This is a genomic window from Haloarcula sp. HT12 (assembly GCF_055271655.1).
This window is the reverse complement of sequence record NZ_JBUXKW010000008.1, coordinates 1-54764: the sequence shown is the minus strand read 5'-3', so window position 1 is coordinate 54764 and position 54764 is coordinate 1. Positions and strand designations below refer to the sequence as shown.

The following is a 54764-nucleotide window of genomic DNA, read 5'->3' as shown; positions in this document are numbered from 1 at the left end:
GAACGGGGCCACGCCCCGGTATGCTCCAGGGGACTCCCGCCGTCGACCCGACAGCGACGCTCGCGCTACTCGCTGCGGTCGGGGCGGGAGTCGGGCTGGGAACGCTCAGCGGCCTCATCCCGGGGCTGCACGCAAACACGTTCGCGCTGCTGCTCGCGGCCGCAGCGAGCAGTCTACCCGGGCCGCGGCTCTACGTCGGCGTCGCGATGCTTTCGGCCGGCGTGACACACACCTTTCTCGACGTGATTCCGGCGCTGGCACTCGGCGTTCCGGACCCGGCGATGGCGGCCAGCGCGCTGCCGAGCCACCAGCTGGTCATCGAGGGGCGCGGGCGAGAAGCGCTTCGCCTGTCGGCGCTGGGGAGCGGCCTGGCGGTGGTGTTTGCCGTTCCCCTTGCGGTTCCGCTGACGCTGGTGATGGAACGAATGTATCCGCTGCTCCGCCCGTGGCTGTCGGTGTTGCTCGCTGGCGTCGCCGTCCTGCTCGTGATCACCGAACACGGCCGTCGCCGGCAGGTGGGTGCCGCGTGTTCGCTGGCCGCCAGCGGGCTGCTCGGTGTTGCGCTGCTCGATGCGCCACTGACTGGGTGGCTGCCGGTCTCGGACGTGCTGGTCCCGCTGTTCTCGGGGCTGTTCGGCGCGCCGGTGCTGCTTGCTGCCATCGAGGGGGACGGCGTCCCACCGCAGGCCGACGCGACGGTGACGACGCCGCGGCGAACAGTCGGCGTTCTCGCGGGCGTCGGCACGCTCTGTGGCGGCGCTGTCGGCTACATTCCAGGAATCTCCAGTGCCATCGCGGCGACGCTGGCACTGGGGCTGGTCGCCGATCAGGGGCCACGGGCGTTCATCGTCACGACGAGCGGCGTCAACACGGCGACAGCAGTGTTTGCCCTGTTCGCGCTCGACTCGCTTGGAACACCGCGAACCGGCGTCCTCGTTGCGTTGGACCGGGCCGAGGTGCCGCTCGTGCTCCCGGCGCTGCTCGCAGCGGTCGCCATCGCCGCCGTCACCGGCGCAATACTCGTTCCGACCGTCGGTGATCGCTATCTTCGGATCGTCGGGCAACTGGATCCAGCGGCGCTCTCGGTGGCAGTGCTCGCGCTGCTCGTCTGTCTCTCAGCGCTCTTTGCGGGGCTGGTCGGTATCGGTGCGTTCGGCGCGGCCACCGCTGTGGGCCACCTCCCGCCGAAGTTCGGGGCTCGACGGGCGACCCTGATGGGGGTGTTGCTCGTCCCGCTGGCGCTATAGATAGCCCCGCTGCCGGAAGTGAGCGAGCATCACTGCGACGACGGCAGCCATCCCGACCATCACCGCCGGATAGCCGAACGTCCAGCCCAGTTCCGGCATGTTGTACGGGCTATCGGCGAAGTTCATCCCGTAGATACCGACCACAAAGGTTAGCGGAATGAAGATGGTGGCGACGACGGTGAGGACCTTCATCACCTCGTTGGTGGATTGGGACACCGTGTTCAGGTAGATGTCGCGCGCGCCAGCGACGAGGTCGCGGTACGTCTCAGTCAGGTCGACAATCTGGACGAGGTGGTCGTACACGTCCCGGAAGTACTTCTCCGTCTGTGGTTGGATCTGCTTGGGGTCGCCGCGAGCGAGGATACCGATGGCCTCGCGGGCGGGCCAAACCTGCTTGCGGAACGACAGCAGGTCGCGCCGGACGTCGTTGATCCGTTCGAGCGTCTGGATGTCGGTGGATGTCGTCACTTCTTCCTCGATCTGTTCGATATCGGTCTCGATCTCGTCAAGCAGATCGAAATACGCGTCGACGATGACGTCGATGACCCGGTAGGCGGTGAAGTCCGGCCCGCGGTGGAGGAGTCGCTCGTCCCCGCGGCCGACGGCGTCCATCACGCGCTGGACGGACGGGACGGCTCCCGTCGACAGCGTGACGACCCAGTCGGGGCCGATGAACAGGCCAAGCGGCGTCGTCTTCACCTCTTTGTCGAAGGTCGTGTCGCCGGGCGTGAGCGACGCGGATTTGACGAGGACGAACGTGTAGGCGTTGAACTCCTGAACGTTCGCCCGGACGTCGTTCTTGATGTCCTCGATAGCCAGCGGGTGGAGGTCGAAAACGGAGCTGACAGCCTCGATCTCGTCTGGTGTCGCGTCGGTGACGTGGACCCACGTCGTCCCGACAGCGGTTCGGGCGGCCGCCAGTTCCTCGTACTCCAGCGCCTGCCCGTCGGCGTACACCACCGCGGAGATCACGGTGGGTCCTCCATCGGCGTGGAGTAGCCGACAGCGGCCACCGTCAGCCCGACCATGACCGCCGTCACTGACGCGGACCGGCCGGGATAGGCGACGCTCGTGCCGACGGCGTAGCCGGCGATGCCGACGAGCGTGAGCACCACACCTGCGACAAACAGCCGGTTCATGCCTCCGTCATCACCGGCCCGGAAGAAAACAGTATCCCCGCAGTCAGTTCCCCGAATGGGAGAGGCCGCCGAGCAGCGTATCGACCCGTGGGCTCTCGCGGTCGTCGATCCGTTCAGGGTAGACGGCGACGGCGACGACCACGTCACCCTCGTGCTCGAAGCTCGTGAGATGGATCAGCACGTCGACTTCCTGGCCTTCGATGGTTGTCGTTCCGGAGAAGACGGCCACTTCGCGGGACTCGCCGAGCGCGTCCACCGAGCGGTTCCGCTGGAACTCGACGTCGCTGATCTGGTCGTTCCGGCTCGCGACTTCCTCGACGAGGCGTTCGTTAGACCAGCTCGCGGCGGGGTTCAGTGTCTGCCCTGCCACGGTCGCGCTGGGCGTCGAGAAGACGATGAACCGGCCGGCGTTGACCTCACCGACCGGCCCGAGGTCGATGCCGCGCTGGTACTGGCGGACGTGGTTCGTGACGCGAATCGTCCGTTCCTGGCCGGCGACGTCCACCGTCCGCTCGATGGTCTGCTCGTCCGCCATCGACTGCTCGTAGCCGGTCTCTTCGAGCGCGCTGTCACTGACTGACGCGGGCGAGGACTCGAATTCGACTGTCTCTCCGGTCAGCAGGCCGACACAGCCCGACGAGACGACGAGGAGTCCGACGAGAAGCGTGAGTATGCCCTTTCGCATTATTGTTGCTACACTGTGTCCCGTATATAAAGTACTTGGCCGTTCAAGCTATCTCTGAGACTACAAGAATCGTACTGGCAGCGCGGTCAGAACTGCCCGGTCGGGTCCGTCAGAGCCGGTAAGTCGGCCCGTCGTCGGTGTCCTGTACCTCCACGCCGAGCGCTTCGAGTTCGTCCCGGAGTTCGTCGGCGCGCTCGTAGTTGCCCGCGTCCCGCTCCTGCTCACGGATGTTCAGGACCAAGTCGACCACATCGCCCGCCAGCGACACGTCGCCGCTGTCGTCGTCGCCGAACGTCAGACCCAGGATGCCGCCGCCGAGTTCTTCGAAGGTTTCGACGGCGCGGCGGAGCCCTTGGTAGTCTCGTTGCTCGTGCGCATCGAGGTGGGAGTTCACTGCAGCCGTCAGGTCGAGCAGCGCGGTCATCGCTTCCCGCGTGTTGAAGTCGTCGTTCATCGCGGCCTCGAACGCCGAGCGGGCGTCCGCGACCGCGTTGCGGAGCGTCTCGTCGGTCACTTTCGCGTAGGCGTCCACGTCGTCGCAGGCCCCGACCGCACGCTCGTAGCCCCGGGAGAGGCGGTCCCAGCGCTCCTCGGCCTCGGCGATGGTCTCGTCGCTGTAGGTCGCCCGCGAGGTGTAAGCCGTCGACAGCAGGAAGGTCCGGAGCACGTCGGGGCCGAACTCATCGACGGCGTCGGCGACGGCGAAGTAGTTGCCGAGCGAGGATGACATCTTCTCCTCTTCGGTCTCCAGCAGGCGGACGTGGAGCCAGTACTTCGCGAACTGCTTTCCGGTCGCCGCCTCGCTCTGGGCCACCTCGTTCTCGTGGTGGGGGAAGACGAGGTCCTGCCCGCCGACGTGGATGTCGATTGACTCGTCGAGGTGGGTCATCGACATCGCCGAACATTCGATGTGCCAGCCGGGTCGGCCCTCGCCCCACGGCGACTCCCAGGTCTGGGCGGTCTGGCAGGCCTCCTCGGCCGGCGCGGCCTCGGGGTGCTGGTGCTCGGCAATGTCCTCCGGGTCGACGCCGCCGGCCTTCCAGAGCGCGAAGTCGGCCGGGTGGCGCTTCTCCCCCTCGGTCTCTTCGCCCTGGGACTCGATGTCGTCGACGGACTGGTTCGAGAGCTTCCCGTAGTCCTCGAAACTGGTCACGTCGAAGTAGACGGAGCCGTTTTGTTCGTAGGCGTGACCCCCCTCGACGAGTCGCTCGACGAGGTCGATGATCTCCGGGACGTGCTCGGAGACGCGGGGGTACACCTCCGCGCGGCCGAGGTTGAGCGACCGCATGTCGTCGATGACCTGCCCGACGTAGTGGCGGGCCACGCTCTCCTCGCTGTCGCCGTCCTCGCCGACGCGGGCGACGATCTTCTCGTTGACGTCGGTGAAGTTCTCGACGTGGTGGACGTCATAGCCCAGGTGGTCGAGCCAGCGGGCCATCACGTCGACGTGGACCCAGCCCCGCGCGTGACCGAGATGCGGCGGGTCGGAGGTCGTCAGCCCACAGTAGTACAGCAACACGGAGTCGGGGTCGCGCGGCTCGAAGGGCTCTTTCTCACCGGTCAACGTGTTCGTCACGCGAAGCGTCATTACCGGGGACCACTGGTGCCGCCCGCTTTAAGCCGTCGGAAGGCGATTCACCGCTGTACGACGGCCTCGACCGTCCGGAGCGCGTCCGGTCCCGCGCGACGGCCCACCACCACGACGAGCGCGTCGTCGGTGACACCAGCCGCTTCGACGGAAACGTCCGCCGCTCGCAGGCGTCCGAGTACCTCCGCAAGCGCCGCCGGGGATAGGTCACCGGTGGCGACGATACCCGTCAGCGATCCGGCGTCCTCGGCGAAGGCGGTGTCGCCGATTCCGAGGACGACAGCGGACGTAGCGTCGGGCGACTCGACCCGACCCAGACCGCTCTGCATCGAGACTCTGGCGTCACTGTCGTGTGACGGATCGTCGTCCAGTTCCTCGGCGAACCGGCGGAGCGCAGTCGCGATGGCCTCTGCCTCACCGTCGATGTCGAGCGCGCGTGCGGCGGCCGTGTAGTTGACGACACCGGCCCGGAGCGCGTCGTAGAGAAACGGGCGCTCGCGGACGGCGTCCCTGGTCGCGGCTGCGAGTGACATTGGCGTCGGCCACGGGCGGCGCGGGCAAAAGTGGTTCTATCGGGTGCGAGCGACCGCGGGCAGCGGAGCCAGCGTCGTCGGGCCATAACCGCCACACAGGCGTGCTGTCCCCTCAGAACTGTGGGGCCGGTCCCAGCAACTGAGAACAGTAAGGGGGGTTTGTCCCCCTCGGCGTCCACTCTCTACATGAGGGAAGAACAATGGCGATTGCACAACGTGAACGGCAAGCGTTCGGACAGCCCCTGGGAGCAGCGGAGCGAGTTATCGGCGCCATCGTCGTTGCTGCTGGTGCGCTGGGACACGCCGCGCTGCTTGCGGCCGCCGGACTGTTGTTCTACGTCCTCCTGTTCGGGCTGTAACCGAATGAATCGGTCGGCAACCACTCACTTTCCGAGTTCGACATCGCACAGCCTGCCGGCTATCCGGACAGGCCAACGAAGGCCCTAAGAACGGCTCGCCCCAACCGAGCGGTATGGACGAAGCCCTCGTTATCGCGGCCCACGGCTCCCACCTGAACGCCGAATCGAGTACGCCCACCTACGACCACGCGGACACGATCCGGGCGACCGGCGCGTTCGGCGAGGTCCGTGAATCGTTCTGGAAGGAGGAACCGTCGTTCCGGGAGGCGCTACGGACCGTCGACGCCGACGAGGTGTACCTGGTCCCGCTGTTCATCTCGGAGGGTTATTTCACCGAGCAGGTCATCCCCCGGGAGTTCCGTCTGGAGGACTGGGACCCCGAGCTGTGGGACTCCGACGGGACGAGCGCGACCAACGCGACGCTGACCGCCGAAGACACGGACCAGACGGTCCACTACTGCGGCCCGGTCGGCACCCACGACTCGATGAGCGACGTCATCGTCCAGCGGGCCGAGTCCGTCACCGGCGACCCCGACGTCGGCGAGGGCTTCGGTCTCGCGGTCGTCGGCCACGGCACGGAGCGCAACGAGAACTCCGCGAAGGCGATCCAGTACCACGCCGACCGCATCCGCGAGCGAGGCCGCTTCGACGAGGTCCAGTCGCTGTTCATGGACGAGGACCCCGAGGTCGACGACGTGGCCGACTACTTCGAGAGCGACGACATCGTCGTCGTCCCGCTGTTCATCGCTGACGGCTTCCACACGCAGGAGGACATCCCCGAAGACATGGGCCTGACTGACGACTACCGGACGGGCTACGACGTGCCGACTACCGTCGAGGGCCACGACATCTGGTACGCCGGCGCGGTCGGGACGGAACCGCTGATGGCCGACGTGGTGCTCGAACGGGCCGCCGACGCGGGGGCCGACGTTCGCAGCGCCATCGAGCAGGTGCGCGAGGAAACCGGCGGCGCAAAGCCCGCGACGGGGGACTGACGGCTCACCGACTGCTACCGCTGGGTCAAAATAACGGGGTTCCGCCACTGGCTGGCCGGAACCAGCCGACTTTTGCCGACCGAGTCCCGTTTCCCCGTATGGACGGCGAGTACGTGGACGCGCTGGTGGCAACCGCCCCCGACGGCATCGCCTTCGACGACCTCCACGTTGCCCACGACAGTGACGGGTACACGTTCCAGACGCCGGACGTGGACCATAGTGGTATCGACGAAGCAACGCTCCGGACGGTGGCGACGGATTCGCCGTACGTCCGGAACTGGTACTTTTGGCACGCCACCGCGCCCCAGAAGGCGGACCGGTGGGCGTTCCTCCGCTGGCTCGAAGGCGCGGAGCAGCGGGACGTGGCCGAGCGCTACGACGCGCTTGCCGACGGCATCGCTGCGACCTGGGGCGAACTCCACCTGACCGTCACGCTCTCCGACGGGGAGCGGACCTACAGCGTTCGCCACCGCGCCGACGCCGACGTCGGAACCAGCGTGCTCGACACGCATGACGACCCGCTCGACGCGCGCGAAATCGCGAAACACGACGACGACGGGGGCTACCGTCCGCTCAAGACCGCGCCGTCGCTCCGGACCGGCTGGGCGTTCCCCGAGCTATCGGCGGGTGAGTTCGTCACCACGGTCGACGCGTTCTACCCGGCGACCGTCGCGAACTGGCACCGCGAACGGGAGGGCGAACTCGACGTGACCCACTGGCGGGACACCGTCGACCGGCAGACGGGCATCTACGGCGTCGTCAAGACCTGGGACCGCGGCGACGGCTACGAGCACGTCAACTGGGTCGCCGAGGCCTGCTGTGACGATTCCCAGTGTCTCAAACGCCGGGAGTGGCAGTACGACGACGAGACGGAGCTCGATGTCGACGGCGGATCGGGGGAGTTCCCTTGCCGTGAACCCTGTTCGCTCGTCATCGCTGGCGCACGCAAGTGGACGAAACTCGAAGGCGAGCAGTCACAGACCTACGAGTTCGAGCTGACGCCCAGCGAGAAAGAGCAGATCGAGGACATCATCGACGCCGTGGCCGACGGCGAGGCGGACGACATCCGCGAGGCCGACATCTACGAGGGGGCCAACCGGTACCGGGCGCGGTTCCTGCGTGCGAAGCTGTTCGACGACGAGGGGAACCTCGGCGGCGTCGAGACGGAGGAGTGAGGTATCAGGCCGAGCGGACCGCGACAAACAGAAGGCCGACCAGGATTGTGACCGCGAGGACGGCGCCGACAGTCAACAGAACGTTTCCGGTGAGTACCAGCGTGATGAGCCCCGCGATCAGGACCGTGAAGCCGCCGGCCGCCAGTATCGGCCCCGCGGACAGGTCGTCGAGGCCGGGCTCCGATCCCGTCGCCGGCTTCGGCTGTGGTTTCGACAGGTCGTCGTCGACGATGACCGGTTCGTTCTCGGTCCCGCCTTCCGGGATGTAGACGTCGATGTATCGAGTCTCGGCGCCGTAGGCCGTGACGACCTTTAGCTTCCCCCGGACCGGTCCGTCACCGTCGACAGTCACCCTGACCAATCGATCGGTTTCGGCCCGTACGTGATGGTTCGTGGCGTCAAGCGACGCGACCGAAGAGAGCGAGTCGTCGAGGTGGAGATGGACGTGCAGGGCCTCGCCGTGGTTGATCAACTGCACGTCGAAACTCCCTGTCGCGTCGAACTCGTTTGGAACCTCCAGGCTGTGGATGTCCGTTCGGTTGAGGTGCACGGGCAGGGAGTCAGGCACGGGCGTGACTCCGCGGGGCGAGGAAAAAAAGGTTCAGGCCGGTGCCTCGTCGCGCATGTCCGGCGGGAGCAGGTTCGGAATGCCGTCCTCGATTGGGAACGTCTCGCCGCATTCGGTGCAGACGAGTTCGCCCGACAGGATCTCACCGTCGTCACGCTCCGTCACTTCGAGGTCGAGGTCGTGTTTGTCCAGAGGGCAGCAAATAATTTCCATCAGGTCCTCTTTCATACGTTCAGCCAAGACCGGCGGTCGCAAAAGTCTGCCGCTCTCCCAGTGGAGACGGACCCGTCGCTGGGCGCTGGTGAGTGAACATACAAACGACGAACCCGACAGCGATGGCAGTTAAAACGGCTGTTCGCGGACGATGGTTTCGCCGCGGCCGGGACCGACACCGATGGCGTAGGCCGGCGTGTCGAGTTCGGACTCGATGTACTCGACGTAGGCCTTCGCGTTCTCCGGCAGCGCGTCGTACCCCTCGTCGGCGGCAGCCTGCCAGTCGACTTCCGGCCAGCCGTCGAAGCTCCGGAAGTTCGCCTCACATTTCGCCCACTGCTCGGTGGTCGCGGGCATCGACGCCAGTTCCTCGCCGTCGAGCGTGTACGTGTGGCCGACTTTGACTTCGTCGAGGCCGGCGAGCACGTCGAGGTGGTTGATGGCGATGCCGGTAAAGCCGGACACGCGCGTCGAGTGACGCAGCATCGGCAGGTCGAGCCAGCCGACCCGTCGCGGGCGGCCGGTGACAGTGCCGTACTCGCCGCCCTCCTCGCGGATGTAGTTCGCCAGCTCCTCGTTCTCGCCTTCGCCCTGCTCGTCGTAGCCCGGCGTGTCGCCGACGACGCCGCCGAGTTCGGTCGGCAGCGGGCCGCTCCCGACGCGAGTGAGATACGCCTTGACGATCCCGATAACTTCGCCGTCGCCGACGACGCCGGGGCTGAGTCCGGTTCCGGTCGCCGCGCCGCCGGCCGTCGGGTTCGAGGAGGTGACGTAGGGGTAGTTCCCGTGGTCGATGTCGATGATGGTCCCCTGTGCGCCCTCCAGCATGACGTTCTGGCCCTCGTCGATGGTGGCGCTGAGGAAGGCCCCGGCGTTGACGGTCATGTCTTCGGCCTCGAAGCGGCGGCCGAACTCGCGGAACTCCTCGAAGATGGCGTCCACGTCGAAGGCGTCGGGGTCTTCGAGTTCGTTGATATCGAGGCCGTACACGTCCTCGACGACGGCCCGCTTCTGCGGGACGACGTATTCGAGCCGGTCCCGGAGCACGTCCGGGTCGAGCAGGTCGCCAACGCGAACCCCGCGCCGGCCGGCCTTGTCCTCGTAGGTCGGGCCGATACCGCGGCCCGTCGTCCCGACTTCCTGATCCGTTTCGCTTTTTACTTTCTCCTCGATACCGTCGAGCACGCGGTGGAACGGGAGAATGACGTGTGCTCGTTCGGCGATGCGGACGTCCGGGTCGAGGCCGCGTTCCTGGAGCGTGTCTATCTCGTCGAACAGCGTTCGCGGATTGACGACGCACCCGTTGCCGAGGACGCCGACCTTGCCGCGGATGGCTCCGCTCGGAACCAGCGAGAGCTTGTACTCCTCGCCCTCGTGGACGACGGTGTGGCCGGCGTTGTCGCCGCCCTGATAGCGCGCGACGACGTCCACGTCGTCGCCGTACAGGTCGACGATGCCGCCCTTCCCTTCGTCGCCGAGCTGTGAGCCGACGATGGTTACGGTCATCGAACCCACCTTCCAGCCACCGTGATAAACAGATTACGGTCCCGATATCACGCTCGTGAGCAGTACCCATGTGAATCGTTACGACGGTTTTAAGACACCCCTGTTCGAACGTATCAACGTTGTAGCGGTTGTCCGAGGGAGAACCTTTAAATACCACAAACACAAGTTAACAATTGCCATGATAGACAGGCTTGAAAAGGAAGTTGACATGCTGGAGCGCCACTTGCAGGTGCTTCGCATGGTTATCGAGAACGAGCCTATCGGTATCGTGAAGATGTCCAACGAAACTGGCTACCCCCACCACAAGGTGCGCTACTCGCTGCGCGTTCTCGAAGAGGAGAACCTCATCGAGCCCTCCAGCCAGGGTGCGATCACGACCGAACAGACCGGTGAGTTCGTCGACGACTTAGACGAGAAGGTCGACGAAATCATCGACAAGCTCGAAGGTATGAAGATCGAAGACGCGGCCGAAATCGAAGGCTAAGCTTCTCTCTCAGAGTTCCGGGACCGCCAGGTGGAACTCCTGGTTTCTCGCTTCTAACAGACAGAGGTGAAATCCCTCCTTGCGCGAGAGGTTCACGAAGCTCTTCCGCTTATCGCGGTTGAACAGCCCGCTAGAGGTGGCTTCTTCCGCGGTTTCGAGCGCCCCCGGCTCGAAGAAGCTGCTGGTGACGAGGAACGCTGACGCGAGCGACCCGGAGGCGTTGCCGACCCGCTCGGCGTTCCGGACGAGGTCCGACATCTGGCCCTCGGAGGCCGGTTCGCGCGAGTCGTTGATGTTGGCGACGACCAGCGGGTTCCCCATCCGGTCGCGGACGACGACGTCGAACCGTTCCTGTGAGCGGTTCTCCTGGCCGTCCTCCGTGTAGGTCACCGTGACGTTGCCGTTCAGTTCGGCGCGGTCGATGGCCGGGAGGCCTTCGTACAGGTCCTTCATCGCCCCCGCGTGCCCGGTGTCCCGGATCTCATAGAGGAGATTCCGGATGAGCCAGTTGACGAAGCGGTACTGGATGCTGTCTTCGAGGAACTCCTCGAAGGGCGTCCCGTTGACCGTAGCGCCCTCGGCTTCGAACTGCGTGTGGTACTCCAGCCTGAGGTTCGCCTCGACGTCCTCGCGGCTCGCCTCGCCGTCCTTGGCCTCCTCCAGCGTCGCCTTGCCCTTCGAGTCGTACCTGACGAAGAGGTTCGTCCCGTTTATCGCCTCACTGACGCTGAGCCGGGTGCCTCCCGGGGCGGTGTCGTTTTGCTCGTCGAGTTGCTCCTCTAGCCGGTCGATCTCGGCCCGCGCGTCGGCCAGTTCCGACTCCAGGCGGTCGCGTTCGTCCCGGAGCTCTTGGTTTGTGGCCTCCAGATCGGTGAGTTCGGATTCGAGGTCCGATACCGTCTCGGCCCGCTGTTCCAGTTCGGATTCGAGTTCCGCAACGCGTTCCCGTTCGGGCGACGACGTCTCGTCGGCCGGCGGCCGCGACTGGTCCGCTGTCGACGGCTGGGACTGCGGCGTCTCGGCCTGTGCAGTCGTGCTACTGCTCTCCTGGGCCGGAGCCGGACCCTGCACACTGGATTCGGTCGACGGTACCGGGTCGTCCTGGGCCGGCTGGTCGCGTCGCGGCGTCGATGCCTGCTGTCCTCCCGTCGGCTGGGTTTGAGGGGGTGACACGCTGGTCGTCGTGCTTTGCTGGGCACCCCCGGATTTGTTCGGATCCAGCGACGGGACCGAGCGTGTTTCCAGGTCCGTCCGTGACCCGCCAGACCCGGCTTCCGTAGCCGGAGTCGCCGCTGACCCGGACTGTGCTTGGGCCGGCCGCGACTCGGTGCGCTGGCTCGGTTTCGAGTCGGTCCGATCAGTGTGCTGGTCTGTCGAAGCGGCCCGGTCGCTCTGTGACGACGAGCTTCGGGCACTGGCCCCCTGCGCCTCCTGCGTCTGTGACGGGTCCGTCGCCGAGCGCTTCGGTTCGGTCTCCGGAGCGTCACGCTCTGTGGCCCCCCGGTCGGGAGCACGCTGGTCGGGGTCCGGTTGTGACTCAGTGTCGGTGCCTGTCGCCGCCCTGTCGGACACGTCGGTCGCCGATTGGCTGTCCGGACCGGGCTGATCATCCGACTCGGAACTGCGGCGGGACCGATCCGGGGCCGCACCGGCGGCTTTCGACCCCGGCGGACCGCTTGCCGGACCACGGTCCGACGGCGACTCTGCCGCAGTCTGGGTCTGTCCGGCATTGTCGGTTCCGTCGGTACCGGAATCCCCGCCAGCGTCCTGGGACGGGTCCGCCGGCTCGTCGCTGGGAGCGTCGTCGCGCCGTGTCGCCTCGTCCGGTTCTGCCCCGCCTGTCGGCGTGTTGTCCACTGCGCCGGTGTCGGCCGGTTCGTCGGCGACAGCCGGTTCGTCGTCGGCGTCGAGCGGATCGACGCCGGCGGCCGCCGGGTCCGCTGACTGCTCGTCCGTATCGTCTTCCGGCGGTTCCGGTATCTCGATGGGCTCGATGTCGACCGGCATCACCTCGTAGATGCCGACCTCGTCGTTGGCCGTCTCGAAGGCCTCGTCGTCGGTGAGCAGCTTGTCGGAGTTGCCGACCCACGCGACGCTCATCGAACGGCCCTGATGATACACTGTGTAGTAGTCACCCGAGAGAACGTTCTCGGAGAGTTCGATAAACCCGGTAAAGTTGCCGCTCGACAGCGTCCCGTCGACGTCCGCAAGCGCCGTGTCTTCGGTGTAGTACTGTGCTTTGACCTCGTCGGCGCGCTCCTGCATCACGGCAAGCAGCGGCAAGGCCTCGTGTGGTGACCGCTTGGCTGTTCCCGACGCGTCCTCGAAATCCTCGATAGTACCGTCGAGGACGCCGACGACGGTCCCGTTCAACATGAACAGGCGCGTCGGACCCGCGATGACCGCGCCGGAGAACTCCTGCCCGGCGAGGTCCTGCAGGCCCTCGAACCCGCCGTCGAACGGAACCGACTCCCAGCCGTCGACCCGTTCGACCGTGCGTGTACTCATTACTCCCACCAAGCCGGATGGTGGACAAATAGTTTGTGCCCACGGGGCCAGTCCGATGGACATATGATGATTCACCCGTTATTGTTGGTATGGTAGAGGAGCCGGGACTAAGCGACCAGTATCCGACCGCGAGTCCGTGGCCGTTGTTTGTCGCACTGGGACTAGCACTGTCAGAGATCGGCGTGTTCGTCGGGCTCTTTCCGGTGGCTGTCTTCGGGCTGATACTGTTCGGCGGCAGTATCGCCGGTATCCTCACCGAGTCCGGCTACGTCGAGCGGCCGTGGCCGACCCTGCTCGGCGTCGGGGTGGCCCTCATCGTCATCGCTGCTGCGTTTGCGGTCTGGCAGATCCCGGTCGCCGAGATCGCGCTGTCGAACGTCGGAACTGGACCGCTACTCACTCGGCTGGTGGCCGTCGGTGTGGCGGGCGCTGTGATGATTGCGATGGGCAGCGTCGCCTCGATAATGGAACAGACCGCGGCGTGAGACGGGTACCCGGACGTTTGATCGAAACCAACACTCTATTTACTGGCCTGTTCTAACGGGGAGGCATGGCACTGTTCGGGTTCGAAAAAGACACCCTGCTCGACCTCACTGTGAACGTCATCCCGCTCGGGATTCTCTTCTTTTTCATCGTCGCGTTCGCCGCGTTCCCGGCGTTCGGAACGGATCCCGTCTTCTCCGGGATGCAGTTCGCGCTGATCATCTCGATGTTCCTGTTGCTCGCTGTCCTGACCTACTACGCGGGGAAAGCCGTCGAGAACGCCGAGAAGGAGAGCGACGAACTCGGCCACGAGGACTGAACGGACAGTTTCAGACAGCCCGTCACGGGAACGTACCCAGCTCGCCAGCGAGGACAGTGTGCGGTCGACCCTTCTTTCGACGGGTTCACTGCCGGATGGGAGCCGTATTTTATCGCCGTTGCTGCAGGAATCGACCCTTTGATAATGTCCCAGTCCTGAAGGACGACTATGGTAGCAGGAGATATTGTGCTGACGGGGCTGATGGCCGTCCTCCTCGTCGGCGTCGCCGCGCTTCTCACCCGTGTCGAGAACTGGCGTTCGTATACGCCGCTCGCGGGTGGCGGGGCAGTCACGGGTGACGAGACGACAGTCATCAACCGTGAGAAACCCGCAGGTATCATTCGCTGGCTAACTACGGTCGACCACAAGGATATCGGTCTGTTGTACGGGGTGTACGCGGTAATCGCCCTGGCTGTCGGTGGGATCATGGCGATGCTCATCCGCATCCAGCTCGTCACGCCCGCCGGGGCCATTCTGGGCAACAACGCCTACAACTCCATCCTGACGAGCCACGGCATCACGATGCTGTTCCTGTTCGGGACGCCCATCATCGCGGCGTTCGCGAACTACTTCATCCCCCTGCTCATCGGGGCTGACGACATGGCGTTCCCGCGTATCAACGCCATCGCGTTCTGGATCCTCCCGCCCGCGGCGCTGCTCATCTGGGCCGGGTTCTTCCTCGCGCCGGTGACCGAGAACATGATCGAGCCGGCCCGCACGGCCTGGACGATGTACACGCCGCTGTCGGTCGAGCAGGCAAACCCTGGCGTCGACCTGATGTTGCTGGGGCTGCACCTCTCCGGTATCGGGGCGACGATGGGGGCGATCAACTTCATCGCGACCATCTTCACCGAACGTGACGGCGAGGTCAACTGGGCGAACCTCGACATCTTCTCGTGGACGATCCTCACCCAGTCCGCGCTGATCCTGTTCGCCTTCCCGCTGCTGGGGAGCGCTATCGTGATGCTGCTCCTCGACCGCAATCTCTCGACGACGTTCTTCGCCGTCGAGGGCGGTGGCCCGCTGCTGTGGCAGCACCTGTTCTGGTTCTTCGGCCACCCCGAGGTGTACATCCTCGTCCTGCCGCCGATGGGTCTCGTGAGCCTGATCCTGCCGAAGTTCTCGGGTCGGAAGCTGTTCGGCTTCAAGTTCGTCGTCTACTCCACGCTCGCCATCGGCGTCCTCTCCTTTGGCGTCTGGGCCCACCACATGTTCTCGACGGGCATGGATCCGCGGCTCCGGGCGTCGTTCATGGCTGTCTCGTTGGCTATCGCGATACCGAGCGCCGTCAAGACGTTCAACTGGATCACGACGATGTGGAACGGCCGCCTCCGGCTGACGACGCCGATGCTGTTCTGTATCGGCTTCGTCTCGAACTTCATCATCGGCGGCGTCACCGGCGTCTTCCTCGCCTCCATCCCCGTCGATCTGATCCTGCACGACACCTACTACGTCGTCGGGCACTTCCACTACATCGTGATGGGAGCCATCGGCTTCGCGGCCTTCGCCGGCATCTACTACTGGTTCCCGGTGTTCACCGGGCGGATGTACCAGCGCACCCTCGGCAAGGCCCACTTCTGGTTCTCGATGGTCGGGACCAACCTCACGTTCTTCGCGATGCTCGCGCTCGGCTACCTGGGCATGCCGCGCCGGTACGCCACCTACGAATTCGACGGCGCTATCGCGCCGCTGACGCAGGTGGCGACGTTCCACCAGCTGGCGACGGTGGGCGCAGTCATCCTGTTCATCGGCCAGCTGTTCTTCGTCTGGAACATCGTCCAGTCCTGGCTCGAAGGTCCGAAGGTCGAGGACGGCGACCCGTGGAACCTCGAACGCGACGGCATGCTGGACCGCGAGTTCCAGTGGTTCGACGAACAGCTCGAAGCCGAGGCACCGGAGAAGGACCCGTCGCTGCTCGCTGACGGCGGCCAAGAAGACGACAGCGACTCGTAAGCGCGTCGCGGTTTTTTCGCAGTCTGTTGTCTACTGCTGTGGGCGTGTCAGGTCACCGTGATAGCCGTCCCTAGCTCGCGCCGGAGACGAGGACCATAGCCGTGACGAACATCATGAGCGCGATTCCGGTCAGGACGAGAAACAGGAGTTCCTTCTGTGACATAGGATAGCTACGGCGTGGAAGTGAAAAAGGCTAATCGTCTCCACGCCGATGAATCCACATGACCGAGCAAGCTGAGGGCCGGTCCGGACGGAAGATCGTCCTTCGCCTGTACGTCGCTATCGTGGTTCTCGCCGGTGTGATGGGGTTCGTGCTTGGCAGTATCCGGCCGGAGGACCTCCAGCCGGAACTGTTCGGCGTGATTGCGCTGCCCCCGACACCGTTTGGCGTTGCTGTCTACGGATTCGTCACCATCGGTGTCGTCCTTGGCGTGTTGCTCGTGCTCGTCATCTACGTCTCCGGGCGCATCGACGACACGGCCGGGTCCTGAGCGCGTTGCTATATCATCCCCCGCCGTACCACTAATTCAGTCCCACGCTGTAGCTACCTCGTCCCGCGTGTTGGCCACCAGCTACTTGATTCCTGTATTTCGTTAGTTTAATCTAATCCGGCAAGGAACCGCCCTATAGTCGCCTGCCTGACACCAGGTCGGCGTCTCGTTGCCCTCCCCACAGATGCGCCTCGAGTTTGCCCCCCGTCAGTGGTTGGTCCGCCGGTTCGCTATCGACCGACGTGCGCTCGCCGCGTTCAGGGTGTCGCTCGGGCTATGTCTCCTCGTCGACATCGCCCTGCGGTGGTCGGACACGGTCACGTTTTACACCGATAGTGGTGCACTCCCACGCTCGACACTGACTGACCTGTATCCGGTCCTGGGCGACGTGTCACCGCTCGCTGTCTCGGGGGCCGCCTGGCTGCCGCTTTCGGCATTCGGACTGACAGCCCTCGCAGGACTGGCGCTGGTGGTCGGCTACCGCCCGCGCCTGAGTGCGGGCGTCGCGTTCGTCCTGCTCGTTTCGATACAACTCCGAAACCCCGTCGTTCTCAACGCCGGCGATACGCTGTTTCGGCGGTTGCTGTTCTGGAGCCTCCTGCTTCCCCTCGGATGTGGCTGGGAGAACGGGACGCCGGAGTCTGCATCGACACGGGTCGCCACCGCCGGCACTGCAGGCATCCTCCTGCAGGTGCTTGCCGTCTACGTGACGAACGGCCTCATGAAGCTTCGCGGTACGTACTGGCACCAGGGGACTGGGGTTCGATACGTGTTCCAGCTCGACCACCTCACCGTCCGCGCAGGTGACGTGGTTGCGGGCTGGGACCCGGTGCTGGTACTGGGGAACTGGCTCTGGCTCGCCTTGCTCGTTGGGTCCCCGTTGTTGCTCGTCTGGACCGGACGGTATCGGGCAGGGCTGGTCGCGGCGTTCATCACCGCCCACACGTGTATGGCGCTCTCATTCCGCCTGGGCGTGTTCCCGCTCGTCTCGGTTCTCGGACTGGTGCTGTTTCTCCCGCCGTCGTTCTGGGACGCGCTCGCGGATCGACGGCCCGCTGCTATCGAGGCGTTGCGACCGCGGTGGTCGGAGTCAGCGATAGGCCGCTCTCGTGTCGGATTCCCTACGGTGACGTATTCGCTGGCGGCGCTCGGTATCGTCGTGATCGTCGTTCTCAACGCTATCGCGGTCGGCTTCGTCGCCGCACCGACGGGCACGCCGGACAGAGTTTCCGACCGGAGCTGGAACATGTTCGCGCCGGATCCCGCGCTGGAAACATGGTGGTACGCGGCCCCAGCAACCCTGGAGTCCGGGGACCGAGTCGACGCGCTCACCGGGAGGCCGGTCAATCTCTCCCGGCCGTCGGAGGTGTCCGACCGGTTCCCGAACCAGCGCTGGAAGAAGTTCCTCGGGACAGCCCGTCACGAACCCGGTCTCCGACGGTCGCTCGCAACGTATCTGTGTTCCCGGTGGAACCAGAGCCACGACGATGCGCTCGAACGCGTAGATCTGGTTCTCCTGCGAGAGCCGACAAACCTGAACGGGACCGAATCCGTCGACCGGGAACGGCTCGGGTCGTATCAGTGTGTATGAGCGGACCAGTCAGGCGACGCTCGCCGTTTCCTGATAGCTCCCGTACTCTGCCTCGAAGACGGCCATGATCTCGCCCATCGTCGCGTAGGCTTTCACCGCGTCGATGATGACGGGCATGACGTTCCCGCCGTCGGTGATCACCTGTTGCAGTTCCTCGAGCGCCGCTTCCACGGCCGCGTCGTCGCGCTCTGCTTTGACCGTCGCGAGCTTGTCCCGCTGGCGTTCCTGCACGTCCTCGTCGACGGTGAGAATCTCGGGTTCGGTGTCTTCCTCGACGGTGTACTTGTTGACGCCGACCATGACCTCTTCCTCGCTTTCGACGCGCTGCTGGTACTCGTAGGCGGCGTCCTGGATCTCACGCTGGAAGTAGCCGTCCTGTATCCCCTGAATGACGCCGTCACGAACCGACCCGTCGCCGAGTTCGTCCCTGATGTGGTCGATGTAGGCCATCGCCTTCTCCTCGACCTCGTCGGTCAGGGATTCGATTGCGAAACTGCCGCCCATCGGGTCGACGATGTCGGCGGCTCCCGACTCCTCTGCGATGATCTGTTGTGTCCGGAGGGCGACCCGCACCGCTTGCTCGGACGGGAGTGCCAGCGCCTCGTCGAAGCTATTGGTGTGCAAGCTCTGGGTGCCGCCCAGCACGCCGGCGAGGGCCTGAATCGTCACCCGGACGATGTTGTTCAACGGCTGCTGTGCGGTGAGTGACTGGCCCGCGGTCTGGGTATGGAACTTCAGTTGCTTGCTCGCGTCGGCCTCGGCGTCGTACCAGTCGTCCATCACCCGGGCGTAGATGCGCCGGGCCGCGCGGAACTTCGCGATCTCCTCGAAGATGGAGTTGTGGGAATTGAAGAAAAAGGAGAGCTGTGGGGCAAAGTCGTCGACCTCCAGCCCGCGGTTCAGGCAGTCCTCGACGTAGGCGAAGCCGTCCGCGAGCGTGAACGCGAGTTCCTGCACGGCGGTCGAGCCGGCCTCTCGGATATGGTATCCCGACACCGAGATGGGCTTGAACTTCGGGGTCTCCTGACTGGCGAACTCGATGGTGTCGGTGACGAGTTTCAGCGACGGCTCCGGCGGGATGACCCACTCCTTCTGTGCGATGAACTCCTTGAACATGTCGTTCTGGAGGGTCCCACGGATCTCCTCGCGCGGGACGCCCTGCTGGTCGGCCAGCGCGATGTACATCGCATAGATGACCGGCGCGCTGGGGTTGATCGTGAAGGAGGTCGACACCTCGCCGAGGTCGATGCCGTCGAACAGTCGCTCCATGTCCGCCAGCGTGTCGACGGCGACACCCTCCTTGCCCACCTCCCCGTCAGCCATCACGTCGTCTGAGTCGATCCCCATCAGCGTCGGCATGTCGAAGGCAGTCGACAGCCCGGTCTGGCCCTCGTCGATGAGGTAGTGGAACCGCTCGTTGGTCTCGTCGGCGGTGCCGAAGCCGGCGAACTGCCGCATGGTCCACTGCCGGCCGCGGTACATCGTCGGATAGACGCCGCGGGTGAACGGCTCCTCGCCGGGGAAGCCGATGTCCTCCTCGTAGTCGATGTCGTCCACGTCGAGCGGCGTGTACAGTCGGTCTACATCGAGGTTCGATACTGTCGCGAATTGCTCTTTGCGCTCGCCGTAGGCATCCAGTACGGGGTCGAGTGTCTCGGCTTCCCACTCGTCTTTCTGCTCGCGGATGCGCCGGAGGTCCGACTCGTCGAACATGCCTCCGTGTATGTCATGATTTAGTAAGAAGGTTCGGGCGGTGTGTGGTGGTACCGACAGCCACACAGCCGGGACTAATTCTGGAGTCGCTCCGTCGTCTGCACGAGCGGATGGTGTGCGTAGTCGACGACCTCGATGTCGTCGATTGACTCCAGGTCGGAGTCCGCGGCCGTCTCGGCCATCCCGAGTTCGACCGTCTCATCGAGGACGATGACGTAGGCGTCCATCTCGTCGATACCGAGCCGCGCGGCGGCTTTCACCCGGTGGTGACCGTCAGCCAGCAGCAGGTCCCCGCCGTTGTCGATGACGACAAGCGGTTCCGCCAGCCCGCGTTCGAGTTCGTACACCCGGCCTTCGAGTTCGTCGGCGTACACCGTCGTCTGCGTCGGAGTCAGGTCGTCGAGCTTCACCTCCCGGCGGCCTTCGTGTGTCGTGATGCCGTGGATGTTCTCAAGCGTCCGGCTGAGTTTGTCCACCTTGCCCGGCGTTGCCCGCTCGATCTGTGAGCGGATCACGTCGGCGTTCGAGATGATGCCGACCAGGTGGCCGGCGTCGTCGACGACCGGGAGTTTCTGGATGCCCGACCGCAGAATGACGCGCGCGGCGTCCTGGACGGCCATGTCCGGGTGCGCCACGAGGATGTCGTCGGTCATCACGCGGAACATCGGTTCGTGGTCCTCCGCGAGCAGCAGGTCGCGCGCGCTGACGAACCCCTCGACCCGGCGGCCGTCGGTCACCGGAAACCCGCTGAAGTGGTCGTTGTCGGCGATACGTCGGGCGACCTCCCCGACAGTGTCGTCGAGTTCGACGGTGGCAACCTCGCGTGTCATGTAGTCTCCGACCGTCGGTCGACTCGATTCCTCCATCGACACTGAGTTCTCGACCGACGGCAAAAAAGGCTCGCCTACGACGGGTCGCTGTCGTCGGGTTCGACGAGCGTCTCCGGGCTGTCGTCCGGCGTGTCAGCAGGCTCATCGTCTGTCGGCTCAGCTGTGTCGTCCGTCTGTTCTGACTCGTCGTCGTCAATGTTCTCATCACCGTTTTCCAGATACGTCACGTCGCTGTCCCAATTCTCTGCGGTACCCTCACCCGGTTGTTCGGGCGCGTCGCCAGCCGTCGCGATAGTGTCATCGCCGTCCTGGCTGAGCGCCGTCGACTCCGTAAACGCAGCGACATCGTAGTCGGTGCGGGCGTAGACGCGCCCGAGCAACCGATGCGAGCGCGACTGGATGGCGTCGAGAAACCGGTCCGAGACGATAGAGCGGACGATCTCCTCCAGCGATTCGTCGCGATCATCGACGGTGATCATCCCCACGTCGATCTGTGCGCCCGCCATATCGGCGTGGCCGCCCGCCGACCCGATCTGCCCGAAGGCGTCCCGCAGGGCCTCACCGAGATCGATATCCGCCCCGCGAGCCCGCGCGGAGGCGTAGATCGTCCCGCCGACGACGCCGTACACCATCGTCGCCTGGACGCCTTCGAGATCGAGCAGCCTGTCGGCCGCCTGTGCGAGCGCGTCGCGGTCGTTGATCTCGCCGACACCGGTCAGCAGCACCGACCCCTCCTGTTCGCGGTTCGCAATCGCGCGGCCGATGACCGACAGCGTCTCCGGGCTCACGCTCGGATCTTCGATGCGCTGGAGGGTCGCCATGTCCGCGTTCGTCACGAGATGGGCGGCAGCCTCGAAGTCGGCGGCGGCGACCTCCCGGCGGAAGTCCTTCGTATCGACCTGAATGCCAAAGAGCAGGCCCGTCGCGATGGGCGTCGGGATGTCGATGTTGAACCGCTGGAGATAGTCGACGAGCAGCGTGCTCGTCGCCCCGACACCGCTCCGGAGATCGACGAAACGGGCTTCGATCGGGACGCGCGGCGGATGGTGGTCGATGACGATGTCGATAGGGGTCTCCGGCGGGAGCTGGTCGTTGACGCCGGCTCTGGAATGGTCGACCAGCGCGAACGCGTCGAAGGCTTCCAGTTCGTCCGGCGAGTCGGCATCGAGGTTCCGGAGGTCGAAATCGAGGAGGTTGACGAACGCCCGGTTCTCCTGGTGGGAGATCTCCCCGTAGTAACAGATCGTCACCTCGCAGTCGGCCCGCTCCGCGAGCGCGCCGAGGGCGACGGCGCTGGCAATCGCGTCCGGGTCGGGGTTGTCGTGCGTGACGACGGCGAGGTGGTCGTCGATGTTTCGCAGCACCTGATGGAGTTGCCGGGCCCGCGTTCCTTCGTCGCCGACCGACTGGGTGACATAATCGGTGACGACGGCCTCCGGAGTGACCAGCCGGTCCGCCACGCTGTCCAGTCGGTCGCGCTGGTCCGCTGTCGCGCCGCGGCCGGCGTAGGCGAGGAGGAACACGTCGGGAAAGCAGTCGCGTGCGGCTGTTGCCGCGGCGACGTTCCGTTCGGGGTCCTCGCTGGCGACGATGACGCTCTCCGGGTGAAAGTCGAGATCGGCGAGAACGGATGGCTCAGTCTGGTCGGCTTCGAGTACGTTGATACCGTCCGCCCGAAGCGTTTCAGCACGGTGCTCGTCCTGGGTCACGACTGCCAGGTCGCCGCGGTCGTCGCTAATCGCGTCGAGAAGGTCCGCGGCCGTCGGCCCGAGTCCGAGCACCAGCCGAGAAAGCATACCGTGCAGTCAGCGCTGGAGCGTCTAAAAACCCGTTACTTCAGCCGTTCCTGGAGAAACGACGGATGCGCGGCGGTAACGCCGTCGAGCGCGAGTATCTTGTCCTCGATCACGTCCGCCAGCGAGTCCCCGTCCATCGCGCGGACCTCCGCCATCAGCATGTGGTCACCACTGGAGGTGTACAGTTCCTCCATCTCCGGAATCTCCTTGAGGTTCCGCGTGGCCTCGACGTAGCAATCGCTCGCGATGTCGATGCCGACAAGGGCAATCGACTGGCCTGCCAGCTTCTTCGGGTCGACGTCGGCGGAGTAGCCGACGATGACGCCCTCCTCTTCGAGTTTCTGGATGTATTTCCGGACTGTCGGCTTCGATACGTCGGCTCGCTCCGCGATTTCTGCGTACGAGGCCTGTGCGTCCTCTTCAAGGACCGACAGGATTCGACGCTCCGTGGACTCGGCACTCATGGACTAATCTTTTCGGTGCATGAAAAAATATCTTCCGAACCGGAAACCCACGTTCGAGGTGGTGTCCGCAGTCCGTCAGCGAGCCTTATTTGTGGTGTTCGAGGAGGTTGTCGTAGGTCCGCTCCCACTCTGCGTCCTCGTCGAAGTACCGCTCCGCGAGCGGTTCGTCGGGCATCTCGCCGATCTGGCGCTTCTCCTCGCCGTAGGAGGGGCGCTCGTCTTCGATGTACATCCGACCGGTCAGCACTTCGCCCTCGTAGAGGCGCTCCTCGGTCTTTCGCATCATCTCGGCGGCTTCCGCGCGGTCCGAGACGTCGAAGTCGAACTCGTCGGACTGCTGGACGTCCGTGTACGGGACGTAGTGTTTCGCGTCCTTGTTCCAGGTCGGACACTGGGTCAGGAAGTCGATGTGCGCGAAGCCGTCGTGTTCGATGGCCTCGGCGATGATCTCCTTCGCCTGGTTCGGGTTGACGGCCGCGGTGCGGGCGATGTAGGTCGCGCCCGCGTTGAGCTGCTGGGACAGCGGCCGGATCGGCGACTTCGCCGAGCCGTGGGGCTGTGTCTTGGACTTGTGGCCCTTCGGCGACGTCGGCGAGGTCTGGCCCTTGGTCAGCCCGAAGATCTCGTTGTTGAACACGATATAGGTCATATCGTGGTTCTCACGGGCCGTGTGGATGGTGTGGTTCCCACCGATACCGTAGCCGTCGCCGTCCCCGCCGGCCGCGATGACTTCGAGGTTGGGGTTGGCGAGCTTCGCGGCCCGGGCGACGGGCAGCGAGCGGCCGTGGATGGTGTGGAAGCCGTAGCTGTTGAAGTAGCTGTTGAGCTTCCCGGAACAGCCGATGCCGGTAAACAGGGCGACCTCGTCGGGGTTCTTGCCGACCTCCGGCATGGCCTGCTTGAGCGCCTTGAGGACGCCGAAGTCGCCACAGCCCGGACACCAGGTCGCCTGCGGTTCGATACCGGGTGTGAACTCGTCGCGGTCGATTTCGCGTTCTTCGTTGATTGCTGAGAATGCACTCATTGGTTAGTCACCTGCCGCGGGGACGTACTTCATGTTGCTCGCGGCGAGTTCCTCGCCGTCGATGCTGGACTCGAACCCGTCGACGATCTCGGCGGGCTCGAAGGGGTTGCCGTTGTATTTCAGGAGGCTCGACATCTTGTCGCCGTACTTGCCGAGTTCCTTCTGGGTCAGGCCGCGGAACTGGGCCGTGGCGTTCATCTCGACGACGAGCGCCTCGTCGACGGATTCGAGCCACTCGGAGACTTCGTCTTCCGGGTACGGGGCCATGTCGGAGACGCCAAGTGCCTTCACGGAGTGGCCGTTCTCGTTGAGCCGGTCGACGGCCTCGAAGACGGTCCCCTGCTGGCTGCCCCATACGAGGATGCCGTAGTCGGCGTCCTCGGGGCCGTGGTAGGTCTGGTGGGACGTGTTCTCGTCCAGGTCAGCACGGATGTCGTCGAGCTTGTTGAGCCGACGGTTCATCTGGGCGACGCGGTTCTCGGGGTCCTCGCTGATGTGGCCCGATGGGTTGTGCTCGTTGCCAGTCGCGAGGAAGCGCCCGTCCTTCTGGCCCGGCACGGTGCGCGGGCTGACGTTCGAGCCGTCCTCGGGCTCGTGGAGGAACCGCTGGAACTTCCCGGAGGAGTGGTGTGCGGCGTCCTGGATCTCCGCTTCGGTGAGGACCGAGCCGGGATCGGCGTTCGGTTCCTCGTCGAAGTGGCTGGCCGGGAGGTTCCGGAGTTCGCCCTGGATCTTCTGATCGTAGACGACGATGGCCGGAATCTGGTACTCGTAGGCGATGCGGAACGCCGAGCGGGTCTGGGTGTAACACTCGCGGATGTTCGCGGGTGCGAACACGACGCGGGCGGAATCGCCCTGTGAGGTGTACAGGACGTGTTCGAGGTCCGCCTGCTCGGGCTTGGTCGGCATCCCCGTCGAGGGGCCGGCTCGCATCGCTTCGACCAGCACGATAGGCGTCTCGGTCATCTCCGCCAGTCCGAGCGGCTCGGACATCAGCGCGAAGCCACCGCCGGAGGACCCGGACATGGCCTTCACGCCGGCGTGGGACGCACCGAGTGCGAGCGCGGCGGCGGCGATCTCGTCTTCGACCTGCTCGGAGATACCGCCGAACTCGGGCAGGTGTTGGGACATGATGGTGAACACGTCGGTCCACGGGGTCATCGGGTAGCCCGAGATGAAGCGACAGCCCTCGTCGATTGCGCCGTAGGAGATGGCGTTCGAGCCCGAGAGGATGACCTGCTCCTCGTCGTGGGAGCCCTCGGGGACCTCGATGTCGTGGTCGATATCGAGTTCGCTGGCGGCTTCGTAGGCGTCGTGCAGGACGTTGAGGTTCGCCTCCTGCATGTCGCCGCTCATGTTCTGGGTGATGAGCTTCTCGAACTCGTCGGTGCTGATGTCGAGAATCGCCGCGGTCGCGCCGATACCGGCCGTATTCCGCATGATCTCGCGGCCGTGTTCCTTGGCGATGCCGCGGAGGTCCATCGGCACGACGTGCCAGTTGTTCTCTTCGGCGGCCTCTTCGAGACCGATCTCGTCGACGTCCTCGTCGTCGAGCAGCCCCTCGTCGTAGAGGAGGACGCCGCCCTCGCGGAGGTCGTCGAAGTTCTCGTACAGCGGTTTCAGCTCCTCTTTGCCGTAGTAGGCCTCTTCCTGTGGGTTCCGGGCGAAGGAGTCACCCAGGGCAAGCAGGAAGTTATAGCCGTCCCCGCGGGACTGTACCGGTTCGTCTTTCGCACGTACTTCCACGTACGTGTGGCCGCCGCGGATACGCGACGGGTAGTGGCGATGTGTGAACACGTTCAGCCCCGACCACATCAAGGCCTTCGCGAAGTTCTGGCTTGTCGAGTCGATTCCGTCACCGGAACCACCGGCGATTCGCCAGATTAGTTCGTTGTCTGTCATGGTGAAATCCTCGGCCCCAGCTCTGGTGCCGTATCTTCCCGTTGGGGGGCCATGACTAAAGATTTTCCACTACAACACCACTCATTAATCGTTATCTTTCGGCTCAGGTACCTCAGATTGCCGTTTTCGAAATGGCACTTCGCCACTGTTGGGGTGTGTGTACACGACCTCTGGGACACACCTGTCAGCCACGAATAGTAAGTCGCGCAACTCCCTCCCGCAACGACTAACACAGTGACTACCGATGTATAGTCGAGGATGTCGTTAACGGAACTCATCGCTGGCGTCGAGGACCATCAGAAGACGCTGACTATCTTCAACGCCGGGCCGACAGCGGCCGAAGACCTGCGCGAGCGCTTCGCGGACCGTAACGTCCACGTTCAGACCGAGCAGACCGAGAGCGGGCGACCGGGCGAGTTCATTACGCTGAGCGAGGACGAAGAGGTCATCGCGGCCGCGAGTCTCAACTCCTTTACCGACTCGCTCGACGAAGGCCGACAGTACATCACGCGGGACAACAGTCCGTACGCGTCGATCCTCGACCACCTCGACGAGACGATGTTCACCTCGTGGTCGATCCAGCGGATGACCGCCGCCTCCCGCGAGATCGAAGACCGCGCGTGGCGGGTGGGTAACGGGACGTTACACGCTGGCTTTCAGACCCTCTCGACGCTCCAGGGCGAACTCGACCTCTACGAGCGGTTGGGCGAGACGGACGTGGACGTTCACGCCTACTGTGTACCGGACGTCGAACCACCCGAGTACAGTACGTTCTCGCTGCACCTGGAACGGTCAGACGAGATCGCCGACTCGTGGTTCGTCGTGTTCGACGGCGGCGGTGACCCGACCCAGAAGTGTGCACTGCTGGCGGAGGAACGCGAACCGCGCGAGTTCTACGGCTTCTGGACCTACGACGAGTCCACGGTCGACTGGATCATCGACTACCTGGAGGAGACGTACGGCTATCTCGAACAGTAAAAGCCGCGTTCGAACCGGGCAACGTGGCTATTACCACGGCTGGCCGGTGGCTACCATCCCGTCCACGACATGACGAACGTTGCTGAGTCCCGAGAGTTCCGTATCGAAGAGACCGGCGAGCGCCTCAACGGTCTCGAACTGGAGTTGCACCTGTTTTTCGGTGTGTGGGCTATCGTCGAACGCGACGAAGACCGGTGGGTCGTGGCGACCGACGACGGCCAGCGCCGAACGCTAGTCCCTGTGACTGACTGATCTGTCGTGACTGTGTGACGGACTGCCCTGCCAATGCCCTGTATCAGTCCCCAATCCCGGACACGTCCTCGAACACCGCGAGGTCGTGGCCGAGCAGCACCTCGGCCCCCGTGGCCCGCTGGCGGTCGCGGCACCGCTCTAGGCTCTCTTTCCACGCACCGTTATTCCAGAGGAGGCTCGTCGCCATCGGCTGACCCGCGTAGTTCGCCTCGACGTACGCCTCGTCGCCGACGACGAGGAGCGGCTGTTCCGGGCGGTCGATGAATGCGCCCATGAGCCCGGGCGTGTGACCGGGGAGGTGGAGCAGTTCCACACCGTCGGTGAGATGATAGCTGTCGCCGTGGACGATCTCCCAGTTCAGGTCACGGTCGAAGTCGCTGGCGAGGTAGGCGATAGAGCCCTCGTCGGTGTTGGCGCTGTAGTACGCGTACGGGAGTTCCTCGCGGTGGACGTAGATCGGCACGTCCGTTCCCGCGAAGTTGTGCAGGCCGCCGGCGTGGTCCAGATGCAGGTGGCTCATGACGACGGCGTCGATCTCGTCGATGCTGTAGCCCGCAGTTTCGAGATCGGCTGCCAGCGTGTGCTCGGCGGCGTCGACGTGTGCGAAGGCCTCGTACAGCGGCGTCGGCCAGTACCCGTCCCTGGCCTCCGGATGTGAGCCGGTGTCCCAGAGAACGGTCAGTTCCGGCGTCTCTATCACGAGGTTCCAGACGACGTACGTTTCGTACTCGTGTTCCGGGTCGCGGTTCGAGGCCGTCGCGACGCTGTGGCCGTCGACGACGAAGTTTCGGTCAGCCTGTACGCGGCCCCGGTCGACGAACGTCACCGTGATCTCGTCCATAGGATCGCTACGTCCTGTCGCCAAGTAAAAAGCGGTGTCAACTATGGCGAATCGTCTGTAGCTGACTTCACTCGTTGGAACACCTGCTCGCCAGCGTGAAGTCGATTCGTCCCCTCGACGATGGGAGTCCCTTTTATATTATTTCATGCTCGTTAGGACAGGACCCACACACACCACCCTGCAAGTGTTCTCGGTGTTGGCGGGAGAGGGGGTGGGGAGGGGAGGGGCCCCTCTTGCGTATTTAAACGATCGAAGTAACGATCAGTTGTCTCGGAAGTCTCTGATAGGTAGAACCCTCAAGAGTACATAAACTGGGTTTAGAGCGGTTGTAGAATCAGTTGAGTTGTCAGCACTATCCTTGAGTTGATCGGATGTTATTGCTTGTACCATAAAATATAAATCAAAGTTACTAGGTCTAGTTATAGTCTAGAACGAGAGAATATAGAATCGCAGGACTCAAGTGTGCTAGATCAGGAATCGCCACAGCAGACCGCTCGTGGCTGTTTTCGACAGCGCTCGGAGAAACACTTGCAGGGTGGTGTGTGACTATTCGACGCAGAAACACTTGAAACACTTGAACGGTGGTCACTGGTTTTATATAGAGTCACTCAAAAGGTGGGATACGATGGTCGACGTGAACGAGAACCCGTTCGACGGGACTGACGCGATCTTCGAACGAAAGCAACCGCTGAAAAAGGACACGTTCACGCCGGATACGATCTTTCACCGCGACGAGGAGATCGAGTTCTACATCAACGCACTGCAGGACGTTATCGTCGGCCACGACCCGAACAACGTCTTCGTCTACGGTCCCACGGGCGTCGGCAAGACTGCTGTCACGAAGTGGGTTCGGGATAAACTCGAAGAGAAGGCCGAAGCCGAGGATATACCGCTCACCGTTATCGGCCCGATAAACTGCCGGAACTACCGGTCGGCGTACGCGCTGGTCAACACGCTCGTCAACGAGTTCCGGGACCCGGAAAACCAGCTCCCGGAGAGCGGCTACAGCACTGACAGCGTCTTCGAGTTCCTCTACGAAGAGATCGAAGCCGTCGGCGGGAACGTGCTCATCATCCTGGACGAGATCGACAACATCCCCGCGGACGCGCGCAACGACTTCCTGTATGAACTGCCCCGCGCCGAAGCCAACGAGAACACGCCCATCACCGACGCGAAGGTCGGGCTCATCGGTATCTCGAACGACCTCAAGTTCGTCGACGTGCTGGAACCCAAGGTGAAATCGACGCTCGGAGAACGGGAGATCAAGTTCGGCCCCTACGACGCGACGGAGCTTCGGGACATTCTGGGCTACTACGCCGACATCGCGTTCCGGGAGGACGTGCTCGGCGAAGACGTCGTCCCGCTGGCAGCGGCTTTCTCCGCACAGGAACGCGGTGACGTTCGGCAGGGGCTCCGAATACTCGAAAAAGCCGGGGAGTACGCGCGGATGGAGGGCGCGGATGGTGTGACGGAGGCACATACCCGCCGGGCGACAGATACGATTGAGACTGACGAACTGCTGGATTACTTCGAACACGATCTCAGCTCGCAGCAGGCGCTGACGTATCTCGCGACGACGCTTGCGCTCATCGAACCGAAACACGAGGCCTCGACGAAGCGGATCTACAATCTCTATTCTTCAATCGCTGAGTCGAGCGGCCGCCGGGTGAAATCCGAGCGCAAGATCTACGAGTTCCTAGACCAGCTCTCCATGCAGGGACTGGTCCGATCCGCTGAGCGGAACCTCGGTCGGAAGGGTGGGCGCAAGTACATCTACGAGGTCACGGACGACCCAACCGACATTATCAACGCCGCGCTTCAGTCCTCGTACAGCGACGCTGTCCCGAGCAACGTCAACGGAATCCTCGAACATTATCTGGAAGACGAAGCCACGGAGTTCGAGGCTCCGGACACCACCGACGACGAGCAACAGAACCTCTGGCAGTTCACGTAGCCCCACCACCCCCACACCCCCACGGGGGTTCCCACCGTAGAACACTTGCACGGTGGTGTGTGTGTGTGTTCATCGGCGGCCGCAGCTATCGAGCAGTCCAGAACAGTTGCAGGGTGGTGTGTGGGCCCCACGATAGGCCGTGATTGCAGAGTGTCTGGAGATATCTTCTCCCGTCTCTGGCGTGTAGAACACTTGCAGACCGGTGTGTCAGTCTGTTTTCACCGCGGCATCACGGTATTCCGTTTCGAAAACACTTGCAGGGTGGTGTGAACCCGATTCACCGGGAAAACCGCCCAGAACGGGCTCGTCGGAACACTTGCAGGGTGGTGTTCCAATGAACTCTCCCCTTTCGATCAGTCCGGGAAACACTTGCAAGGTGGTGTGAGAAACCCCACCGAAAGGCCGATCCACAACGCAAAAACACTTGCAGCGTGGTGTTTTCGGGAATTCCCGCGTTTGCAAACCACGTGTGAACATGTGCGGAGTGGGAACTTCATGTGAACGTGTGCGAGGTGGGAACTCCGTGTGAACACTTGCAGGGTGGTGTGTGAACACGCGTCCACTGTCATCGGCTGGTCGGAGCCGAACTGGAAACACTCGCAGGGTGGTGTCAGAACACTTGTAGGGTGGTGTACTGGCCCTGTAGCACTCGTGTAGACCGCAGATGGGGGCATACTGAGCTATCTGACTCGTGTATCCGGACTATCTGCGGGACCAACCGTTGTAGCGAGCGCTGCACAGTCACGTTCCGGCACAGAACACTCGAAGGGTGGTGTTCGCAAAAAACACGACGGTTAGGACAATCAACCAAGCGACGTTGCCCGACTGATATCCGACCGCTACATCGGGGCCTGTTTGTAGATAAGGTTCCGCTGGATGTCGTTGGCTCCCTCGTAGATGACCGGAATCCGCACGTCACGGTACACGCGGGAAATGCGGTTCTCGGTTAGCACGGAACGCCCGCCGTGAAGCTGCATGCCCTTCTCCGCACAGTCCATCGCCGCTTCGGTCGCTTTCGTCTTCGCCAGTGCGGCCCAGTAGCCGGCGTTTTCCTGGTTGGCGACGCGCTCGGCCGCGTGCCAGGTGAGCGTCCGGGCGGACTGGAGGCCGAGTTGCATGTCGGCCAGTTTGTGCTGGACCGCCTGGAACTCGTCGACGGTCTTGCCGAAGGCCTCCCGGTCGTGGACGAACTCCCAGGCCTCCTCGATGGCCGCCGCGGCGAGGCCGATGCCGTGTCCGCCGACGACGACGCGTCCGTGATTGAAGAACTCGGCGAGCATGTAGAAGCCGGCCCCCTCGACGCCGATGAGGTTCTCCTCCGGAACCCGGCAGTTCTCAAGCACGATGTGGGCCTGCTTGGACGCCCGGAACCCCATCTTCTCGGGGATGTGCTCGGCGTGGTAGCCGTCGGCGTCCGTCGGGACGATGAACATCGAGTAGTTCCCGTAGCGGTCGTTCGGGTCGTCGTCGGTCTTGGCGTACAGCGTCACCCAGTCTGCCTCGACGCCGTTGCCGATCCAGTACTTCTCGCCGTTGAGCACCCACTCGTCGCCGTCCTTCTCGGCGGCCGTCGTCATCCCGGCGAGGTCGCTCCCGGTCTCCGGTTCCGAGACGGCCAGACCGGTGAGCTGGTCACCGGCGGCGACAGGCCGGAGGAACTCCTCTTTCTGCCACTCGGCACCGTGGTCCTCGACGATTTCGGCGCCGAAGCTGGCAAGCTGGAGCGTCAGCGCGATCCCTGCGTCGGCTTTGTACAGCTCCTCTGCCATCGCGAGCATCTGCTGGAGGTCGTAGCCGCTCCCGCCCCACTCCTCGCCGATGTCCTGTGCGACGAGTCCGGCCTCCGTGGCTGCTTCGAGTACTTCCCAGGGGTACTCCCCGGACGCGTAGTACTCACCCGCGACTGGTTCGATGTGCTCCGCGGCGAACTCCCGAGCCTCCTCCTTGACCCCGTGTGCGTGTTCCGGAACGAGTTTCTCGGACAGTAGATCCATAGAAACTATCATGGTTTGTGTACTCATATACTCCGTGGAACTCCGCCAAACACCGTCGTAGTTGTTCCACGAAAATCACTGATAATCGGCCAGCACGCTTTTCCATGGCTGTGGCCTTCCTCGGACATGAACCGCCGAGAGTACCTGCTTGCCGGAGCCAGCCTCGGAACCGCCGGGCTTGCGGGGTGTTCGTTTCTGGCTGCGGCCGAAGCGCCGCCGCCGGACGTTCCGAAACAGCAACTGGACGAGGGTGGCTGGACGCGAACGGACCAGTCCTCTGAAACAGTGTTCGACCGGAGCTACGGCCCGGTATCCGTCGAGGCTGTCTCCAGTACGGTCCAGTACGCCGACGAAGAGTTACAGGAGCGCGTCGCGAGCCGTACCCTCGACCAGGTGCAGACCGCGCTCTCCGTGTTTTTCGCCACGCGGGTGGATTTCAGCCCCAATCTGGACAACCTCCCGGCCGGCGTGGGCCAGGAAGAACTGCTGGCTGAAGTCAGAACGAACGCCCGCGAGAGCTTCGAACAGCAGATGGAAGCGCAGGGGTTGACCGATATCGAGAAGACCGGCGAGGGAACCATCGACATCGACACCGGCGAGACGGCCGAGACGACACGGCTGTCGGCGACGTACCCCTTCGAGGGCATCACGTTCGACGTGACGGAGAACGAGGCCGTCGAGATTCCGGCGAGCGACATCGATATCTCGGCGATGTTCGCCGTCTGGCACCACGGCGATTTCGTCATCATCTCCGGGGGTGCGTACCCGGCGCAGAACTTCGATCAGGTCGTCGAAAGCGCCCTGAGCGACGGCATCACAGTCACCGTCGACGTCGATCTCGGACTCCAGCCCGACGCCTATCGGACCGAGGTCCGGAACCTCGTCACCGGCGTGCAGTAACCGTAATTGCGCACTGGCGGGCTTGCAGTTCAGCGGCAATCCCTTACGGAAATGCAAGGAGAAAGCCTCGCGCTTCAGCGCGGGGATGAATCCGACAGTTGATGTCACAATCACTGCCTATAGCACGGCCTGATATTCCAATATATAGTTAAGCGAGAGAGTATAATTACAATTGTAATGGTCACGGTGACTGTCACCGCGAAGTTCCACAATCCATCCCTCTCACGGCGGAAAGAGTGGCAACGCGCTACTCGGCTCTACCGTGATACCAAGCAGTTCTGCATTGATGGGTGGGAAAACGGTGACTTCGATAAATCTGTGACCACAGCCAGCATCGACAACGGGCTCTACTCGGCTATTCAGAACCAAGCCATCCGCGAGGCGAAATCCGACCATAGCAAGGATGGTGAGGTGCGCTACCGAGAGAGTCAACCGTTCGCTGTCAACAACCAGAACTGGGAAATCGACACGACTGAGAACGGAACGGTCGTCGTTGGCTTCCCGTGTGTCTCCCAATGGTGGTACACGCCTATCGATGTGTACGACGATATTGCCGACCCCGTAGACCGTCTGGTCGAAGGTGACGCCAAGAAAACCCGTCTGCAGGTGTACCGCCGTGGAGATAATTGGTACTGTATGTTCAATATTGAGTACGACGCTGATACCTCGGGCGAGACGCCCATTGGCGTTGATATCGGCGAACGTCGCATACTCGCAGCTACAGCATACGGTGAGGATGAGTCCATGTTGGTTTCTGGTGGTGAGGCGAAATACGTTCGGCGCAAATATCGTTCCCTACGCGAGTCGCTTTCGGAGTCGGGTGCGCTTCGCGCACGCAACCGTGTGGGTGACAAAGAACAGCGTCGAATCACAGATCTGAATCACAAACTCTCCCGTCGCCTCATCACGTTCGCGGAACAATTCGAGAATCCCATCATTCGGATAGAAGACCTCGAAGGCATCCGCGAAGACAGTTCGTGGTCAGGCGTTCACTCGTGGCACTTCCACCAACTCCAACAGTTCATCACATACAAGGCCGAACGTGCCGGCATCCGCGTCGAGAAGGTCGATGCATCCCACACCAGTCAGGAGTGTTCGGCGTGTGGTTCGACAGGGACTCGTGATGGTGACCACTTTTCATGTTCGGAGTGCGGTCGTGGACGCCACGCTGATCTGAACGCGTCAGAAAATATCGCTCAACGGGAGGGAGACCCATGCACGGCGTAACAGTTCGGCTGACGCGAACCGTGCTGCCTCGCTGGTTGAATAGCCAGCCGTCGTCGACGCTTGCTGTATGCGAGGAGGAAGGCCCCTTTGACAGGGCTGTACGCACTGTAACGCACGTCCTTGGTCACAACTGGACGGCTCCCGCTGACGTTCCACGCGAAAGCGTCCTTGAGAACTGAGGAAACGCGCAACCTGAATATCCCCTTCGGGGAATCCTCGCGCTTTAGCGCGGGGAGGATGTCAATCCGGTGCGGCGTCGTCGGGGACACGGCCCTCGACCAGCGACTCGTCGGCGTACTCGTCACGGAGCGCTTTCTTGTCGAACTTCCCGGTCGCCGTCTTCGGGACCTCGTCGATTGTGATGAAGTTGTCCGGCACCCACCATTTGGGATAGGAGTCGAGAATGTGCTCCCGGAGCTCTTCAGCGAGGGTGTCCTCGTCGGCGTCGGCCGTCGGAACGATCATCGCGAGCGGCCGCTCCTGCCAGCGCTCGTGGGGGACGCCGATGACCGCCGCTTCGTTCACGTCGTCGTGGGCGATCAGTTCGTTCTCAAGTTCGAGCGAGGAGATCCACTCCCCGCCGCTCTTGATGACGTCTTTCGCCCGGTCGACGATCTTGATGTAGCCGTCCTCGTCGACGGATACCACGTCGCCGGTCTTCAGGTAGCCGTCCTCGAACTCCTGTTCGTTCGCTTCCGGTCGCTTGAAGTACTCCGTCGTCACCCACGGCCCGCGGATGTGTAGTTCGCCGAAGTCCTCGCCGTTGTGCGGCACCTCGTTGCCGTTGTCGTCGATGACGCGGAACTCCAGCCCGGGCGTGATGAGCCCCTGTTTCGAGCGCTTGTCCAGTTGCGTCTGGTAGTCGGCGTCCTGCAGGTCGCTCCGCAGGGACGCCACCGCACCCACCGGGGCCGTCTCGGTCATTCCCCAGGCGTGGACGAGTTCCACGTCGTGGTCGTCGAAGAACCGGATCATCGCCTCCGGAGCGGCGCTTCCGCCGACAATGAGCCGGTCAAGCGAGGAGAGGTCGACGTCGTTTTCCTTGATGTACTCCATCAGCCCCAGCCAGACGGTCGGGACGCCGGCGGTGACGGTGACGTTCTCCTCTTCGATGAGCTTCGCGAGGTCGGCCGGCTCGGGCTGCGGGCCGGGGTAGACGTGCTTGGCCCCGCCTGCAGTCGCTGAAAACGGAAGTCCCCACGCGTTGACGTGGAACATCGGGACGACCGGCATCATCACGTCGTCGTCGTCGAGCGGAATCCCCTGTGGCGACTGAATCGCCATCGTGTGGCTCCACAGCATCTGTTGGGTGTATTCGACGCCTTTCGGCCGTCCGGTCGTACCGGAGGTGTAACAGAGGCCTGCCGGGCGGTCCTCCGCCAGTTCGGGCCAGTCGTACTCCGTCGGCTGGTCGGCGATGAACGATTCGTACGCAATTGCGTCGAGGTCAGTTTCGGGCACGGATTCGCTCATCACGATGAACTGCTCGACCGATTCGAAGGAGTCCGGGTCGTCGGCGGCGGCTCCTTCGAGTTTCGGCAGGAGCGATTCGTCGACGAAGATGACCTGGTCCTGTGCGTTGTCGACGATGTACTGGATGTGTTCGTCTGGCAGGAGCGGATTGATCGTATGCAACTGCGCACCGATACCCGGGACCCCGAAGTACGTCTCGAAGTGGCGGCTGTGGTTCCAGCAGAACGTCCCGAGCCGCTCGCCGTCGCCGTAGCCGGCGTCCTCGAGCGCGTTCGCTAACTGCGCCGTCCGCTCGGCGTACTCGGCGTAATCGTGACGAACGATACCCTCGTGGGTCCGAGAGACCACTTCTGTGTCGGGATACAGTGTCTCTGCACGCCACAGGAACGGTCGCAGGGTTTGCGGGCTTCCTCCTGGCATATCACGATGCAAGGGCCCACGGTACAAGAAACACTGCTAAATCTTTTATGAAGGAAAAGGAGTTCATCCGAAGCGTCTGCCACGCGGCTCGCTCAGGGCCGCTTACACTTCGATCTCTTGCATCAGATCGACCAGTTCTTCCAGTTCCGGAAACGTGTACACTTTCACGTTGATGTCGGACTCGAGCGCGTGGACGCGGGAGTCGAACATCAGCGCCATCTCGTTGTCCCGGTCGCCGACGAGCTGGTCCACCATCCCGCTCCCGGGCCCGAACGTGAAGCTGGGCGTCGAGATGTCGATGGTCGTATCCAGGACGTTCGCCCACCCGTCGATGAAGCCGCTGGTCATGATGTTGCCGATCTCCTGGATCGCCGACCGCTCCATGTCGGTGAAGCCGCTGGCGTTGGGATCTGTCTCACCCATATCGCCGATCATCCCGGTGGCGAGGTCCTTCGCGCTGGCGGCGTTGAACAGGAACAGGATATGCCCGTGGGGCTTTTCGACCATTTCGATACTGATACCGATCTGCTTCTCGTCGCCGACGTGTGTTTTGATATCCGGGATATCGATGAAGTTGATCTTCGTGATCTCCATCTCCGTCTCCATCCCCGTCATCTGGCTGAGGTGGTTCGCAACGGTGTTCCCGCCCTCTTTAGCCATCTGATTGAACAACCCGAGCTTCCGAATATCTATCATCAGACTCATTCGTTAGGACCAGCGTTGCCGCTCAGTTGTGGGCCCTCCTACATAAGCTATGCACCCGCATTTTCGTCGGCGAGAATCGGAGCCCGCTCAGAACTGTTCGGCCGTGTCGATACCGATAACGATGCCACACTCGTCGTCGTCGAAGTTGTCGTCCCCGCGGACGGATTTGGCGAACAGGAGCTTCGCCTGCTCAGTGTGTGCGAGTTTGACGCCAGCCGCGACAGCGTCTTCGAATCCGAACTCCGAGAGGAGTTCATCACAGACTTCGTCCGAGATGCGATAGGCCCGCGTGCCATCGACGGTGACGTAGTCGAACTCCCGCTCGAACCGGCTGTGCCGTCCGATGAGGTCCGCATGCAGGATGACCAGCGCATCACACAACTCCTGTTCGCCGATGCCCGTCCACTCGGCCACTCGCTCGATGACGGCACCGTCGAGGCCCGATTCTGTCGACGCAGTGCCGGTGTCTGTTTTCGCCATTGTCATGCTAGTCATCAACACGCATGGCATTAGCGTTTGGGTGCGGCCGTCGTTTAGCTGCTCGGGGGGTCACGCCCTGCGTTCGTCACTCCACGCGGACGCTCACCGCGACGCCCTCACCGAGGGGCAGCAGACCGGTCTCGAACGCCGGGTCCTCGCCGACGCGTTCGAGATACGCGGCGATGCCGCGACTCGCCTCGTTGGCGTCGATGTCATCGCCAGCCAGCAACGCACGGACCGCCTCGAACTCCAGTGGCCCGGCCTCGATCATGTTGTCGGCGACGACGGCCCCACCGACCGGTACTTTCTCCCGGACAGCTTCGAAGGCCTCCGCGTAGCGGTGTTTCTCGTTGTCGATGAGCACTACGTCGAACGGACCGTCGTAGCCCTCGACGGTTTCGATTGCATCGCCGTGTTCGAATGCGGCCCGGTCGGCGAACCTGCCGCGGCCGAGGAACTCGCGGGCCTCGTCCAGTTCGTCGGCGTCGACCTCCGTCAAGACGATCTGCCCGTCTTCGGGGACGGCGGGGGCCATCCAGTACGCCGAGTAGCCGAACCCTGAGCCGAACTCGAAAACACGGTCAGCGTCGACCATCCGGGCGACGAGGCGAAGCCAGCCGCCGACTGCGGGGCCGACCGTCGGGAACCCCTCCCGGTCGGCTTTGGCGTCCATCTCCTCGATGACCGGATCGCTGGCCGGCGCGAGTGTACGGGCGAACTGCTCTGTGACCTCCGGGAGCGGGATTTCGTCCATGCCAGTCTATGCCGGGAGCGGTGACATAAATGAGTGGGTCGGGACCGGAATTAGCCGAGTTCGAGGCGTTCGACGTACTGGATGACTGACTCCAAAGCGGGATTGGGGTAGTACTCGACGGTGTTCCCCGCTGTCTCGTATGAGAGAATCCCGAGGTCGTCCAGCCGCGGGAGGTGATTGTGTGCCAGCGACACGCCGACTTCGTCGCGTGATTTGGGCGTCGCCCTGGCCGGGATGGCCTTTTCGCGTTCGTAGACGCGGTCGACGAGGTCGTCCAGCGGGACCTCGGCTTCCGACCGGTCCTTCAGGTGATACAGGAGACTGCGCCGCCGCGGGGCTGAAATCAGCTCCAGAACCTGGTCAAACGAGTAGGGAATCGGAATCGTCTCGGGTTCCTCCGGATCGCCCTTCTTCACGCCACCGGGTGGGGTGATGGTGTCCCGGAACGTCGGGGCCTCCTGTGCGTCCTTCGACGCCGTGACGGTCCACCCGTGGTCCGGGAGGTACTCGTACACCACGTCATACAGCGGCCGGAACATCTCCACCGTCTCCTCCGTATGCGCCTCCGGGTCCAGGTGATGGTGGCTCGAGACGCCCATCTCCGCACACTGTCGGTTCAACGCGGTCACCAGCGCGATGACACGGTCACGTTCCCAGGACTCAAGCAGTCCAGTCAGCGAATGCAGGCACAGAAGCAGCGGCGCGTCTGCCGGTTCCAGTCGGCCGAGATGGCGGGAGACGGTCACTCCGATGTCTATCGGCTCCACCGCCGCGGGAAGGGTATCGAGCGTCAATGAGGGAAACGCGCCCGACGCTGCCGCCTGTGAGTCGGCCGGTAACTCGCTGCCGGCATCGACGATGATCGCCTCTTCGGGCATCTCGTCGTCGAGGTGCTGTTGCCACAGCGAGAGGCGGGAGTCGGGGGATTCGGACACTGTGACACAGATCGCCTTCGATTTGCCGACCTCCTGTTCGGTCAGGAACCCGGCACACCCTTCCCGTTCAGCGTCGCTCGAATCGCGTGCCAACACCAATACGGACGTAGCCTCGTCGAGCGGCTGGTCCACTGTCCCACTGCCGGAGTTCATTGCGTACTGTATCGTATCAGGAACCATAAAGGCATCAACAAATAAGAGTTACCTCGGTAACTAGTACGATCCACGCAACAACGGTAGCCCATCTGTCATTATCTGGACGTCCTCCCACTGTGCAGCCGGTCTCTGCGTACACGTCGGTTCGTCTCGATTCCGAGGATTTTTGCGACGCTACGCCGTATCCCGGCCTATGCCTATCATGTCGAGTAGCGACTTTTCTATCCACATCGAAGAGTGTAATGAGTTCGAGGACGGGATGCCGATAAGTTCGCTTCCGGACGAGGTGACGTCTATCGACGACCTCGACTGCGAGTGTTGGAGCGGGTACGGATCGCTGGACGAGATCTGACTGGATTCGTGGCCTGAGTTTCCAGTATGGCGTTTCGGGCAGCCGTTCGTCGGTGACTGCCCGTTTATTCTCCCCCGGCAAACACGTACTTCGTTCAGAGCTTGTCTACATCCCGGGCTGCTTCGGCCTGATCCCGAACGGAACTGCGCGTGGCGTCCGGGCTGGTTGCGGCCACCGCAGCGTTGACGGCTCCCTCCAGAATGGGGGCATCAGCTATCACGGCCTCGATGTCGCTTAGCTCGATGGCGACATCCGTGTTCATGACGGCGCTGCCGAGATCGACGAGGACGACGACACCGTCGCCGTCGTCAGCGGCGGCGAGTGCTGCTTCGATGTCGTCGGAGACCGTCCCGATGCCACCGTCGCCGTCGCCACCGACCGGTTCGATGTTCGTTTCCCCCGCCATCTCCGCGGCAATCTCGGCGATTCCCTGAGCAGCAGTGTGACTGTGAGAAACGACGACGAGTCCTACCATTACTCTTCGGTCGCCTCCGCGTCGGGAATCGTCGGGGAGCTGGCGTCGGCTGACGGGACCTCCCTGTCGAGGTGATCCGCGGCCGTCGCCAGCAGTTCCTCCATGATGTACAGCGTACTCGTCGCCCCCGGATCCTGGTGGCCGACCGACCGCCACCCGAGATACGACGCCCGGCCCTTCGCGGCCCGGATGGGGACGGTGAATTCTACTCCTCGCTCCGCCGCCGCGACGGCTTTCGCGAGAGCTTCAAGCGGCGGCAGGTCGTCCGTCTCGACGGACTTCTTGAACGTGTGGACCGCCGGAACGAGCGCGTCGACCATCGTCTTGTCCCCGACGCTGGCATCACCGCGGTCCTGAACCTTCTCTAAGTACGTCTCCGCGAAGGCGACGGCGGATTCAGCGGTGAGTCCGCCGTCTAGCTGCGCGCTGGCGAACACGAGCGAGCCGCCGTACAGCGGCCCCGACGCCCCGCCGACCTCCGACAGCAGGGTCTTGCCGGCGGTCTTGACGACCGTCTCGACGTCCGGGTCCTCGAGGTCCGCAACCGCCTCGGCCGCCGCCTGCCACCCGCGGGCCATGTTGCCGCCGTGGTCGGCGTCGCCGATTGCGGAGTCGAGGTCGGTGAGGTGCTCGCGCTCGGCTTCGATCCTGGCTGCGACGTTCTCGACGGCCGCAACAGCGGCGGCCCCCTCGTCGTTGGGCGCGCTCATCGGACCGTCATGGCCGGCGTCTCTGCCGGTGCGTCCAGCAGCGATTTCAGCTCATCGTCGACCGCACAGACCGTGATCGAGCAGCCCGCCATATCAAGCGAGGTCATGTAGTCCCCCACCCACGCGTCCCACGTCTCGATGTCCCGCTCACCGAGGAGTTCCTGCAGGCGGCGGTTGACGACGAACAGCTCCATCTGTGGCGTCCCGCCCATCCCGTTGACGATGGTGACGACCTCCTGTCCGGCGTCAAGGTCGAGGTCCGCAAGGACGGCCTCCGTGAGTTCGTCGGTAATCTCGTCGGCGGTCATCGTCTCCGTCCGTTCGACGCCCGGCTCGCCGTGGATACCGATGCCGAGTTCGATCTCGTCCTCGCCGAGGTCGAAGGTCGGCTCGCCCTTTTCGGGAGTGACACAGGAGGTGAGGGCCATGCCCATCGTCCCGACGTTGTCGACGACCTTCTGTGCGACGCGCTGGACCTCGTCGAGACTTGCCCCCTCGGCGGCCTTCGCGCCGGCCGCTTTGTGGACGAGAATCGTTCCGCAGACGCCGCGGCGACCACTCGTGTACAGCGAGTCCTCGACGGCGACGTCGTCGTTGACCACGACCTCGGCTACCTCCGTCCCCTCCATTTCGACCATCTCCCCGGCCGTCTCGAAGTTCATCACGTCGCCCTCGTAGTTCTTGATGACCAGCAGGACGCCTGCGCCGCTGTCGCAGGCGTCGATCATCGCTTCGAGTTCGTCGGCCGTCGGGGAGGTGAACACTTCCCCCGCCGCTGCGCCGTCCAGCATCCCCTCGCCGAGATAGCCGGCGTGTGTCGGTTCGTGGCCGCTACCCCCGCCGCTGACGACCGCGACCTTGTCGTCGACTGGCGCGTCGTCCCGGACCAGCACCTGCGTGTCGGGCAGTCGACGAACGCTGTCCGGGTACGCTGCGACCATCCCGTCGAGCATCTCGTCGACGACCGTCTCCGCGTCGTTGATGAGCTTTTTCATGATCCATGTTGACGGATGGCTCACCACCGCATAAAAGTATTCGTAGCTAGGGAAATCTCACCGACAGAGATATCCGCTTTGTCCGGCTCGACGGTACTCTACTGTTAGCCACGCCCTCTGCCTGAAACCCAACCCGCTCACCCGCCCGTCGGAATCAGGCGTCCCAGTATGCCGGTTCGTTGCCGGGTTTCCACTTTATCGAACAGCCTCGGGACGGTTTCTCTGCGGCCGTGATCTGGTCACCGCCAAGCAACGTCTCGACGTGTCCGGCCATCTCCCGTTCGCTGGGTTCGTCGTCGGGGTTCGGCGCGTCGTCGAGGCGGCCGTGATACGCCAGTTTGAATCTCCCGCCGTCGTTTCGGAAGAGGAACGGATCGGGGGTACATCGGGCGCCGTAGGCGGCTGCGACCTCCTGGGACTCGTCGAACAGGTACGCGTCGTACTGTATCTCCCCGCGCTCGACGAGTTCCTGCATCCGCTCGAAGGAGTCGTCGGGATACTCCTCGGGGTCGTTGGCGTTGATGCCAACGACGGCGAGGTCGTCGTACGTCGTCGCCAGGCGGTTTAGCTCGTCCACCTTCGCTTTCGCGTACGGACAGTGGTTGCACGTAAATACGACCAGTAGTGCGTCCCTGTCCTCGAAATCCGACAGTGTGTACGTCGTCCCATCCGCTCCCGGTAGTTCGAACGTCGGTGCTTCGTCCCCACGTCCGAGCACGTCGGACTCCGAATCGATTGAAACCATCGTCTCCTACTACGACTGTCGCCGCTAAAAGTCCACGGACGCCCTATGCTGACGGCCGCTTTCCGCTCAACCGTCCACTTCGCCGGACGTCGCTGCCGCGGCATCGAACGCCTTCGCTGCCTCGAACGCGTTGCTCCCGTCGTCAACGGAGAACAGCGTCTCTTCCCCCTCCGCTTCATGTTTCTCCAGCAACCCGACCGTCACTAGCTCTTCGAGCGTGCCGTCGAGATACAGCGTCTTCAGCGGCACGCCGGCCGCTTCGCTCAGGGCAGTTTTGGTGTACGTCTCGTCCGCATCGAGGCGGAGTATCGTGTCAATAACTGTCGCTGCCTTGTCGTGGTTGGCGATATGTGCCCATCCCGTAGTAGAACCCGCCCGCTGGCCACCCTCTTCGAACATTAATCGATTCCTACCCCGCAGAGATATTAAAGCTGTCTGGTGTGTTTCCGCCCGATAGTGGGACGCTCTCTCACTATTGAGCAAGGCTTTTGTCCGCGTCACTCTGCTGGCACTGTATGAGCAGTCGCCGCGAGATACTCGACCTGCTGCGGGAGAACGCTCGCTACACGACCGAGGACATCGCTCGGTTGACCGATTACTCCGAGAGCGAGGTAGCCGAAACCATCGACGAGTTCGAGGAGGCAGGCATCATCCGCGGCTATCAGGCAGTCGTCGACTGGAACGCGGTCGAAAGCGACGAGGAACGGGTCCGGGCCACCGTCGAACTCAACGTCACGCTGGACCGTGAAACCAGCTACGACGACATCTCCGACCGGATCGCGAAGTTCCCGGAGGTGACCTCGCTGCGCCTCGTCAGCGGTGATTACGACTTCGACCTCGAGGTCGAGGGCGATTCGATGCGCGAAGTCTCGCATTTCATCAGCGACAAGATCGCGCCGATCCCCGAGATCACGCAGACGGTGACCCACTACATCATGGAGTCGTACAAGGAGCAGGGGATGGAGTTCGACGACCACGACGACGACGACCGGCTGTCCGTCTCACCATGACGTTCGAAGCCGCAGACAGGGTCGACAGCGTGCCGCCCTCGGGCATCCGGCGGTTCTTCGAACTGGCTGAAGAGATGGACGACATCATCTCGCTCGGCGTCGGTGAGCCGGATTTCTCGGCTCCGTGGGCGGCCCGCGAAGCCGCCATTGCGTCGCTCGAACGAGGCCAGACCTCGTACACCGCCAACCGCGGGAAACGGGAACTCCGCGAACGCATCGCGGACTACGAGGCGGCGACGCACAGCCTGCAGTACGATCCCGACGAGGAAATCCTCGTCACCGCGGGCGCGAGTGAGGGACTCGACCTCGCCTTTCGAGCGCTGCTGAACCCCGGCGATTCCATCGCTATCGCCCAGCCCTGCTACGTCTCGTACGTCCCCGGTGCGACGTTCGCCGGCATCGACGTTATCGACGTTCCGACGCGCGCGGAAGACGAGTTCAAACTCACCCGAGAGGTGCTGGAATCGTCCGGCGCGGCCGAGGCCGACGCCCTCGTGTACTGCTACCCGAACAATCCGACCGGGGCGACGATGACGGCAGAGGAGATGGCGTCTGTCGCGGCCTTCTGTCGGGAAAACGACCTCCTCGTATTCGCCGATGAAATCTACGCCGACCTCACGTACGAACACGACCACACGTCTATCGCCACCCTCCCCGGGATGCGTGAGCGGACCGTCGTGTTCAACGGCTTTTCCAAGGCGTTCGCGATGACGGGGTTCAGATTGGGGTACGCGATGGCCCCGCCGGAGGCCATCGAGGCGATGAACCGTATTCATCAGTACTCGATGCTTTCGGCCCCGACGACGGCCCAGCATGCCGCTATCGAGGCCCTCGACAACTGCCGCGACGAGGTCACTGATATGGCTGCCCAGTACGACCGCAGGCGGAAGTACGTCCTCACCCGCTTCGAAGAGATGGGCCTTGACTGCTTCCCGGCGGCCGGGGCGTTCTACGCGTTCCCGGAATGTCCCTGGGACGATGCCGGCGAGTTCGCCGAAAGCCTCCTCCAGGAAAAGCGGGTCGCGGTCGTGCCCGGAACCGCCTTCGGGGAGGGCGGGTCAGGCCACCTGCGGGTGTCGTACGCGACTGGACTCGACGACCTCAAAGAGGCGATGGCCCGGATCGAGTCATTCCTTGACTGATAATTAAAACCGGCGAAACATTCAGTATGGTCGACTTACTACGGTAAGGAGACCGTGATACGAACAGCCGGAACTTCTTTTTCAGTAACAGTTGGTGGGGGTAAAGTTTTTTCCCACCTAACGGGAGATGAATAACAATGGCTATCGATGATACCGGGGGAGGTGAGTCAGATCGGGTTAACAGTGGGGGGCAACTGGCTGACGAGCCTGTACGGGTCGGCGAGTACACGTGGGACGATCTCCGCCGGGAGGTACACGATGGGGGGCGGTTCGACCGGAGCGCGTACCTCGGCTTCGAGCCACGGGAACTCAGCCAACGACTCGAAGACGCGGCGAGTGCCGGCAAAACGCTGCAAGCGCCGTTCGAGGAGTACCTCGATCCGACCACGACGCCAGTCGCGAAGGACATCTACACGTGGGAGCATTTCAAACAGGAGCACTATTACGAGGACGGCAGCCTCCCACGGAACAGTGACGGCGACGTTATCCCTTTTGACGCAAGCGAGTATCTGAATTTCGATCCCGAATACACGGACAACAAACTGTCTGCGGCCGAAGACATCGCGAGTGAACTCCACGAGTACGTCGAGGAAAACACCGTCGACGTGAATCCGGAGCTAGACGAGGACGAATTTTTCTCGACGCGGGAGGGCCACACGACCGTCGTCAACCGCTACGACCTGGAAAAGGCCGTTCCGCTGTCGAAGAAGTCCCACTTCAAGGAACTAGAGCGGTACTGGGTCAACAAGCCCTACGCCTGCGTCATCATCTTCCACTCACGGAAGGAAAACGAGAAGAAGTACTACGTCATCGAACCGTATCTCACCGACATCGAGATCGACCTTCGGGAGTTCCTCTCGGGCAAGCTCAAAACCGCGATCAAGTACTCCGAGGACGACGTCATCGTCCAGGGGACCGACGCCGACCGTGCGCAGGTCATCCAGCGGGAAGCCGAACAGCTCCTTTCGCGGTACGACCTCTACAATGGCTCAGTTTCCGGTAGCACCGAAGAAAGCGTTCTCGGGCAGGTCAAGGAGCTGTTCGGGATGGACGGGGAAGCAGAAAGCGAAACCACGGGACAGCTTTCAGGCATCTCGACGCGTCCGGAGCCGGCTATCCTCGAAGAAGACGACCCGAAGCTAAACGAGTACCAGGTCGAGAAGCTGCTGTACATGCTCAAGCGGGACTTCGTCGGCTACGCCCGCATCGACGGCGTCAAACACGACATCAACGTGGAGGACATCTCCTGTGACGGGTACAACTCCCGGGTGTTCGTCTATCACACCGACTACGAGCAGATCATCTCGAACGTCGAACACGGTGAAGGCGAACTCGACGACTTCGTCGTGAAACTCGCCCAGCGCTCGGGGAAGGGCATCTCGAAGCGCCAGCCCCAGGTCGACGCGACGCTGCCCGACGGCTCGCGTGCCCAGTTGACGCTGGGGCGCGAAGTCTCGGACCACGGGACCAACTACACTATCCGGCAGTTCAAGGACGTGCCGTTCACGCCGATAGACCTCATCAACTGGAACACGTTCTCGCTGGACGAGATGGCGTTCCTCTGGCTCTGTATCGAGAACAACAAGAGCCTCATCTTCGCCGGCGGTACCGCGTCCGGGAAGACGACCTCGCTGAACGCCGTCTCGCTGTTCATCCCCTCGAACTCCAAGATCGTCTCTATCGAGGACACGCGGGAGGTCGAACTCCCCCAGCGGAACTGGGTGGCGAGCGTCACGCGCCCATCGTTCGGCGAGGACGACAAGGGCGACGTCGACGAGTTCGACCTGCTTGAGGCTGCGCTCCGTCAACGCCCGGACTACATCGTCATGGGCGAGATCCGTGGTGAAGAGGGTCGGACGCTGTTCCAGGTCATGTCGACCGGGCACACGACGTACACGACGTTCCACGCCGACTCCGTCGGTGAGGTCATCAAGCGGTTCACCACCGAACCGATCAACGTCTCGAAGACGCTGTTTACCGCGCTTGACCTGGTGTCGATCCAGACCCAGACGCGGGTCGATGGCAACAAAGTCCGCCGGAACAAGTCACTGACCGAAATCAACGAGTACTCCGCCGAGAACGACGAGATCAACGTCCGGGACGTCTACGAGTGGCGCGCCGAGACGGACGAGTACATCCAGATGGGGAACTCCAACACGCTGGAGGAGATCAAGTTCGACCGCGGGTGGACCCAGGAGAAACTCGACGAGGAGCTGTTCAAGCGCAAGGTCGTCCTCGCGTACCTCATCGAGAAGGGGCTGAACACCTACACGCAGGTCGCGGCGACCATCCAGGCGTTCATCAACGATCCCGACACCATCCTGACGCTCATCGCCAACGACCAGCTCGAACTCTCGCTCGAGGATCTCCGGGAGATGGAGTCAGTCAAGATCGACATCGACCCCGAAAAGGAGGAGATGGTGCCCCGGCCGGACGCGCCGCCGGAAATGGTTGAGGAGACGAAGCAGGTACTCGACAACGCCCAGCCGCTGTTCAACACGTACAAGAGCCGCGAAACGCCGGACATCGTCTCGGCGCTGATGGACGACTCCGAGGAGAACGCTGACGAAGACAGCATCGACTTCGGCCAGTTCGTTCCGAAGGCCGGGGCGGAGGCAGATAGCGAATGAGTCTCGACACACCGAGCCAGCAACAGGTTGGGAGCGGCGGCGCGCTCGGTGACACGTTCTACCCGGCGTACCAGATGGTGTTCGACGACGAGGGCGACTTCGTCAACAGCGTCGAGAACAAACTCGCGGAGGCCCGGATGGCCGACAACGTGGAGATGTTCCTCGCACGCGCGCTCGCGGTGGGCGTCATCGCCGGGCTGGCGCTGTGGCTCGTCGGCACGTTCCTCGGCTATCTCCTGGTCCAGTTGCTGTTTTCGGGCGGGGAAGCGCCGACGCTCATCGGGATTCCGGTGTCGGAGAACGTCTCGGCGGTTCTGGCCGTGCTGAAACTGCCCTTCCTCGTCATCGTGACCGGCATCGTCTTCGGTGCCATCGGGTTCGGTATCGGGTTCGGCTCGCTGGTCTCGATCCCGTATTTCCGTGCGAGCGCGCGCGAGCGCGAAATCAACGTTCTGTTGTCGGACTCTATCTCGTTTATGTACGCGCTGTCCGTGGGTGGGCTCAACCAACTCGAAATTCTGCAGTCGATGGGGAAGGCCGAAGACACGTACGGCGAGGTCGCAAAGGAGTTCCAGTCAATCGTGCTGGAGACGGAGTATTTCGATACCGACTACCGGACCGCCGTCCGCAACCAGGCGCTGCAGACGCCGTCGGACGAACTATCGCAGTTCCTGACGGACATGCTCTCTATCATCAACTCCGGCGGCGACATGACCTCCTTCCTCGAAGACCAGAAGGAAAAGCACATGCGGACCGCCCGGCAGGAACAGGAGAAGATGCTGGAGACGCTGGAGCTGTTCGGCGAGATGTACATGACGCTCTCGCTGTTCCCGCTGCTGCTCATCATCATTCTTGTCATCATGTCGATGATGGGCAACGCCCAGAAGTCGCTCATCTACGGCACCGTCTACGGGCTGATTCCCCTGACCGGCCTGGGCTTTCTCGTCCTCGTCTCGACTGTCACCCAGGACTCTATCGGGGACGGCTACCTGCGTTCCAGCCCCGGCGAGAAGGAACTCGTCGTCGACGAGGGTGTCGGCGTGTTCAACCTCGGGCTCATCGAGAGCTACACGGGGACCTACAGCGTCTTCGACCGGATCAAGAGCCGGGAGGGAACCCACGAACTCCTCGCGATCCTCAAACGGCCTGACCTGTTCTTCCGTGACCATCCGCTGTTGGTGCTGTGGCTGACGGTCCCGCTGTCGATTCTCGCCATCGTCGCGGCCATTGTCATCGGGTGGGCCCCGCTGTCGCTGGACGGGATGATTGCCGTCCCGGTCCGCTCGACGTTCTTCTGGGTGTACGTCCCGATGTACATCAACTTCGTCCCGCTGATGGTCTTCTACGAGTGGAATCAGCGCTCGCGGAAGGCGATCATCGGGAAGCTCTCGGAGAACCTACGGAAGCTCGCGTCGGCCAACGACACCGGCATGACGCTGCTGGAGTCGGTCAAGGTGGTCTCCGAGACGTCCTCCGGAAAGCTCTCCGAGGAGTTCGAGACCATCCACGCGAAGGTCAACTACGGGACGAGCCTGAAAGACGCGCTCCGGGAGTTCAACAACAAGTACCACGTCCCGCGGCTGGCGCGGACGGTCAAGCTCATCGCGGAGGCACAGGAAGCCTCCAGCCAGATCCAGGACGTGCTCTCGACGGCGGCCCAGGCCTCGGAGAACCAGGACGACATCGAGCGGGAGCGAAAGTCTCGGACGCGGATGCAGACGGTCATCATCCTGATGACCTACCTGACGCTGCTGGGCGTGATGGCGCTGCTGAAGACGCAGTTCCTCGACGTGATGGCCGGGCTGGCGACGCAGGCCTCCGGGTCGAGCAGTTCGAGCGCGCCCGGCGGCGGGTTCGGTGGCAGCGTCGACACGGAACTGCTGTCGATGCTGTTCTTCCACGCGGTGACGCTGCAGGCGCTGCTGTCGTCCTTTATCGCCGGCTACATCCGCGAAGTAAAACTTGTCGCCGGCGTGAAGTTCGCCGTCGTCCTGTCGACGATTGCACTGGTGGTGTGGATCGCCGTGGGATAGCGAACTACCCGCGGTTCGGCGGCGGTCGTATCAGACGGAAAATAGGGTGTGTGGGATATGGATTCGAAAGCACAAACACCGCAGGACTTCGCCGTGGGGGTGAGCGTCCTGCTCGTGACGGTCATCGGGGTGTTAGCGTTCGTACAGGGCAGTGCGGTCGGCGTGTACGAGTCCCCGGACGTACAGCGTAATCAACCAATCGCGGACCGAGCGGGGACGTACCTCGTCGAGAACTATTCGGTCCAGGGCACGCGGAACCACGTTCGCTACAACACGAGCGGTGGGATCAACGCGTCCCTCAACGCGGACACAGACGATCTCCGCGATCTCAAGGAGAAAGCCGGCCTCCTCGTTGCCACGGAGCGACGCGTGAACCCGCGGGTGAACGTAACGGTGGTCAACGCGTCGACGCTCGACGCGGGGGCACGGGACCCGGCAGTCGACGACCACGACAGGACGCTCGCCTGGGGGCCGTCGGCCGAGGGGCGGACGAACGTTGCGTCGACCTCCCGCGTGGTGAAACTGACCAACGCAACCGGCCAGTGCGACCCGGTCTGTTGGCTCGTCGTGAGGGTGTGGTAACGATGCGTGGCCAGGCCTACACCCTGGAGGGTGTTCTCGCGGCCATCGTCGTCGTGACGGCGACCGTCTATGGGCTGTCGGCGGTCGACACCGGCCCGTTCCAGACGGGTGCTCAGCAGCGGACGGCGGCACTGGAAACCCGCGCGAGTGATACCCTGTCACTGGCGGCCGAAACCGGTGCGCTGCACAACGCGACGGCGTGTTACAGCGTCGGGACGCCGACACTCAACGGCAATCAGACGGGTAGCTCCACCGAGTTCGAGACGATGTTGAATCGGTCCTTCGACCGCCAGGGCGACCAGTACAATCTCTACTTGAGCTACTGGGACCCGGATTCGGACACGCGCCAAACCGCGCTCGCTTCGCAGGAAGCAGGCGAGAACGTCGCTGAACGGCCGGCCGACGCAGCCGTCGCGACCGAAACGGTGTCGCTGACCGACGATATGGCCGCCCGAATCGGCGATTGCAGCGGTACCGGGCCGCCCCTCGCTGCCGTTGACGAGTATTTCGCCCCTGATGCGGAGCCCGACTCTGTCGTCTACAACGTCGTGGAGGTGCGACTGGTCGTATGGTAGCCAGTGAGCGCGGGCAACTACTGTTGATCGGCGGCATCGCCGTCGCTATCGTCGTGTTCAGTACTATCCTGTTCGCCCACAGCCTCGCCGTCACCGACGGGATCACGACCACCGGGAGTGCGGATACAATCGAACGCTCGGCTGACCGCGAAGCCTCCGTCGAGCGCGACCTCGGACGGCTTGCGGCTGAAACGCGCGGCGACGATATCGACGGATTCGAAGGGCGATACGAAGGCGCGCTTCAGAACTATACGCGGACGCACAACCGCGTTGTCGGAACGCGCGAGGGGACCTATCTGAACGCGACGCTGAACGAGTCGGCGTCGCTCGGCACAGAGGTGAACCAAACGACCTCATCTCGGTTTAATCGGCCCGGTGGTATGGGGTCAAACGTAGACTGGGACCTCGCTCGAAGCGTGGACCGCGTTGTCGTATTTAATCTGACTGTGACCGATATCCCCGGGTCGGGGACGCCGTTTACCGTCGTTGTCGAAGGCGACAGTGGCAGTACATGGAACGTGGAGGTGGCAGAGCCAGGCGACAGGGAGGTGACGGTTAATCCCCCGTCCTCGCCGCCGACCACCGTCTGTTCCGGCCCCGACTCCGAGGACGCCAATATTGACTTTCTCGATGGAACTTGTTCGGTCGGTGGAACGTCCGGGACTTTCACGCCGTTTCCCGATTCGTTGGATGCCCCGTACACGGTCAGTATTGAGAAGGGGAACCGCGCACGCGGTACCTACCGCTTTGCAGCAATCGGTAACTTCCCAGGCACGAGCTACGATTCAGGGGACACTGCGCCGTATCCCGTCGTTCCCGCCGTCGACACGACCTACGACACGCCATCCGCGAGCTACAACCGAACGGTACGCGTGGAGGTGGACGACGGATGATCCTCGGGTGCTTCCTGTCCGACAGCCGCGGCGTCTCGCCAGCGGTCACGCAGGCACTCACTATCGGGATCACGTCGCTGCTGGTGACCGGGCTCCTCATCGGCGGGAGTCAGATGGTCGATTCCCAGCGTGAACGAGTGACCGAAGAGGCTCTGGAGAACGTCGGCGACGGCGTCGCACGGGATCTGGTCCGTCTGGATGCGTTCGACACTGCGACCCTCAATTCAACGGTGTCGTTCCGAGCGACATACCCCGAGCGAATCGCCGACCAGTCGTACAACGTCGAGGTCGATCCTGGTACTTCCCGCACGCGCGTGTACGTGAACGCGTCGGGACTGGATCGGTATGCTGTCGTCCAGTTCAGTAACGAAACCAGTGTCTGTCCATCGGTCGTGCCCAGCGGTGCACTGGCAGTCTCGTACAACGCGACGGCCGACTGTATGGAGGTGACACGCGGATGAGAGCCGACCCGTTCGGCCGCTGTAGTCGCGACCGCGGCGTGTCCGACCTGCTCGCGTTTACACTCACGTTCAGTATCATCATCACCGGCATTGCGCTGGTGTCGCTCGGTGGGCTCGGTGCGTTCGATACCATTCAACAGGGAGCGACGACGGACGTCGCGGAAACGTCGATGATCGGGTTCGCGGAGACCACGGATGACCACATCCGGGGCGACGCCCCGCGGCGGACCACCAGTATGAAACTCCAGGGCCACGGGCTCTCCCTGCGGTCCTCAACGCTGAACGTGACTGTCGACGGCCGCACAACGAATATCTCGACCGGCGCGTTCATTCGAGAGACCGATTCCGGAACGGATCTCGTCTACACCAGCGGCGCAGTGTACCGCGTCCAGCGGGAAGGGCTAGTCGTCTCACGGAAGCCCACCCTTCGGTGCGGTTCTGACAGCGCGTATCTCTCCGTGCTTTCGCTCGACGGGCGGACGGAGTTCGCGTCGTCGGGCCGTGTCACAATAGAGACCACTACTCAGAACAAGACGCTCGTATCGCCACAGGCGGGCCGGTCACCATCCGCGACAACCGTCTCGATCAACGTCTCGGAGACTGCGTATCCGGATGCGTGGCACCGCCTCTTCGAGCAAAAACTGTCGGACTGGTCGAGCCACTCGGAACCCCACACCTTCCAGTGCACCGGTATTAGCCGTGCTGTCGTCCACAATACGACAGTCGACGTTCGCACTATCACTTAGCGTGTCACGTCTGTAGTGAACAGCGCTGCCGCTATCGGGTCAGTACTGAGCGGTGAGAAAGTCGTTACGCAGCAGCCGTCAGTGCGGCGATGAACGACCATCGTGTTCCGCTGTTTGCTTCTTCTTGTTTCGCCATAGCTGCAGTCTCGTCTCGTGGGTGCTTCCAGTTCATTACGGACAGAGGTACGTGCTCAACAGGTATGAAGTGTTCGAAAACTAATACAATGTCGTGGTTTTTCATGATTGAGAGGGATTCGCAGGTCAATAGCCCCTCGATTCCGGTCCAGCGGTAGTAATTCAAATCTGTCATGATATCGATCATTTATACATGTCTGATATCGGAACACTCGGACAGAATATCACGACGATATCCGGAATCCGGCATACAGGCGATTATACGTCGGCATACGACTCGATACCGGTATCTGAAATCGGCAAGTCCCGTATCCGAACGGTAGCTACGTGTGAGTCGTTGGCAAGGTAGTACTATTACCCTCCAATCCATACGATTGGATACTAATGAAGAAGCAAGAACTCATTCACCTTCACAGTCTTCTCGCACAAGTACAGAACCACTACGAGCACGAAGCGGACACAAGCGTCGAGCACGATCTGTACGCCGACCTGGGTGTCAAACCGACATCGATCCACAAATCGAAGACGGACCACAAGGAAGCGGTGTTCGCCCTCGCTTCCGGGCTGACCGATGCGATGGCAGAGGAAGCCGACGAGCCACAGGCGCTGACTGCCGACTGAGCCGACCGCACCGTCGTCAGTCGTTTTTCCGTCTCATCTCTTCCAGTAGCGACCGGCTCTCCGACCAGAACGGGGACAGCATCAAAGTCCTTGCTCCGGCGCGATTGCTCGGCCGACTGCATGGTACACGCTATCTCGCCTCTCAAACGACTTATACGGGAGGCGACCGTATTTATGCTGTGAGCGACGATTCAGGGCGGCGGAATCTCCGCATGCCTACAAACGACGAGATGTTTGCAGTGGTAACAGAGCACCTTGGCGGGAACCACGTCCGCATTCGCTGTGAGGACGGCGAAACCCGACTCGGCCGGATTCCGGGCCGGATGAAGTTCCGGACCTGGATTAACGAGGACGACATCGTTCTCGCCGAGCCGTGGGACTGGCAGGACGAGAAGGCCAACATCGAATGGCGCTACAAGGGGCAGGACGCCGACCAGCTCCGTTCCGAAGGCCACATCGATTCGCTGACCGCCTAATTTTACCACTGTACCCGCGTCCTGGTTTCCGAGACCTTCGAGACAGTTCTCCGGCGCGACCTGACCTACCCTGAATCCGGTTCTGACAGAATTAGCAGCGCGACCGTAGTCCCACTGTAGCGCTCGGTACACGACGCGCGTAAACCGGTGGGTTAGTACCGCTATCTATTGATATATAATGGCTGAGCGGGTCTTTGCCGACCAGCCGTATGACAGAAACCGTATACGAATACCCGTTGGCTTGCCGACATCCCTGCGCTGTATAGTGGTTATGCGTGTCACGCCATCACGTTACGTATGCGTCGTGTGTGTTCTACACAGGGCGGGTGCGAGACGATCCATTTATATGTTCCCCCGTCTTCTGAACTAATGCGAAGGTCGCACCGGGCAGCGAGCCCGGGTCGACACGCTCGGACGGCCACCTGGGTCGGCCGAGCCACGAGAGACTCTCGCCTTCCCCTCTGGGGTCGGCGAGATCTCACCCCATGAGGATTCCACCCCTGCGGTCCGCCGTCAAGATGGAATCTGATGTGAGCCCACGGACCCATGCAGTAGTCAACACTGGCGTAGGAACCAGTGTGTTAGCTTCCGACGGAGTGCAACCACTTCCGCCGCTGATGTATATCAGCACATTCCGGTTGATCCTGCCGGAGGCCATTGCTATCGGAGTCCGATTTAGCCATGCTAGTTGCACGAGTTTAGACTCGTAGCATATAGCTCAGTAACACGTGGCCAAACTACCCTACAGACCGCGATAACCTCGGGAAACTGAGGCCAATAGCGGATATCACTCTCATGCTGGAGTGCCGAGAGTGAGAAACGTTCCGGCGCTGTAGGATGTGGCTGCGGCCGATTAGGTAGATGGTGGGGTAACGGCCCACCATGCCGATAATCGGTACAGGTTGTGAGAGCAAGAGCCTGGAGACGGTATCTGAGACAAGATACCGGGCCCTACGGGGCGCAGCAGGCGCGAAACCTTTACACTGCACGACAGTGCGATAGGGGGACTCCGAGTGTGAGGGCATATAGCCCTCGCTTTTCTGAACCGTAAGGTGGTTCAGGAACAAGGACTGGGCAAGACCGGTGCCAGCCGCCGCGGTAATACCGGCAGTCCAAGTGATGGCCGATATTATTGGGCCTAAAGCGTCCGTAGCTTGCTGTGTAAGTCCATTGGGAAATCGACCAGCTCAACTGGTCGGCGTCCGGTGGAAACTACACAGCTTGGGGCCGAGAGACTCAACGGGTACGTCCGGGGTAGGAGTGAAATCCTGTAATCCTGGACGGACCACCAATGGGGAAACCACGTTGAGAGACCGGACCCGACAGTGAGGGACGAAAGCCAGGGTCTCGAACCGGATTAGATACCCGGGTAGTCCTGGCTGTAAACAATGCTCGCTAGGTATGTCACGCGCCATGAGCACGTGATGTGCCGTAGTGAAGACGATAAGCGAGCCGCCTGGGAAGTACGTCCGCAAGGATGAAACTTAAAGGAATTGGCGGGGGAGCACCACAACCGGAGGAGCCTGCGGTTTAATTGGACTCAACGCC

General features: G+C 62.9%; 55 protein-coding genes and 1 rRNA gene. 28 read left to right on the top strand and 28 right to left on the bottom strand.

Going from position 1 to position 54764, the window contains the following annotated elements:
• Nucleotides 1–20 precede the first annotated feature (20 nt).
• Nucleotides 21–1247 (top strand): tripartite tricarboxylate transporter permease, encoded by a 1227-nt coding sequence (locus ACY9XZ_RS21335; protein WP_463458930.1) that lies wholly within the window; start codon nucleotides 21–23, stop codon nucleotides 1245–1247.
• Here ACY9XZ_RS21335 and corA read toward each other — a convergent pair.
• The 5 genes from corA to ACY9XZ_RS21310 form a co-directional block, all read right to left on the bottom strand.
• Nucleotides 1242–2219, bottom strand: coding sequence for a magnesium/cobalt transporter CorA (gene corA, locus ACY9XZ_RS21330; RefSeq protein ID WP_463458929.1), 978 nt, complete (start codon nucleotides 2217–2219; stop codon nucleotides 1242–1244). The two genes, ACY9XZ_RS21335 and corA, sit on opposite strands and share 6 nt — an antisense overlap.
• Complete coding sequence (locus ACY9XZ_RS21325) at nucleotides 2216–2386, bottom strand: hypothetical protein (RefSeq protein WP_463458928.1); 171 nt, start codon at nucleotides 2384–2386, stop codon at nucleotides 2216–2218. Before ACY9XZ_RS21325 ends, corA begins: the two co-directional genes overlap by 4 nt.
• Nucleotides 2387–2429: 43 nt before the next feature.
• Nucleotides 2430–3071, bottom strand: coding sequence for a DUF6517 family protein (locus ACY9XZ_RS21320; protein ID WP_463458927.1), 642 nt, complete (start codon nucleotides 3069–3071; stop codon nucleotides 2430–2432).
• 109 nt (nucleotides 3072–3180) lie between these two features.
• On the bottom strand, nucleotides 3181–4659 hold the full coding sequence (gene cysS / locus ACY9XZ_RS21315) for a cysteine--tRNA ligase (protein ID WP_463458926.1): 1479 nt from the start codon (nucleotides 4657–4659) through the stop codon (nucleotides 3181–3183).
• Nucleotides 4660–4706: 47 nt separating this feature from the next.
• Nucleotides 4707–5192 carry a DUF7523 family protein gene (locus ACY9XZ_RS21310; RefSeq protein ID WP_463458925.1) on the bottom strand — a complete coding sequence of 162 codons (486 nt, stop codon included), beginning with the start codon at nucleotides 5190–5192 and terminating at the stop codon, nucleotides 4707–4709.
• Between the two features lie 200 nt (nucleotides 5193–5392).
• Here ACY9XZ_RS21310 and ACY9XZ_RS21305 point away from each other — a divergent pair, with 200 nt between their 5' ends.
• From ACY9XZ_RS21305 to ACY9XZ_RS21295, 3 genes are all read left to right on the top strand, one after another.
• Entirely contained in the window at nucleotides 5393–5551 is a 159-nt protein-coding gene (locus ACY9XZ_RS21305) for a hypothetical protein (protein ID WP_463458924.1), read from the top strand.
• A 113-nt stretch (nucleotides 5552–5664) separates the two neighbouring features.
• On the top strand, nucleotides 5665–6546 hold the full coding sequence (locus ACY9XZ_RS21300; RefSeq protein WP_463458923.1) for a CbiX/SirB N-terminal domain-containing protein: 882 nt from the start codon (nucleotides 5665–5667) through the stop codon (nucleotides 6544–6546).
• 98 nt (nucleotides 6547–6644) lie between these two features.
• Entirely contained in the window at nucleotides 6645–7721 is a 1077-nt protein-coding gene (locus ACY9XZ_RS21295; RefSeq protein WP_463458922.1) for a DR2241 family protein, read from the top strand.
• 4 nt (nucleotides 7722–7725) lie between these two features.
• Here the strand turns inward: ACY9XZ_RS21295 and ACY9XZ_RS21290 are convergent, their stop codons facing one another.
• The 3 genes from ACY9XZ_RS21290 to ACY9XZ_RS21280 form a co-directional block, all read right to left on the bottom strand.
• A complete protein-coding gene (locus ACY9XZ_RS21290; RefSeq protein ID WP_463458921.1) occupies nucleotides 7726–8289 on the bottom strand; it encodes a DUF7524 family protein in 564 nt (187 codons plus the stop codon).
• 33 nt (nucleotides 8290–8322) lie between these two features.
• Nucleotides 8323–8517 carry a methytransferase partner Trm112 gene (locus ACY9XZ_RS21285; protein WP_053969444.1) on the bottom strand — a complete coding sequence of 65 codons (195 nt, stop codon included), beginning with the start codon at nucleotides 8515–8517 and terminating at the stop codon, nucleotides 8323–8325.
• A gap of 114 nt (nucleotides 8518–8631) precedes the next feature.
• Entirely contained in the window at nucleotides 8632–10008 is a 1377-nt protein-coding gene (locus tag ACY9XZ_RS21280; RefSeq protein WP_463458920.1) for an adenylosuccinate synthase, read from the bottom strand.
• Nucleotides 10009–10186: 178 nt separating this feature from the next.
• On the opposite strand from ACY9XZ_RS21280, the gene ACY9XZ_RS21275 reads away from it, so the two are divergent.
• A complete protein-coding gene (locus tag ACY9XZ_RS21275; RefSeq protein ID WP_004516266.1) occupies nucleotides 10187–10492 on the top strand; it encodes a hypothetical protein in 306 nt (101 codons plus the stop codon).
• Between the two features lie 9 nt (nucleotides 10493–10501).
• Here the strand turns inward: ACY9XZ_RS21275 and ACY9XZ_RS21270 are convergent, their stop codons facing one another.
• On the bottom strand, nucleotides 10502–13000 hold the full coding sequence (locus tag ACY9XZ_RS21270) for a DUF7527 domain-containing protein (protein ID WP_463458919.1): 2499 nt from the start codon (nucleotides 12998–13000) through the stop codon (nucleotides 10502–10504).
• A gap of 89 nt (nucleotides 13001–13089) precedes the next feature.
• On the opposite strand from ACY9XZ_RS21270, the gene ACY9XZ_RS21265 reads away from it, so the two are divergent.
• From ACY9XZ_RS21265 to ACY9XZ_RS21245, 5 genes are all read left to right on the top strand, one after another.
• Entirely contained in the window at nucleotides 13090–13485 is a 396-nt protein-coding gene (locus ACY9XZ_RS21265) for a DUF7541 family protein (protein WP_463458918.1), read from the top strand.
• 65 nt (nucleotides 13486–13550) lie between these two features.
• A complete protein-coding gene (locus ACY9XZ_RS21260) occupies nucleotides 13551–13802 on the top strand; it encodes a DUF6684 family protein (protein WP_463458917.1) in 252 nt (83 codons plus the stop codon).
• Between the two features lie 168 nt (nucleotides 13803–13970).
• Nucleotides 13971–15755: a cbb3-type cytochrome c oxidase subunit I gene (locus ACY9XZ_RS21255; RefSeq protein ID WP_463458916.1), complete on the top strand. Its 1785-nt coding sequence runs from the start codon at nucleotides 13971–13973 to the stop codon at nucleotides 15753–15755.
• A 221-nt stretch (nucleotides 15756–15976) separates the two neighbouring features.
• Nucleotides 15977–16246: a DUF7520 family protein gene (locus tag ACY9XZ_RS21250; RefSeq protein WP_463458915.1), complete on the top strand. Its 270-nt coding sequence runs from the start codon at nucleotides 15977–15979 to the stop codon at nucleotides 16244–16246.
• 184 nt (nucleotides 16247–16430) lie between these two features.
• Nucleotides 16431–17837: an HTTM domain-containing protein gene (locus ACY9XZ_RS21245; protein WP_463458914.1), complete on the top strand. Its 1407-nt coding sequence runs from the start codon at nucleotides 16431–16433 to the stop codon at nucleotides 17835–17837.
• Nucleotides 17838–17846: 9 nt separating this feature from the next.
• Here the strand turns inward: ACY9XZ_RS21245 and ACY9XZ_RS21240 are convergent, their stop codons facing one another.
• The 6 genes from ACY9XZ_RS21240 to ACY9XZ_RS21215 form a co-directional block, all read right to left on the bottom strand.
• On the bottom strand, nucleotides 17847–19550 hold the full coding sequence (locus ACY9XZ_RS21240) for a methylmalonyl-CoA mutase family protein (RefSeq protein WP_463458913.1): 1704 nt from the start codon (nucleotides 19548–19550) through the stop codon (nucleotides 17847–17849).
• A 74-nt stretch (nucleotides 19551–19624) separates the two neighbouring features.
• Nucleotides 19625–20416 (bottom strand): CBS domain-containing ParB/RepB/Spo0J family partition protein, encoded by a 792-nt coding sequence (locus ACY9XZ_RS21235; protein WP_463458912.1) that lies wholly within the window; start codon nucleotides 20414–20416, stop codon nucleotides 19625–19627.
• A gap of 38 nt (nucleotides 20417–20454) precedes the next feature.
• Entirely contained in the window at nucleotides 20455–22176 is a 1722-nt protein-coding gene (locus ACY9XZ_RS21230; protein ID WP_463458911.1) for a DHH family phosphoesterase, read from the bottom strand.
• Nucleotides 22177–22211: 35 nt separating this feature from the next.
• Nucleotides 22212–22640, bottom strand: coding sequence for an HTH-type transcriptional regulator LrpA1 (gene lrpA1, locus ACY9XZ_RS21225; protein WP_004591923.1), 429 nt, complete (start codon nucleotides 22638–22640; stop codon nucleotides 22212–22214).
• Nucleotides 22641–22725: 85 nt separating this feature from the next.
• A complete protein-coding gene (locus ACY9XZ_RS21220; protein ID WP_463458910.1) occupies nucleotides 22726–23664 on the bottom strand; it encodes a thiamine pyrophosphate-dependent enzyme in 939 nt (312 codons plus the stop codon).
• 3 nt (nucleotides 23665–23667) lie between these two features.
• On the bottom strand, nucleotides 23668–25566 hold the full coding sequence (locus ACY9XZ_RS21215) for a 2-oxoacid:acceptor oxidoreductase subunit alpha (protein WP_463458909.1): 1899 nt from the start codon (nucleotides 25564–25566) through the stop codon (nucleotides 23668–23670).
• A gap of 258 nt (nucleotides 25567–25824) precedes the next feature.
• Here ACY9XZ_RS21215 and ACY9XZ_RS21210 point away from each other — a divergent pair, with 258 nt between their 5' ends.
• Nucleotides 25825–26544 (top strand): DICT sensory domain-containing protein, encoded by a 720-nt coding sequence (locus ACY9XZ_RS21210; protein WP_463458908.1) that lies wholly within the window; start codon nucleotides 25825–25827, stop codon nucleotides 26542–26544.
• Between the two features lie 69 nt (nucleotides 26545–26613).
• Nucleotides 26614–26796, top strand: coding sequence for a hypothetical protein (locus ACY9XZ_RS21205; RefSeq protein WP_463458907.1), 183 nt, complete (start codon nucleotides 26614–26616; stop codon nucleotides 26794–26796).
• A 43-nt stretch (nucleotides 26797–26839) separates the two neighbouring features.
• Here the strand turns inward: ACY9XZ_RS21205 and ACY9XZ_RS21200 are convergent, their stop codons facing one another.
• A complete protein-coding gene (locus ACY9XZ_RS21200; protein ID WP_463458906.1) occupies nucleotides 26840–27637 on the bottom strand; it encodes an N-acyl homoserine lactonase family protein in 798 nt (265 codons plus the stop codon).
• A 625-nt stretch (nucleotides 27638–28262) separates the two neighbouring features.
• Between ACY9XZ_RS21200 and ACY9XZ_RS21195 the strand changes: the two genes are divergently transcribed.
• Nucleotides 28263–29591: a Cdc6/Cdc18 family protein gene (locus ACY9XZ_RS21195; protein WP_336339610.1), complete on the top strand. Its 1329-nt coding sequence runs from the start codon at nucleotides 28263–28265 to the stop codon at nucleotides 29589–29591.
• Between the two features lie 839 nt (nucleotides 29592–30430).
• Here the strand turns inward: ACY9XZ_RS21195 and ACY9XZ_RS21190 are convergent.
• Nucleotides 30431–31585 (bottom strand): acyl-CoA dehydrogenase family protein, encoded by a 1155-nt coding sequence (locus tag ACY9XZ_RS21190; RefSeq protein ID WP_463458905.1) that lies wholly within the window; start codon nucleotides 31583–31585, stop codon nucleotides 30431–30433.
• A gap of 126 nt (nucleotides 31586–31711) precedes the next feature.
• Here ACY9XZ_RS21190 and ACY9XZ_RS21185 point away from each other — a divergent pair, with 126 nt between their 5' ends.
• The gene (locus ACY9XZ_RS21185) at nucleotides 31712–32485 is read left to right on the top strand and encodes a hypothetical protein (protein WP_463458904.1); all 774 of its coding nucleotides are present in this window, start codon (nucleotides 31712–31714) and stop codon (nucleotides 32483–32485) included.
• A gap of 177 nt (nucleotides 32486–32662) precedes the next feature.
• Nucleotides 32663–33712 (top strand): RNA-guided endonuclease TnpB family protein, encoded by a 1050-nt coding sequence (locus ACY9XZ_RS21180; protein ID WP_463458903.1) that lies wholly within the window; start codon nucleotides 32663–32665, stop codon nucleotides 33710–33712.
• Between the two features lie 240 nt (nucleotides 33713–33952).
• On the opposite strand, the gene ACY9XZ_RS21175 is transcribed toward ACY9XZ_RS21180, so the two are convergent.
• The 5 genes from ACY9XZ_RS21175 to ACY9XZ_RS21155 all read right to left on the bottom strand — a co-directional run bounded on the left by ACY9XZ_RS21175 (nucleotide 33953) and on the right by ACY9XZ_RS21155 (nucleotide 38632).
• Nucleotides 33953–35605, bottom strand: a complete 1653-nt coding sequence (locus ACY9XZ_RS21175; RefSeq protein ID WP_463458902.1) for a long-chain fatty acid--CoA ligase — start codon at nucleotides 35603–35605, stop codon at nucleotides 33953–33955.
• Nucleotides 35606–35707: 102 nt separating this feature from the next.
• A complete protein-coding gene (locus tag ACY9XZ_RS21170; RefSeq protein WP_463458901.1) occupies nucleotides 35708–36310 on the bottom strand; it encodes a chemotaxis protein CheC in 603 nt (200 codons plus the stop codon).
• Between the two features lie 87 nt (nucleotides 36311–36397).
• Nucleotides 36398–36790: a hypothetical protein gene (locus tag ACY9XZ_RS21165; RefSeq protein WP_463458900.1), complete on the bottom strand. Its 393-nt coding sequence runs from the start codon at nucleotides 36788–36790 to the stop codon at nucleotides 36398–36400.
• Nucleotides 36791–36875: 85 nt separating this feature from the next.
• Entirely contained in the window at nucleotides 36876–37544 is a 669-nt protein-coding gene (locus tag ACY9XZ_RS21160) for an O-methyltransferase (protein WP_463458899.1), read from the bottom strand.
• A 50-nt stretch (nucleotides 37545–37594) separates the two neighbouring features.
• Nucleotides 37595–38632, bottom strand: a complete 1038-nt coding sequence (locus tag ACY9XZ_RS21155; RefSeq protein ID WP_463458898.1) for a DUF7504 family protein — start codon at nucleotides 38630–38632, stop codon at nucleotides 37595–37597.
• Nucleotides 38633–38828: 196 nt separating this feature from the next.
• On the opposite strand from ACY9XZ_RS21155, the gene ACY9XZ_RS21150 reads away from it, so the two are divergent.
• Complete coding sequence (locus ACY9XZ_RS21150) at nucleotides 38829–38987, top strand: hypothetical protein (RefSeq protein ID WP_463458897.1); 159 nt, start codon at nucleotides 38829–38831, stop codon at nucleotides 38985–38987.
• Nucleotides 38988–39081: 94 nt separating this feature from the next.
• Here ACY9XZ_RS21150 and dhaM read toward each other — a convergent pair whose 3' ends face one another.
• The 5 genes from dhaM to ACY9XZ_RS21125 form a co-directional block, all read right to left on the bottom strand.
• Nucleotides 39082–39462, bottom strand: a complete 381-nt coding sequence (gene dhaM, locus ACY9XZ_RS21145) for a dihydroxyacetone kinase phosphoryl donor subunit DhaM (protein WP_463458896.1) — start codon at nucleotides 39460–39462, stop codon at nucleotides 39082–39084.
• Nucleotides 39462–40172 carry a dihydroxyacetone kinase subunit DhaL gene (gene dhaL / locus ACY9XZ_RS21140; protein WP_463458895.1) on the bottom strand — a complete coding sequence of 237 codons (711 nt, stop codon included), beginning with the start codon at nucleotides 40170–40172 and terminating at the stop codon, nucleotides 39462–39464. The genes dhaM and dhaL overlap by 1 nt, the downstream gene beginning before the upstream one ends.
• The gene (dhaK, locus tag ACY9XZ_RS21135) at nucleotides 40169–41167 is read right to left on the bottom strand and encodes a dihydroxyacetone kinase subunit DhaK (RefSeq protein WP_463458894.1); all 999 of its coding nucleotides are present in this window, start codon (nucleotides 41165–41167) and stop codon (nucleotides 40169–40171) included. Before dhaK ends, dhaL begins: the two co-directional genes overlap by 4 nt.
• 154 nt (nucleotides 41168–41321) lie before the next feature.
• On the bottom strand, nucleotides 41322–41912 hold the full coding sequence (locus tag ACY9XZ_RS21130; protein ID WP_463458893.1) for a thioredoxin family protein: 591 nt from the start codon (nucleotides 41910–41912) through the stop codon (nucleotides 41322–41324).
• Nucleotides 41913–41978: 66 nt separating this feature from the next.
• Nucleotides 41979–42311 (bottom strand): hypothetical protein, encoded by a 333-nt coding sequence (locus tag ACY9XZ_RS21125; RefSeq protein ID WP_463458892.1) that lies wholly within the window; start codon nucleotides 42309–42311, stop codon nucleotides 41979–41981.
• A 116-nt stretch (nucleotides 42312–42427) separates the two neighbouring features.
• On the opposite strand from ACY9XZ_RS21125, the gene ACY9XZ_RS21120 reads away from it, so the two are divergent.
• From ACY9XZ_RS21120 to ACY9XZ_RS21080, 9 genes are all read left to right on the top strand, one after another.
• Nucleotides 42428–42922, top strand: coding sequence for an Lrp/AsnC family transcriptional regulator (locus ACY9XZ_RS21120; RefSeq protein WP_306707552.1), 495 nt, complete (start codon nucleotides 42428–42430; stop codon nucleotides 42920–42922).
• Nucleotides 42919–44064 carry a pyridoxal phosphate-dependent aminotransferase gene (locus tag ACY9XZ_RS21115; protein WP_463458891.1) on the top strand — a complete coding sequence of 382 codons (1146 nt, stop codon included), beginning with the start codon at nucleotides 42919–42921 and terminating at the stop codon, nucleotides 44062–44064. The genes ACY9XZ_RS21120 and ACY9XZ_RS21115 overlap by 4 nt, the downstream gene beginning before the upstream one ends.
• A gap of 137 nt (nucleotides 44065–44201) precedes the next feature.
• Nucleotides 44202–46694: a type II/IV secretion system ATPase subunit gene (locus ACY9XZ_RS21110; RefSeq protein ID WP_463458890.1), complete on the top strand. Its 2493-nt coding sequence runs from the start codon at nucleotides 44202–44204 to the stop codon at nucleotides 46692–46694.
• The gene (locus tag ACY9XZ_RS21105) at nucleotides 46691–48727 is read left to right on the top strand and encodes a type II secretion system F family protein (RefSeq protein WP_463458889.1); all 2037 of its coding nucleotides are present in this window, start codon (nucleotides 46691–46693) and stop codon (nucleotides 48725–48727) included. Before ACY9XZ_RS21110 ends, ACY9XZ_RS21105 begins: the two co-directional genes overlap by 4 nt.
• Before the next feature lie 57 nt (nucleotides 48728–48784).
• Nucleotides 48785–49309, top strand: a complete 525-nt coding sequence (locus ACY9XZ_RS21100; protein WP_463458888.1) for a DUF7287 family protein — start codon at nucleotides 48785–48787, stop codon at nucleotides 49307–49309.
• A gap of 2 nt (nucleotides 49310–49311) precedes the next feature.
• The gene (locus tag ACY9XZ_RS21095; RefSeq protein WP_463458887.1) at nucleotides 49312–49884 is read left to right on the top strand and encodes a DUF7288 family protein; all 573 of its coding nucleotides are present in this window, start codon (nucleotides 49312–49314) and stop codon (nucleotides 49882–49884) included.
• The gene (locus tag ACY9XZ_RS21090; protein WP_463458886.1) at nucleotides 49878–50777 is read left to right on the top strand and encodes a hypothetical protein; all 900 of its coding nucleotides are present in this window, start codon (nucleotides 49878–49880) and stop codon (nucleotides 50775–50777) included. The genes ACY9XZ_RS21095 and ACY9XZ_RS21090 overlap by 7 nt, the downstream gene beginning before the upstream one ends.
• Nucleotides 50774–51238, top strand: coding sequence for a DUF7266 family protein (locus ACY9XZ_RS21085; protein ID WP_463458885.1), 465 nt, complete (start codon nucleotides 50774–50776; stop codon nucleotides 51236–51238). Before ACY9XZ_RS21090 ends, ACY9XZ_RS21085 begins: the two co-directional genes overlap by 4 nt.
• On the top strand, nucleotides 51235–51984 hold the full coding sequence (locus ACY9XZ_RS21080) for a DUF7289 family protein (protein ID WP_463458884.1): 750 nt from the start codon (nucleotides 51235–51237) through the stop codon (nucleotides 51982–51984). Before ACY9XZ_RS21085 ends, ACY9XZ_RS21080 begins: the two co-directional genes overlap by 4 nt.
• Before the next feature lie 64 nt (nucleotides 51985–52048).
• On the opposite strand, the gene ACY9XZ_RS21075 is transcribed toward ACY9XZ_RS21080, so the two are convergent.
• A complete protein-coding gene (locus ACY9XZ_RS21075; RefSeq protein WP_463458883.1) occupies nucleotides 52049–52294 on the bottom strand; it encodes a hypothetical protein in 246 nt (81 codons plus the stop codon).
• A gap of 209 nt (nucleotides 52295–52503) precedes the next feature.
• On the opposite strand from ACY9XZ_RS21075, the gene ACY9XZ_RS21070 reads away from it, so the two are divergent.
• The 3 genes from ACY9XZ_RS21070 to ACY9XZ_RS21060 all read left to right on the top strand — a co-directional run.
• On the top strand, nucleotides 52504–52740 hold the full coding sequence (locus tag ACY9XZ_RS21070; protein WP_424328898.1) for a UPF0058 family protein: 237 nt from the start codon (nucleotides 52504–52506) through the stop codon (nucleotides 52738–52740).
• A gap of 179 nt (nucleotides 52741–52919) precedes the next feature.
• Complete coding sequence (locus ACY9XZ_RS21065; RefSeq protein WP_049909223.1) at nucleotides 52920–53216, top strand: translation initiation factor eIF-1A; 297 nt, start codon at nucleotides 52920–52922, stop codon at nucleotides 53214–53216.
• 631 nt (nucleotides 53217–53847) lie between these two features.
• Nucleotides 53848–54764 (top strand): 16S ribosomal RNA (locus ACY9XZ_RS21060); the annotation flags it as partial.

Excerpts from the sequence above, each read along its gene's own strand:
- ACY9XZ_RS21090 (WP_463458886.1), top strand. The coding sequence starts at position 49,878 with ATGGTAGCCAGTGAGCGCGGGCAACTACTGTTGATCGGCGGCATCGCC.
- ACY9XZ_RS21160 (WP_463458899.1), bottom strand. The coding sequence starts at position 37,544 with ATGGACGAAATCCCGCTCCCGGAGGTCACAGAGCAGTTCGCCCGTACA.
- ACY9XZ_RS21235 (WP_463458912.1), bottom strand. The coding sequence starts at position 20,416 with ATGGAGGAATCGAGTCGACCGACGGTCGGAGACTACATGACACGCGAG.
- ACY9XZ_RS21120 (WP_306707552.1), top strand. The coding sequence starts at position 42,428 with ATGAGCAGTCGCCGCGAGATACTCGACCTGCTGCGGGAGAACGCTCGC.
- ACY9XZ_RS21100 (WP_463458888.1), top strand. The coding sequence starts at position 48,785 with ATGGATTCGAAAGCACAAACACCGCAGGACTTCGCCGTGGGGGTGAGC.
- dhaK (WP_463458894.1), bottom strand. The coding sequence starts at position 41,167 with ATGAAAAAGCTCATCAACGACGCGGAGACGGTCGTCGACGAGATGCTC.
- ACY9XZ_RS21070 (WP_424328898.1), top strand. The coding sequence starts at position 52,504 with ATGAAGAAGCAAGAACTCATTCACCTTCACAGTCTTCTCGCACAAGTA.
- ACY9XZ_RS21275 (WP_004516266.1), top strand. The coding sequence starts at position 10,187 with ATGATAGACAGGCTTGAAAAGGAAGTTGACATGCTGGAGCGCCACTTG.
- ACY9XZ_RS21075 (WP_463458883.1), bottom strand. The coding sequence starts at position 52,294 with ATGACAGATTTGAATTACTACCGCTGGACCGGAATCGAGGGGCTATTG.
- ACY9XZ_RS21285 (WP_053969444.1), bottom strand. The coding sequence starts at position 8,517 with ATGAAAGAGGACCTGATGGAAATTATTTGCTGCCCTCTGGACAAACAC.
- ACY9XZ_RS21280 (WP_463458920.1), bottom strand. The coding sequence starts at position 10,008 with ATGACCGTAACCATCGTCGGCTCACAGCTCGGCGACGAAGGGAAGGGC.
- ACY9XZ_RS21250 (WP_463458915.1), top strand. The coding sequence starts at position 15,977 with ATGACCGAGCAAGCTGAGGGCCGGTCCGGACGGAAGATCGTCCTTCGC.
- ACY9XZ_RS21295 (WP_463458922.1), top strand. The coding sequence starts at position 6,645 with ATGGACGGCGAGTACGTGGACGCGCTGGTGGCAACCGCCCCCGACGGC.
- ACY9XZ_RS21205 (WP_463458907.1), top strand. The coding sequence starts at position 26,614 with ATGACGAACGTTGCTGAGTCCCGAGAGTTCCGTATCGAAGAGACCGGC.
- ACY9XZ_RS21105 (WP_463458889.1), top strand. The coding sequence starts at position 46,691 with ATGAGTCTCGACACACCGAGCCAGCAACAGGTTGGGAGCGGCGGCGCG.
- ACY9XZ_RS21210 (WP_463458908.1), top strand. The coding sequence starts at position 25,825 with ATGTCGTTAACGGAACTCATCGCTGGCGTCGAGGACCATCAGAAGACG.
- ACY9XZ_RS21265 (WP_463458918.1), top strand. The coding sequence starts at position 13,090 with ATGGTAGAGGAGCCGGGACTAAGCGACCAGTATCCGACCGCGAGTCCG.
- ACY9XZ_RS21230 (WP_463458911.1), bottom strand. The coding sequence starts at position 22,176 with ATGCTTTCTCGGCTGGTGCTCGGACTCGGGCCGACGGCCGCGGACCTT.
- ACY9XZ_RS21180 (WP_463458903.1), top strand. The coding sequence starts at position 32,663 with ATGGTCACGGTGACTGTCACCGCGAAGTTCCACAATCCATCCCTCTCA.
- ACY9XZ_RS21155 (WP_463458898.1), bottom strand. The coding sequence starts at position 38,632 with ATGAACTCCGGCAGTGGGACAGTGGACCAGCCGCTCGACGAGGCTACG.
- ACY9XZ_RS21300 (WP_463458923.1), top strand. The coding sequence starts at position 5,665 with ATGGACGAAGCCCTCGTTATCGCGGCCCACGGCTCCCACCTGAACGCC.
- ACY9XZ_RS21305 (WP_463458924.1), top strand. The coding sequence starts at position 5,393 with ATGGCGATTGCACAACGTGAACGGCAAGCGTTCGGACAGCCCCTGGGA.
- ACY9XZ_RS21085 (WP_463458885.1), top strand. The coding sequence starts at position 50,774 with ATGATCCTCGGGTGCTTCCTGTCCGACAGCCGCGGCGTCTCGCCAGCG.
- ACY9XZ_RS21115 (WP_463458891.1), top strand. The coding sequence starts at position 42,919 with ATGACGTTCGAAGCCGCAGACAGGGTCGACAGCGTGCCGCCCTCGGGC.
- dhaL (WP_463458895.1), bottom strand. The coding sequence starts at position 40,172 with ATGAGCGCGCCCAACGACGAGGGGGCCGCCGCTGTTGCGGCCGTCGAG.
- ACY9XZ_RS21245 (WP_463458914.1), top strand. The coding sequence starts at position 16,431 with ATGCGCCTCGAGTTTGCCCCCCGTCAGTGGTTGGTCCGCCGGTTCGCT.
- ACY9XZ_RS21310 (WP_463458925.1), bottom strand. The coding sequence starts at position 5,192 with ATGTCACTCGCAGCCGCGACCAGGGACGCCGTCCGCGAGCGCCCGTTT.
- ACY9XZ_RS21170 (WP_463458901.1), bottom strand. The coding sequence starts at position 36,310 with ATGAGTCTGATGATAGATATTCGGAAGCTCGGGTTGTTCAATCAGATG.
- ACY9XZ_RS21080 (WP_463458884.1), top strand. The coding sequence starts at position 51,235 with ATGAGAGCCGACCCGTTCGGCCGCTGTAGTCGCGACCGCGGCGTGTCC.
- cysS (WP_463458926.1), bottom strand. The coding sequence starts at position 4,659 with ATGACGCTTCGCGTGACGAACACGTTGACCGGTGAGAAAGAGCCCTTC.
- ACY9XZ_RS21110 (WP_463458890.1), top strand. The coding sequence starts at position 44,202 with ATGGCTATCGATGATACCGGGGGAGGTGAGTCAGATCGGGTTAACAGT.
- ACY9XZ_RS21335 (WP_463458930.1), top strand. The coding sequence starts at position 21 with ATGCTCCAGGGGACTCCCGCCGTCGACCCGACAGCGACGCTCGCGCTA.
- ACY9XZ_RS21200 (WP_463458906.1), bottom strand. The coding sequence starts at position 27,637 with ATGGACGAGATCACGGTGACGTTCGTCGACCGGGGCCGCGTACAGGCT.
- ACY9XZ_RS21130 (WP_463458893.1), bottom strand. The coding sequence starts at position 41,912 with ATGGTTTCAATCGATTCGGAGTCCGACGTGCTCGGACGTGGGGACGAA.
- ACY9XZ_RS21185 (WP_463458904.1), top strand. The coding sequence starts at position 31,712 with ATGAACCGCCGAGAGTACCTGCTTGCCGGAGCCAGCCTCGGAACCGCC.
- ACY9XZ_RS21195 (WP_336339610.1), top strand. The coding sequence starts at position 28,263 with ATGGTCGACGTGAACGAGAACCCGTTCGACGGGACTGACGCGATCTTC.
- lrpA1 (WP_004591923.1), bottom strand. The coding sequence starts at position 22,640 with ATGAGTGCCGAGTCCACGGAGCGTCGAATCCTGTCGGTCCTTGAAGAG.
- ACY9XZ_RS21215 (WP_463458909.1), bottom strand. The coding sequence starts at position 25,566 with ATGACAGACAACGAACTAATCTGGCGAATCGCCGGTGGTTCCGGTGAC.
- ACY9XZ_RS21125 (WP_463458892.1), bottom strand. The coding sequence starts at position 42,311 with ATGTTCGAAGAGGGTGGCCAGCGGGCGGGTTCTACTACGGGATGGGCA.
- ACY9XZ_RS21165 (WP_463458900.1), bottom strand. The coding sequence starts at position 36,790 with ATGGCGAAAACAGACACCGGCACTGCGTCGACAGAATCGGGCCTCGAC.
- ACY9XZ_RS21175 (WP_463458902.1), bottom strand. The coding sequence starts at position 35,605 with ATGCCAGGAGGAAGCCCGCAAACCCTGCGACCGTTCCTGTGGCGTGCA.
- ACY9XZ_RS21270 (WP_463458919.1), bottom strand. The coding sequence starts at position 13,000 with ATGAGTACACGCACGGTCGAACGGGTCGACGGCTGGGAGTCGGTTCCG.
- ACY9XZ_RS21220 (WP_463458910.1), bottom strand. The coding sequence starts at position 23,664 with ATGAGTGCATTCTCAGCAATCAACGAAGAACGCGAAATCGACCGCGAC.
- ACY9XZ_RS21255 (WP_463458916.1), top strand. The coding sequence starts at position 13,971 with ATGGTAGCAGGAGATATTGTGCTGACGGGGCTGATGGCCGTCCTCCTC.
- ACY9XZ_RS21095 (WP_463458887.1), top strand. The coding sequence starts at position 49,312 with ATGCGTGGCCAGGCCTACACCCTGGAGGGTGTTCTCGCGGCCATCGTC.
- ACY9XZ_RS21190 (WP_463458905.1), bottom strand. The coding sequence starts at position 31,585 with ATGGATCTACTGTCCGAGAAACTCGTTCCGGAACACGCACACGGGGTC.
- ACY9XZ_RS21260 (WP_463458917.1), top strand. The coding sequence starts at position 13,551 with ATGGCACTGTTCGGGTTCGAAAAAGACACCCTGCTCGACCTCACTGTG.
- ACY9XZ_RS21325 (WP_463458928.1), bottom strand. The coding sequence starts at position 2,386 with ATGAACCGGCTGTTTGTCGCAGGTGTGGTGCTCACGCTCGTCGGCATC.
- ACY9XZ_RS21240 (WP_463458913.1), bottom strand. The coding sequence starts at position 19,550 with ATGTTCGACGAGTCGGACCTCCGGCGCATCCGCGAGCAGAAAGACGAG.
- dhaM (WP_463458896.1), bottom strand. The coding sequence starts at position 39,462 with ATGGTAGGACTCGTCGTCGTTTCTCACAGTCACACTGCTGCTCAGGGA.
- ACY9XZ_RS21320 (WP_463458927.1), bottom strand. The coding sequence starts at position 3,071 with ATGCGAAAGGGCATACTCACGCTTCTCGTCGGACTCCTCGTCGTCTCG.
- ACY9XZ_RS21150 (WP_463458897.1), top strand. The coding sequence starts at position 38,829 with ATGCCTATCATGTCGAGTAGCGACTTTTCTATCCACATCGAAGAGTGT.